Source organism: Acetobacter sp. A11-2, assembly GCF_040208445.1.
GTDB lineage: Bacteria > Pseudomonadota > Alphaproteobacteria > Acetobacterales > Acetobacteraceae > Acetobacter > Acetobacter oryzoeni.
The window spans coordinates 1,510,528-1,567,855 of record NZ_CP157843.1 but is presented as its reverse complement, the minus strand read 5'-3'; the positions used below and the strand labels follow the sequence as shown (position 1 = coordinate 1,567,855).

47 protein-coding genes (2 of these 47 running past the window's edge) are annotated in these 57,328 nt (G+C 57.3%); 22 read left to right on the top strand and 25 right to left on the bottom strand.

Features of this window, described 5'->3' with window-relative positions; all coding sequences use genetic code 11:
- Positions 1 to 1,580, bottom strand: partial view of a DNA topoisomerase IV subunit B gene (parE, locus tag ABNV41_RS07475; protein ID WP_050819453.1) — the 5' portion only. 460 nt of this gene lie to the left of the window's left edge; 1,580 of the gene's 2,040 nt are visible here — the first part of the coding sequence; its start codon is at positions 1,578 to 1,580; its stop codon lies off the left edge, out of view.
- A gap of 105 nt (positions 1,581 to 1,685) precedes the next feature.
- The gene (locus ABNV41_RS07470; RefSeq protein WP_050819454.1) at positions 1,686 to 2,213 is read right to left on the bottom strand and encodes a hypothetical protein; all 528 of its coding nucleotides are present in this window, start codon (positions 2,211 to 2,213) and stop codon (positions 1,686 to 1,688) included.
- A gap of 389 nt (positions 2,214 to 2,602) precedes the next feature.
- On the opposite strand from ABNV41_RS07470, the gene ABNV41_RS07465 reads away from it, so the two are divergent.
- Positions 2,603 to 3,130, top strand: coding sequence for an Ig-like domain-containing protein (locus ABNV41_RS07465; RefSeq protein WP_050819455.1), 528 nt, complete (start codon positions 2,603 to 2,605; stop codon positions 3,128 to 3,130).
- A gap of 124 nt (positions 3,131 to 3,254) precedes the next feature.
- Here the strand turns inward: ABNV41_RS07465 and ABNV41_RS07460 are convergent, their stop codons facing one another.
- Positions 3,255 to 3,704, bottom strand: a complete 450-nt coding sequence (locus ABNV41_RS07460; RefSeq protein WP_050819456.1) for an Rrf2 family transcriptional regulator — start codon at positions 3,702 to 3,704, stop codon at positions 3,255 to 3,257.
- Positions 3,705 to 3,842: 138 nt separating this feature from the next.
- Here ABNV41_RS07460 and cysK point away from each other — a divergent pair, with 138 nt between their 5' ends.
- Positions 3,843 to 4,844, top strand: coding sequence for a cysteine synthase A (gene cysK / locus ABNV41_RS07455; RefSeq protein WP_196332535.1), 1,002 nt, complete (start codon positions 3,843 to 3,845; stop codon positions 4,842 to 4,844).
- A 101-nt stretch (positions 4,845 to 4,945) separates the two neighbouring features.
- Here the strand turns inward: cysK and ABNV41_RS07450 are convergent, their stop codons facing one another.
- From ABNV41_RS07450 to gltX, 10 genes are all read right to left on the bottom strand, one after another.
- Positions 4,946 to 6,181: an OmpA family protein gene (locus ABNV41_RS07450; protein WP_196332536.1), complete on the bottom strand. Its 1,236-nt coding sequence runs from the start codon at positions 6,179 to 6,181 to the stop codon at positions 4,946 to 4,948.
- Positions 6,182 to 6,310: 129 nt separating this feature from the next.
- A complete protein-coding gene (locus tag ABNV41_RS07445; RefSeq protein ID WP_050819459.1) occupies positions 6,311 to 6,652 on the bottom strand; it encodes a DUF1491 family protein in 342 nt (113 codons plus the stop codon).
- Positions 6,653 to 6,662: 10 nt separating this feature from the next.
- Positions 6,663 to 8,321: a S41 family peptidase gene (locus ABNV41_RS07440; RefSeq protein WP_196332633.1), complete on the bottom strand. Its 1,659-nt coding sequence runs from the start codon at positions 8,319 to 8,321 to the stop codon at positions 6,663 to 6,665.
- A gap of 46 nt (positions 8,322 to 8,367) precedes the next feature.
- On the bottom strand, positions 8,368 to 10,398 hold the full coding sequence (locus tag ABNV41_RS07435) for a ribonuclease R family protein (protein ID WP_050819461.1): 2,031 nt from the start codon (positions 10,396 to 10,398) through the stop codon (positions 8,368 to 8,370).
- A 6-nt stretch (positions 10,399 to 10,404) separates the two neighbouring features.
- Complete coding sequence (topA, locus tag ABNV41_RS07430) at positions 10,405 to 13,098, bottom strand: type I DNA topoisomerase (protein WP_050819462.1); 2,694 nt, start codon at positions 13,096 to 13,098, stop codon at positions 10,405 to 10,407.
- A gap of 29 nt (positions 13,099 to 13,127) precedes the next feature.
- Positions 13,128 to 14,366 carry a DNA-processing protein DprA gene (gene dprA / locus ABNV41_RS07425; protein ID WP_050819463.1) on the bottom strand — a complete coding sequence of 413 codons (1,239 nt, stop codon included), beginning with the start codon at positions 14,364 to 14,366 and terminating at the stop codon, positions 13,128 to 13,130.
- Between the two features lie 30 nt (positions 14,367 to 14,396).
- On the bottom strand, positions 14,397 to 15,038 hold the full coding sequence (plsY, locus tag ABNV41_RS07420) for a glycerol-3-phosphate 1-O-acyltransferase PlsY (protein ID WP_050819464.1): 642 nt from the start codon (positions 15,036 to 15,038) through the stop codon (positions 14,397 to 14,399).
- A complete protein-coding gene (locus ABNV41_RS07415) occupies positions 15,038 to 16,330 on the bottom strand; it encodes a dihydroorotase family protein (protein ID WP_050819465.1) in 1,293 nt (430 codons plus the stop codon). The genes plsY and ABNV41_RS07415 overlap by 1 nt, the downstream gene beginning before the upstream one ends.
- The gene (locus ABNV41_RS07410) at positions 16,327 to 17,268 is read right to left on the bottom strand and encodes an aspartate carbamoyltransferase catalytic subunit (RefSeq protein WP_003628385.1); all 942 of its coding nucleotides are present in this window, start codon (positions 17,266 to 17,268) and stop codon (positions 16,327 to 16,329) included. Before ABNV41_RS07410 ends, ABNV41_RS07415 begins: the two co-directional genes overlap by 4 nt.
- Positions 17,261 to 18,667 (bottom strand): glutamate--tRNA ligase, encoded by a 1,407-nt coding sequence (gltX, locus tag ABNV41_RS07405; RefSeq protein WP_050820368.1) that lies wholly within the window; start codon positions 18,665 to 18,667, stop codon positions 17,261 to 17,263. Before gltX ends, ABNV41_RS07410 begins: the two co-directional genes overlap by 8 nt.
- Positions 18,668 to 18,705: 38 nt before the next feature.
- Here gltX and ABNV41_RS07400 point away from each other — a divergent pair, with 38 nt between their 5' ends.
- Complete coding sequence (locus tag ABNV41_RS07400) at positions 18,706 to 20,904, top strand: ComEC/Rec2 family competence protein (RefSeq protein WP_349934517.1); 2,199 nt, start codon at positions 18,706 to 18,708, stop codon at positions 20,902 to 20,904.
- 10 nt (positions 20,905 to 20,914) lie between these two features.
- Here ABNV41_RS07400 and ABNV41_RS07395 read toward each other — a convergent pair whose 3' ends face one another.
- The gene (locus ABNV41_RS07395) at positions 20,915 to 21,253 is read right to left on the bottom strand and encodes a carboxymuconolactone decarboxylase family protein (RefSeq protein ID WP_050819467.1); all 339 of its coding nucleotides are present in this window, start codon (positions 21,251 to 21,253) and stop codon (positions 20,915 to 20,917) included.
- A 17-nt stretch (positions 21,254 to 21,270) separates the two neighbouring features.
- On the opposite strand from ABNV41_RS07395, the gene zapE reads away from it, so the two are divergent.
- From zapE to ABNV41_RS07370, 5 genes are all read left to right on the top strand, one after another.
- Positions 21,271 to 22,620: a cell division protein ZapE gene (gene zapE / locus ABNV41_RS07390; protein ID WP_349934516.1), complete on the top strand. Its 1,350-nt coding sequence runs from the start codon at positions 21,271 to 21,273 to the stop codon at positions 22,618 to 22,620.
- A gap of 209 nt (positions 22,621 to 22,829) precedes the next feature.
- Complete coding sequence (locus tag ABNV41_RS07385; RefSeq protein WP_050819469.1) at positions 22,830 to 25,703, top strand: 2-oxoglutarate dehydrogenase E1 component; 2,874 nt, start codon at positions 22,830 to 22,832, stop codon at positions 25,701 to 25,703.
- Between the two features lie 110 nt (positions 25,704 to 25,813).
- On the top strand, positions 25,814 to 27,058 hold the full coding sequence (odhB, locus tag ABNV41_RS07380; protein ID WP_050819470.1) for a 2-oxoglutarate dehydrogenase complex dihydrolipoyllysine-residue succinyltransferase: 1,245 nt from the start codon (positions 25,814 to 25,816) through the stop codon (positions 27,056 to 27,058).
- Positions 27,059 to 27,138: 80 nt separating this feature from the next.
- The gene (gene lpdA, locus ABNV41_RS07375; protein ID WP_349934515.1) at positions 27,139 to 28,863 is read left to right on the top strand and encodes a dihydrolipoyl dehydrogenase; all 1,725 of its coding nucleotides are present in this window, start codon (positions 27,139 to 27,141) and stop codon (positions 28,861 to 28,863) included.
- Positions 28,864 to 28,928: 65 nt separating this feature from the next.
- Positions 28,929 to 29,963, top strand: a complete 1,035-nt coding sequence (locus tag ABNV41_RS07370) for a L,D-transpeptidase (protein WP_050819472.1) — start codon at positions 28,929 to 28,931, stop codon at positions 29,961 to 29,963.
- A 142-nt stretch (positions 29,964 to 30,105) separates the two neighbouring features.
- Here ABNV41_RS07370 and ABNV41_RS07365 read toward each other — a convergent pair whose 3' ends face one another.
- From ABNV41_RS07365 to ahcY, 3 genes are all read right to left on the bottom strand, one after another.
- On the bottom strand, positions 30,106 to 30,591 hold the full coding sequence (locus ABNV41_RS07365) for a DUF3597 domain-containing protein (protein WP_080986766.1): 486 nt from the start codon (positions 30,589 to 30,591) through the stop codon (positions 30,106 to 30,108).
- Between the two features lie 59 nt (positions 30,592 to 30,650).
- Positions 30,651 to 31,405, bottom strand: a protein-coding gene (locus ABNV41_RS07360) for an IS5 family transposase (protein ID WP_087651418.1) whose coding sequence is annotated in 2 segments (ribosomal slippage) — positions 30,651 to 31,066 and positions 31,066 to 31,405 — 756 coding nt in all. Because the reading frame shifts where the segments join, the coding sequence is not laid out codon by codon here.
- 225 nt (positions 31,406 to 31,630) lie between these two features.
- Complete coding sequence (gene ahcY / locus ABNV41_RS07355) at positions 31,631 to 32,920, bottom strand: adenosylhomocysteinase (RefSeq protein ID WP_003628366.1); 1,290 nt, start codon at positions 32,918 to 32,920, stop codon at positions 31,631 to 31,633.
- Positions 32,921 to 33,101: 181 nt separating this feature from the next.
- On the opposite strand from ahcY, the gene ABNV41_RS07350 reads away from it, so the two are divergent.
- Both ABNV41_RS07350 and ABNV41_RS07345 read left to right on the top strand, forming a co-directional pair.
- Complete coding sequence (locus ABNV41_RS07350; protein WP_050819473.1) at positions 33,102 to 33,812, top strand: 1-acyl-sn-glycerol-3-phosphate acyltransferase; 711 nt, start codon at positions 33,102 to 33,104, stop codon at positions 33,810 to 33,812.
- Between the two features lie 342 nt (positions 33,813 to 34,154).
- Complete coding sequence (locus ABNV41_RS07345) at positions 34,155 to 35,231, top strand: DUF2125 domain-containing protein (protein ID WP_050819474.1); 1,077 nt, start codon at positions 34,155 to 34,157, stop codon at positions 35,229 to 35,231.
- A gap of 10 nt (positions 35,232 to 35,241) precedes the next feature.
- On the opposite strand, the gene gloB is transcribed toward ABNV41_RS07345, so the two are convergent.
- Positions 35,242 to 35,967, bottom strand: coding sequence for a hydroxyacylglutathione hydrolase (gene gloB, locus ABNV41_RS07340; protein WP_050819475.1), 726 nt, complete (start codon positions 35,965 to 35,967; stop codon positions 35,242 to 35,244).
- 82 nt (positions 35,968 to 36,049) lie between these two features.
- Between gloB and ABNV41_RS07335 the strand changes: the two genes are divergently transcribed.
- From ABNV41_RS07335 to ABNV41_RS07305, 7 genes are read left to right on the top strand one after another with little or no spacing between them, the layout of a single operon-like run.
- Positions 36,050 to 36,823 (top strand): methyltransferase domain-containing protein, encoded by a 774-nt coding sequence (locus tag ABNV41_RS07335; RefSeq protein ID WP_050819476.1) that lies wholly within the window; start codon positions 36,050 to 36,052, stop codon positions 36,821 to 36,823.
- A gap of 24 nt (positions 36,824 to 36,847) precedes the next feature.
- Positions 36,848 to 38,581 (top strand): hypothetical protein, encoded by a 1,734-nt coding sequence (locus ABNV41_RS07330; protein ID WP_349934514.1) that lies wholly within the window; start codon positions 36,848 to 36,850, stop codon positions 38,579 to 38,581.
- A complete protein-coding gene (locus ABNV41_RS07325; RefSeq protein ID WP_050819478.1) occupies positions 38,578 to 39,594 on the top strand; it encodes a hypothetical protein in 1,017 nt (338 codons plus the stop codon). The genes ABNV41_RS07330 and ABNV41_RS07325 overlap by 4 nt, the downstream gene beginning before the upstream one ends.
- Positions 39,591 to 40,181, top strand: a complete 591-nt coding sequence (locus ABNV41_RS07320; RefSeq protein ID WP_050819479.1) for a hypothetical protein — start codon at positions 39,591 to 39,593, stop codon at positions 40,179 to 40,181. Before ABNV41_RS07325 ends, ABNV41_RS07320 begins: the two co-directional genes overlap by 4 nt.
- The gene (locus tag ABNV41_RS07315; RefSeq protein WP_050819480.1) at positions 40,178 to 41,311 is read left to right on the top strand and encodes a hypothetical protein; all 1,134 of its coding nucleotides are present in this window, start codon (positions 40,178 to 40,180) and stop codon (positions 41,309 to 41,311) included. Before ABNV41_RS07320 ends, ABNV41_RS07315 begins: the two co-directional genes overlap by 4 nt.
- 1 nt (position 41,312) lies before the next feature.
- Positions 41,313 to 42,809 carry an NADH-ubiquinone oxidoreductase gene (locus tag ABNV41_RS07310; RefSeq protein ID WP_050819481.1) on the top strand — a complete coding sequence of 499 codons (1,497 nt, stop codon included), beginning with the start codon at positions 41,313 to 41,315 and terminating at the stop codon, positions 42,807 to 42,809.
- A 35-nt stretch (positions 42,810 to 42,844) separates the two neighbouring features.
- Positions 42,845 to 43,342 (top strand): NADH-quinone oxidoreductase subunit B, encoded by a 498-nt coding sequence (locus ABNV41_RS07305; protein ID WP_012812682.1) that lies wholly within the window; start codon positions 42,845 to 42,847, stop codon positions 43,340 to 43,342.
- Here the strand turns inward: ABNV41_RS07305 and ABNV41_RS07300 are convergent.
- The 6 genes from ABNV41_RS07300 to aroB all read right to left on the bottom strand — a co-directional run bounded on the left by ABNV41_RS07300 (position 43,331) and on the right by aroB (position 51,650).
- Complete coding sequence (locus ABNV41_RS07300; RefSeq protein ID WP_050819482.1) at positions 43,331 to 44,236, bottom strand: phosphatidylcholine/phosphatidylserine synthase; 906 nt, start codon at positions 44,234 to 44,236, stop codon at positions 43,331 to 43,333. The genes ABNV41_RS07305 and ABNV41_RS07300 overlap by 12 nt on opposite strands.
- A 12-nt stretch (positions 44,237 to 44,248) precedes the next feature.
- Positions 44,249 to 44,938, bottom strand: a complete 690-nt coding sequence (locus ABNV41_RS07295; RefSeq protein WP_050819483.1) for a phosphatidylserine decarboxylase — start codon at positions 44,936 to 44,938, stop codon at positions 44,249 to 44,251.
- A gap of 82 nt (positions 44,939 to 45,020) precedes the next feature.
- The gene (alaS, locus tag ABNV41_RS07290) at positions 45,021 to 47,666 is read right to left on the bottom strand and encodes an alanine--tRNA ligase (protein WP_349935098.1); all 2,646 of its coding nucleotides are present in this window, start codon (positions 47,664 to 47,666) and stop codon (positions 45,021 to 45,023) included.
- 172 nt (positions 47,667 to 47,838) lie between these two features.
- A complete protein-coding gene (locus tag ABNV41_RS07285; RefSeq protein WP_050819485.1) occupies positions 47,839 to 48,342 on the bottom strand; it encodes a GtrA family protein in 504 nt (167 codons plus the stop codon).
- A 99-nt stretch (positions 48,343 to 48,441) separates the two neighbouring features.
- A complete protein-coding gene (locus ABNV41_RS07280; protein WP_050819486.1) occupies positions 48,442 to 49,572 on the bottom strand; it encodes an OmpA family protein in 1,131 nt (376 codons plus the stop codon).
- A 344-nt stretch (positions 49,573 to 49,916) separates the two neighbouring features.
- Positions 49,917 to 51,650, bottom strand: a complete 1,734-nt coding sequence (aroB, locus tag ABNV41_RS07275) for a 3-dehydroquinate synthase (protein WP_080986857.1) — start codon at positions 51,648 to 51,650, stop codon at positions 49,917 to 49,919.
- A gap of 62 nt (positions 51,651 to 51,712) precedes the next feature.
- Between aroB and ABNV41_RS07270 the strand changes: the two genes are divergently transcribed.
- From ABNV41_RS07270 to ABNV41_RS07260, 3 genes are all read left to right on the top strand, one after another.
- Positions 51,713 to 52,051: a hypothetical protein gene (locus ABNV41_RS07270; RefSeq protein ID WP_004448996.1), complete on the top strand. Its 339-nt coding sequence runs from the start codon at positions 51,713 to 51,715 to the stop codon at positions 52,049 to 52,051.
- 3 nt (positions 52,052 to 52,054) lie between these two features.
- Positions 52,055 to 52,975 carry a site-specific tyrosine recombinase XerD gene (locus tag ABNV41_RS07265; RefSeq protein ID WP_003628333.1) on the top strand — a complete coding sequence of 307 codons (921 nt, stop codon included), beginning with the start codon at positions 52,055 to 52,057 and terminating at the stop codon, positions 52,973 to 52,975.
- A 74-nt stretch (positions 52,976 to 53,049) separates the two neighbouring features.
- Positions 53,050 to 54,006 (top strand): acetyl-CoA carboxylase carboxyltransferase subunit alpha, encoded by a 957-nt coding sequence (locus tag ABNV41_RS07260; protein WP_050819488.1) that lies wholly within the window; start codon positions 53,050 to 53,052, stop codon positions 54,004 to 54,006.
- Between the two features lie 56 nt (positions 54,007 to 54,062).
- Here the strand turns inward: ABNV41_RS07260 and ABNV41_RS07255 are convergent, their stop codons facing one another.
- Complete coding sequence (locus tag ABNV41_RS07255; RefSeq protein ID WP_050820370.1) at positions 54,063 to 54,818, bottom strand: molybdopterin-binding protein; 756 nt, start codon at positions 54,816 to 54,818, stop codon at positions 54,063 to 54,065.
- A 158-nt stretch (positions 54,819 to 54,976) separates the two neighbouring features.
- Between ABNV41_RS07255 and ABNV41_RS07250 the strand changes: the two genes are divergently transcribed.
- Together ABNV41_RS07250 and ABNV41_RS07245 are read left to right on the top strand one after the other, a co-directional pair.
- Entirely contained in the window at positions 54,977 to 56,602 is a 1,626-nt protein-coding gene (locus ABNV41_RS07250; protein WP_050819489.1) for a lysine--tRNA ligase, read from the top strand.
- 20 nt (positions 56,603 to 56,622) lie between these two features.
- On the top strand, positions 56,623 to 57,328 hold the beginning of the coding sequence (locus ABNV41_RS07245) for a lysylphosphatidylglycerol synthase domain-containing protein (protein ID WP_050819490.1). Its footprint extends 1,382 nt past the window's final position; 706 of the gene's 2,088 nt are visible here — the first part of the coding sequence; its start codon is at positions 56,623 to 56,625; its stop codon lies off the right edge, out of view.

Here is a 57,328-nt window from a genome sequence, read left to right as displayed (position 1 = left end):
TTGGAAAGATCGAATCTATCGCCAGATCCGCAGCCCAGTGCTTCAATCAGGTCACGCAGTTCCTGATTGTTGCGCAATTTTTCTGCGGTGGCGCTGGCAACGTTAAGAATCTTCCCGCGCAGGGGCAAAACGGCCTGTGTTTCACGGTTACGGGCCTGTTTGGCCGAACCTCCTGCCGAGTCGCCCTCCACCAGAAAGATTTCCGTATCCGGGGCAAACTCCTTGGTGCAATCCGTTAGCTTGCCGGGCAGGCGCAGGCGGCGTGTCGCACTTTTGCGCGGTGTTTCCTTTTGCTCCTTACGGCGCAGGCGTTCTTCCGCACGTTCTATGGCAAAGCCCAGCAGTGTATCGGCCTGTGGCGGGTTTTGTGCCAGCCAGTGGTCAAACCTGTCACGCAGAGCCGTTTCCACCAGCTTGCTGGCACCAGATGAGGTGAGTTTTTCCTTGGTCTGGCCCTGAAACTGCGGATCACGAATAAATACGGACAGCCGCCCGGCACTCATGCCCAGCACATCTTCCGCCGTAATGGCGGAGGCTTTTTTGATGGAGCGTTGGTCCCCCCAAGCGCGCAGGCCTTTTACCAGCGCGTTGCGGAATCCGGTTTCATGCGTGCCACCCTGCGGGGTGGGGATGGTGTTACAGTAAGATACCAGAGAGGCCGGGCCGTTTTCTAAAAAAGCTACGGCCCATTCCACCTTGCCGTTATCTGTGCCGTCTGCTGCGGGCGGCAGAGGGGCTTCTCCAGCCCACAGAGGGGTAAGCAGCGGAGCCTTGGGGCCAAGCTCGTCCGTCAGGCTGTCTGCCAGCCCACCGGGGAAGTGCAGGGTGGCTTCTGCCGGGGTTTCATCCCCCGCTTTAATCAGCGCCGGATCGCAGGACCAACGGATGGTGACGCCACGGAACAGAAACGCCTTGGAACGGCAAAGCCGATAAAGGCGGGAAGGCACAAACACATGCGTGCCAAAAATTTCCGGGTCTGGCTGAAAGCTGATCTGCGTGCCGCGCCGGTTGGGGGCTGCGCCCACTTTTTCCAGCTTGGTTACGGGTTTGCCGCGTTCATACACTTGCTTCCATACGGTGCGATCACGCGCAATTTCCACTTCCATACGGGTGGAAAGCGCATTCACCACAGAAGAGCCAACCCCGTGCAAGCCGCCGGATGTGGCATATGCCTTGCCAGAAAACTTACCGCCCGCATGCAGGGTGGTAAGAATAACTTCCAGCGCAGAACGATCGGGAAAGCGCGGGTGTGGGTCTACCGGAATACCGCGCCCGTTATCACGGATTGTCAGGCGGTTTTCCGTATCCAGCCGCACATCAATGGTGTTGGCATGGCCTGCCACGGCTTCATCCATGGCGTTATCAAGAATTTCCGCCGCCAGATGGTGCAGGGCACTTTCATCTGTGCCGCCAATATACATGCCGGGGCGGCGGCGTACGGGTTCCAGACCCTCCAGAACCTCAATGGCGCTGGCATCATAGACCTGTGCAGCGCCTGCCTGCGTGCCCGGCTTGGCATCGCGGGTTTTGCCGGTGGAGGATTTGCGGGCTGGTGGGGTATTGGAAAACAGATCGCTCATGCGGGAAATCTGTCCCGCGTTGGCGCTGATTCGTCAAGCGTAGTGGTGAGGGGGCGGCAAGCTTTTAACAGCTTCCTTGCCAAAGCCCCCTTACCAGAAGGCTTTTTAGGCGCGGCGTGTGGTACGGCGGCGCGTAGTGGTATGCGTTGTGGAGCGGGAAGCAGAAGGCGCTGCGCAGGTTTCAAAAGAAGCAGGCTGCGTGACGTCCTTTGCATCGGAATAGCTGGAAAGATCTTCCCCGCTTTCCAGTGCGTTCACTTCATCAAACATGGCAAGGCGCTGCTGGCAGAAAATGGTGCCAGACTGCAGGCCACGTTCAGACTGCACATTGGCCAGCTGCGTGATGTAATCATCATGCTCCTGCTGGGCACGGCGGCCATAGGTGGTGCGGAAGTAGCCGTTCAGGCGTTCTTCTTCCCGCAGAAGGGTGGTGCGGAACTTGGCCACGAATGAGTTGTACCGATCCTGCGCATTGCAAGACAGCGCAGTTACCATCAGTTCGCTTTTAAGGCCCTGCACGTTAAAGGCTTCGTGCGCAGGGGAGTGGCCACATTCGCTGGCGGCAAAGGAAGCCGAGCTGTGCAGAACGCCCGCGGCAAGAACCCCCGCGGCAAGGAAACGGGAAAAGGACATAGTACCTCCGACAGATGCTGGGAAGGGAATACCGCATTCACGCAAGAAAGAAACCGGTATTTTTTCATACCGTCTGCCTGCTTTGGCAGTTGCGGGTAAGCCAGCATGTTATTTTGGCGTAAAAGTTGGGAAAATAGGCGGCTCTGTTTAACAGAATATTTGCGGTTAAAAGATGTTTTCGCGCATTTGTGTGAAAGTTGATATGCGACAAGCTGCCCAGCTGTGCTGTATGCCTCTTCCTTCCTGCTGCGGGATGTTTTAAAGGCAAATGCGAATCACGCTTTGTGGGTAGGGGGCAGATGCCCGGTTTGGGCCTCTTTCCATTCACCTCTGAAGCGTGCACAAGAGATTGCAAGTTTTAATTGATACAACAGAAGCGGAGCTGTCGAGTGCGCTTACGAGGAATTGCCGGTTTGGCGCTAACTGGTGGGATGCTTGCCGGCTGTGCAACAACGGGCGGCCCTATTCATATCGGGTCTCCCAATCCCTTTGGGTATCTTAAAAAGTCTGCCGTGTGCAGCACAACGCCTATCAAGAAAGAGGCTGACGGCTCCCTTTCCACCACCATGACCGTGCGGTCTGATGATGGTCTGTGCGAAGTGCTGGTAGATCAGCCCGGTGGCAAGCCGTATGCATCCTTTGGGGTTTCTCCTGCGCCAGAACACGGCAAGGCGTTCCTGTACACGCTGGATAGCGATACGCACGTAACCTACACCCCCACACTGGGTTATGCTGGGCAGGATACGTTTACGGTTATCCTTATTCCCGGCCCCGGCCAGCAGCGCACACGCCTGACAGTAACCGCTCAGGTAGATGCAACTGGCGTGGTTATTCCGCACCCGGCTGTAGCAGCACCTGCTGTGGAAGCTCCTAAAAAGAAAGCAGTGGTGCGCAAGGCTGTTACGCGTAAGCGCTAATCTGCCCTGCTACCCAACTTTTGGGTGATGACATAAAAAAAACGGTGCCCCAGAAATGGAGCACTGTTTTTTTATGCCATGACGCTCCGGGCAAAACCCGGCAGCGCGTTGGGCCGAATAGAAATTAAATGGAAAACGTAATGGGCTCGGCCAGCGGGCGTTTCAGGCCAGCGGATTCTGCCTGTTTTACCAGATCATCCAGCGTGGTCTTGTTCATCTGCGTAATCAGTTTCTGATCAAACTTATCCCAACACGGGGCCAGAACTTTCTGGAACAACGCGCCCTGTGGGCCATCATTGGCATCAGCATCTGTGTTCAACACAGCTTCAATAATATCCACCAAGGAAATATCGCGCCGGGGGCGGCCAAGCCGATAACCCCCACGTGGGCCACGAATGCTTTCCAGCAAACCAGAACGGGAAAGAGCCTGAAGCAGTGGTTCTATGCCACGCCGCGCCAGTTCGGAGCGTTCTGCAATATCAGCAGCACTTACCGTGCCGGAACGCCCGGCGTAAAACGCAACATCCAGCATAATAAGAACGGCGGTCATGGCTCTATCACGACGGAGGATCATGCAAAACAGTCCCTGTCCTGGTTGGGGTATGGTTGATCATGTTTTATTTCCAGATCTTATGTTCAGTATAGCAGCACAGATATGGTTTATCTACGCTATAAATTCGTATTATATGGTGCTTAGAATTGTAAAACAGACATGGGAGAGTTTCTAATGCCAGCATCAACGCAGGAAAAAGCGGATTACGGCTTTGCCGCACCCAGAGGGCGGGTTTACGAGTCTGTCCTTAATCTGGTGGGGGGCACGCCGCTTGTTGCGTTGCCACGGCTGACACAGGAAGATGAGCTGAAAGCCCGCGTGCTGCTGAAGCTGGAATTTTTTAACCCGCTTGGGTCTGTCAAAGATCGGATTGGCACCGCCATGGTGCTGGATGCTGAACGCAAGGGCCTGATTACACCGGGCCGCACCCTGTTGGTAGAACCTACATCGGGCAATACGGGTATCTCTCTGGCATTTGTAGCTGCTGCACGGGGCTACCGGTTGATTGTGACTATGCCAGAAGGGGCCTCTATTGAACGGCGCCGTATGCTGCGCCTGATGGACGCGCAGGTGGAACTCACCCCCGCACGTTTGGGCATGGCCGGTGCCATTGCCCGTGCGAATGAGATTCTGAACGAAACCCCGGATGCATGGATGCCAGATCAGTTTGATAATCCGGCAAACCCCGCAGTGCATGCCGCCACCACGGCAGAAGAAATCTGGGTAGATACGGATGGCAAGGTAGATGTGGTTGTGGCCGGTGTTGGCACAGGCGGCACGGCCACGGGCATTGCAGAGGCCCTAAAGCCCCGCCGCAATACTCTACAGGTTTTTGGTGTGGAACCAGCGGAAAGTGCGATTCTGAATGGTGATGAACCCGGCCCCCACGGTATTCAGGGTATTGGCCCCGGTTTTTGCCCTGCCACGCTGAATACAAAGCTGCTGGATGGTGTCATCACCGTTTCTGAGCGTGAGGCCATTGCTGCGGCGCGCCGTTGCGCCCGTCTGGATGGTATTCCGGTAGGTATTTCTTCCGGCGCATCCTTGCATGCCGCATTACAACTGGCCGGGCAGGATGAATACAAGGGCAAGACCATTGTAGCCATTGCGCCTTCCTTTGCCGAACGTTACCTGTCCACCCCTTTGTTTACCGGTCTGTAAGGCCGGTTTTCAGCTATCAGGTTTGGCCGTTGGCCACAAAAAAGCCCGTTCGGCCATGTGGCCAACGGGCTTTTTTGAAGCTGTAAAGCTGAAGCCGATTTTTAGCGGAAAATAATTTCCACGCGCCGGTTCTGGGCTTCCTTGGTGTTGGGGCCCGTTGTGACCAGCGGATGTGTTTCACCATATCCGTGAATATCAATGGTGGTGCCCGGTACGCCATCACGCATCAGTTCGGCTTTCACCACTTCTGCACGGCGGAGGGAAAGCCGCATATTGTATTCTTCACCCGCTTTCTGGCCGGGGTGGGCGGAGGAGTTATCCGTATAGCCAGAAACCGTAATGCGGGTTAGCGCCACATGGGCGGCTGCCTGTGCGGCTACGCCAACAATGGAACGTGCCCGATCTGTAAGGTCGGATTTATCCCAATCAAAGAACACCAGATAGCTGCGGGCAGCTGCCGGGGCGGGTGCTGCCACAATAGGTGCTGGTGGCGGTGGCGGCGGGGCCGGATTGAATTCATACCGCAGCCCCAGCATGAGGGTGTGGTTGAAATCGGTTTTGGTATCGTGGTGCCCGCTGGAGAACTGATACGGGTGTGTCTGGTTGATGCTGTTGATGGTGCCGCCAATGGTGCCCCATGACGTAGCGCCATGAGACTGCGGGCCAAGCATGGTCCAGAACCGATATTCCGCTGTGGCAGAAAGCCCTACAACCCACGGAATGGGGAAGGCGAGGCCAAAAATGCCCTGATAGGCAAAGTTGCCAAACGTGCCGCCCATTTTTTCTGCAAGCTGGTTGCCCGGTGCGGTTACGGATGTGCGCATGGCTGTCCAGCCATAGCCAATACCGGCCCCAAAATACGGGAACAGCCAAGGCTTGCCGATATCCAGATCAAACAGGGCGTTGGCCATAACGCCATAGGTCTGGCGGCGGCCATCTGCACGGCTGTTGAAGGTGTTGGTGACAAACCGCTGGTAACCCATGCTGCGGTAATCGCCTTCAACTTCCACACGGAAGCCGTTGCCCAAACCCCAACCGATGGAGCCAATACCCGCAGCGCCCGTGCGCCAGCGGTCTCGCCCATCAGGAAACTGGGCGGACGTACGTACGCGCTGATCCTGGTTAAAGGTAGCACCACCTTCACCCGCAATATAAAGCCCCTGCACAGGCTGGGCTTTTGCGGTTACGGCAGCACACAACAGAAGCCCCGCGGCCAGCGGCGCAGAAAGCAGCGTTTGCGCAAGCAATTTCTGGCGCGGCTTCATGGTCTTCTCCCTGCTATGGCAGTAGTCGCGCGATACGTCCGGCATCGCATCTAATAGTACGAAGGCACACATGCTTGCCTTCTTTGCTGTAAAGTTGCCCGCTGTGCAACAGGTAGAACGGCCAGTTGACACAAACAGACGGGATTTATGTGTAATAAATGCCGCAGGCGTGTGCGATAAGCCACAATTAAGGAAATTGTATCAGAGCAGTATTGCTTCAAACGAAGGGCTGAAGCTGTCCGATTCAATTTCCAGAACCCATAAGTCGGGGTCAAACTTAACCTGACGTTCTATAAACTTCTGAATCTGTTCCGCATCAACGGGCGTATTACCTGTGGCCCGCAGCCATGCGGGGTCTCCTTCTGGGGTGCGTGTTTGGCTTAAAACCACGCCAGAACCGTTGCGCGCCGCCAACACGACCAGAATTCCCCCTGCGTCCGGGTCTCCCTTGCGCAACAGCATGGCGGAGCTGCCATCCTGCCCGCTTTGGCGGAGTATGGCGCGGGCCATGATATCGGTTTTAAGGCGGGGTGGGGGTGTCATGTATCCTGCCTTATGGGGCTGCGGAAATCTGGGGAGATGTGACGGCATCATCCGGGATGGCGTTGATGGCGGTTTTATACCATTCCGGATTCTCCAGCACGTTACGTGCCACGTTCACATCCCGGTCAGTGCCCAGAGCGGCGGGGCAGGTTTTACGGATGGCCATGATCTGTGAAACGGGAATCGGAAAGCGCGCGTTGCGAGATGCCGTAATGGCAGCCTGATTGGCCACTTGCCCCTCTGCCAGATCGTGCAGGTTTTTTTCTACATCTGCAGCACCAAGGCTGGTGCAAACCTGTGGCATCACGCCAAGGCCCTGCAACGGCCAGCGCAATGGGGCTATCACGCGGCTCCATGTTACAAACAGCTCACCTTCATCGGGCAACTGGGCTACGGTTTGCACCAAGCCTTTGCCCAATGTGGCGCTGCCAATTACCACAGCGCGGCGATGGTCCGCCAAGGCTGCGGCCAGAATTTCTGCGGCACTTGCCGTACGTCCATCTACCAGAATGGCAATGGGCAGGCCGTTTGTCATATCTCCACCCTGTACAGCCCAGATATGGTTGGCCTGCGCATCTCGCCCGCTGGTTACGGCAGCCACACCTCTATCAAGCAGCAGGGCGGCGGCGGTTACGGCCTGTTGCAGCACGCCGCCACGGTTGCCGCGCAAATCTATAATCAGGCCTTTTAGGTGCGTATCCTGCACGGCCTGATCCAGATACTGGCTCATTTCCTCAGCTGTGTCGGAGGAAAAGGCCGTCACGCGCAGCACCACAATGGAGCCACTGGCAAAGGCAAATACGGTTTCTGGCGGTGTTTTGGCACGGCGCAGGGTTACGGTGCGGGCGCGGCGCTGGCCGGGTGTGAGCAGGCGCAGCACTACGGGGGTGTCTTCTTCCCCCCGCAACCATTCCATAACCATTTCGGGCGTTTTGCCTGCCGTTAAACGGTTATTGACGGAAAGCAGCCGATCTCCCGTATCTACGGCGGCTGTCCACGCCGGGCCGTTGGCATTTATGGCGGAGATAACAAGGTAGCGGCCACTTTGCCCAAGGCTGACACCAATATCTGCTTCTCCCCCTACGCGTGCGGCCCGGTCTGATGTGGCGGAACTGGGGCCAATGTAGCGGGAATAGGGGTCCAGATGGTTAAACAGCTCATCAAAAAAAGCCTGCACCAGCTCTTCGCGGCTGGTTGTGCGCACAATAAGAGAATGCGCACGGGCGGTATCCAGAAAATCAACGGCAATCTGTGCCCAATCATCCGCCGAGCCATCTGTGGGGGCCGGGCGGGAGAGCAGGCTGGTCTGGCCTGAAAGCAGCTGGATGTTGGCCCCGCGGGAATCGAAAGACAGGGAAGGATCAAGCGCTGAAAGGCTGGCCAGCCCCCAAAGCGTGAAATCCCGATAACTATGCGCTTCTAGCGTGCGCGGCTGTAAAAACTGCAGCGCGGTGCTGATAACGGATTTAACCATCAGCATATCTGGCACTGGGGGCTTGTCTGGCACCGCAGCAGCAGAGGCAGGTTGCTGTTCAGCCACAGATGATGCTGATGCAGCCGCCTGCGTTGTGGAGGCAGACCCCGGAGCACTTTCTGGTGGTGGTGTATCGGATTTGCTTTGGGCGTGTAATGGCGCAGGCTGGCAAAAAAGCAACACAGCCAGCACCATGCCCGGCAAGGCACGCGGCAGACCACGCACAAACCAGATGGCGTTTTCAGTGCTCATATACGGCATCAGTCAGCATCAGCGTACCCCGTGCCGGGCAGGTGCCCGCCAAGGTAACTGAAAGCACAGCCCCACTTTGCACGTGGGGGTGATGTGCCGAGGCATGGGTGTGCTGCGAGTCGTCATTCATCCCTGTGCGATCCGGAAAAGCTGACCATGCAAGGAAAGACGGAGTTCCGGTTTTCGTCAATCTCACCCGCAAGCCATGCCGTGTTGCTGTCATGACATGGACGGACATTCTCTGGCCAACAAACGGGGCAAGAAAGAGGGCGGCCAGCCGATTCAGACTATCCTGCATGATGGTAGCTGCCCGGCGTTCTGTAAAGTTCAGGTGTGATGCCAAAGCCACATCGGGCGCGCAGCCATATGTGTTGGCCAGCACAGAAGATGTGTTTGCAGCGGTTAAGGCACGGTGTGCCAGTAGATCGGCATAGCGGCGGATGGGGCTGGTAAAATGTGTGTAGTGCTCCAGCCGTAGGCCATAATGGCGTGCAGCAAGGGTGCTATAGCGTGCCATGGGGCGTGGGCTATCTGGGCTGGGCTGCGCATGGGTGCGGAATAGTGCTGGCAATGCCTGCGCTTGCAATTTTTCCGCCGCGATCTGATTAGCCAGAATCATGCACGCCGCCACCATATAATGTGCTTCCTGAGTGTTACGCGGCATAAAGGCACAGGGTTGCCCGGTGGTATCAAACTGTACGCTCCAACCCGTTTCTTCCCGCTCCATTACACCGCGCTGCGTGGCGGCCTGCCGAATCATAGCTCCTACCTTGCGCAGCGTAGGAAGCAGGGCAGGTGGCAACTGGGCGGCAGGATGTTCGGGCGGCAAGGTGGGTGGATGTGCTGGTGCATCAAATACGTGCTGCACGGCCTCATATGTCAGCCGGGCTGCGCTTTGCATGATCCCGCGGCTGATTTGGGCAGAAACCACATGTCCTTGCAGGGTGATGTGCATATCTACAAACACACAAAGCCGATCTTGCCCCGGTAGAAGGGAACATGCCTGCGCAGAAAGCGCCAGTGGCAGCATGGGCACCACTTTGTCTGGCAGATAGATGGAATTGCCCCGTTCTCGCGCTTCCTCATCCAGCGCGGAGCCGGGCTTTACCCAATGCGCGACATCGGCAATGGCCACGATAAGATGAAAGCCATCGGCCGTTTGTTCGGCCCAGAGTGCATCATCAAAATCATGCGCTGAGGCATCATCAATGGTGATAAGCGGCAGGTGCCGTAAATCTGTGCGGCCAGAAGGTGCTGGTGTGCCCTGCAAAGCGGCATTGTGCTGTGCAATCTGCCGGGCTTCGGCCTCGGCCTGCTCGGAAAATGCAGTGGGTGGATGATGGATCAGCAAGCTCAGGCGTGAGGGCATGCCTGCATCATCGGCGCCTCCCAAAACGCTCTGCACACGTCCAGCATAGGTGCCATCGGGCAGGGCATGAGGCGTTGCAAGCCCAATCTGCCCTAGCGTGAGCGGGAGAGAACTTGCGTTTTTTTCTGGCGTAAGCGGCAGGTTTAACCGGGCATCACATGGCAGCAGCAGATGTTCTGGTGTGCTGGCGGGGGTAACGGGCAGGTTGTTATCAAGCCGGATAAGCAGCCGCAGGCCGCGGGCCTCGCGCTTTTGGGTGCCCGTTGCCGGGCGCAGGCGCACAAGCACGATATCGCCGGGAAAGAGATACGGCGTATCCGGTGGCTTTATCAGCAATATAACGGGGCGGGAGAGTGCATCATCGGCCAAAAAGCCAGCCGCGTTACCATCATCCCGAATATAGGAAACCCGCATACGGGCCACATCTGGCAAGCCGATGGAGGCCTTGAGAGTGCCGGGTGCAAGATCAAGCAAATTCCCCGCAACAGCCATATCGTGCAGCAGGGCGCGTATGGCGGCTTTTTGCCGCATGGGAAGCTGGAAGTTGCGCAGAATATCCGTGAGCCCGGTGGCGGCTCCGGCGCGGCTTTCAAGAAAAGCCCGTAGCTCCTGCACAGATGGCAGGGCAGAAGCGTACGGGCTTGCCGACATGACGAATTACTCGGTCTCGGCTTTTTTCTTGCGTGTTGTGGTGGTGGCCTTCTTTTTAGCGGGCGCCTTTTTCTTGGGTGCCGCTTTTTCCGCACCTTCTGCATCAGCCTTGGTTGTGCTTTTGGTTGCGGTTTTCTTTTTGGCCGCCGTTTTGGTGGTTGTGGCTTTCTTTTTGGCGCCAGCCTTGGCTTTTAGGGGCTTGCCCTTATCTGCCAACAAGGCCACGGCCTCATCCAGCGTTACGGCATCCATATCCGTGCCGCGCGGCAGGGTGGCTACCATCTGACCATGCTGCACATACGGGCCAAAACGGCCCTTGCGCACCATAACCGGTTCACCATCCTTGGGGTGCACGCCCAGATTGCGGATGGAAGCCAGCTTTTTAGCCAGTGCATCCACAGCGCGGTTCAGGCCGATGGTCAGAACATCATCGTCCTTGTCCAGCGAACCATACACCGCACCCATTTTTACAAACGGCCCAAAGCGCCCAAGCCCGGCCTGAATGGGCTCACCCGTTTCGGGGTGAATACCAACAAGGCGCGGCAGGGAGAGCAGGCCAAGGGCCTGATCCAGCGTAATGCTTTCCCCATTGATGTTTTTGGGCAGGGAGGCACGTTTGGGCTTGGCCTTTTTGTCTTCCGGGTTGGGTTCACCCTGCTGCACATACAGGCCCCACGGGCCTTGGCGCACGGTAATATCCTCCCCCGTTTCCGGGTTCTGGCCCAAAAGGCGCATGCCATCCTTAAGGGCAGCATCATCACCTTCTTCTGCGCTGTCAGCCGTTAAGCGGCGGGTGTATTGGCATTCCGGGTAATTGGAACAGCCAATAAACGCGCCATAACGGCCCAGCTTCAGCCCAAGGCGGCCTGTGCCGCAGGAGGGGCAAACCCGAGGGTCTGACCCATCTGCCCGTTCGGGGAAGAAGAAGGGCCCCAAGTCTTTATCGAGCGCATTGAGCACATCGGTAATGGTGAGTTCCTTGGTGCCGGAAACAGCTTTGGAAAAATCATTCCAGAACGCGGCCAGAACCTGCTTCCACTGCGCACGGCCACCGGAAATATCATCCAGCAGTTCTTCAAGGCTGGCGGTAAAGCCCGTATCCACATACCGCTCAAAGAACGAGACAAGAAAGGCCGTAACCAGCCGCCCGCGTGCTTCGGGAATAAAGCGGCGGTTTTCTAGGCGCACATAGCTGCGGTCCTGCAACACGGTCAGAATGGAAGCGTAGGTGGACGGGCGACCAATGCCCAGCTCTTCCATTTTTTTCACCAGCGATGCTTCGGAATAACGCGGCGGCGGCTGGGTGAAGTGCTGCTCGGCATCTACCTTTTCGCGCTTGAGCGGGTCTTTTTCCTGCATGCTGGGCAGCATGCGGGCATCATCATCCGCCGCTTTTTCCGTATCATCGCGCCCTTCACGGTAGAGCTTGAGAAAGCCCTCAAACGTGATGATGGAGCCATTGGCACGCAGTACGGTCTGGCCGGAGGGGCCTGCAATATCTACCGCTACCTGATCCAGCGATGCGGATTCCATCTGGCTGGCAACAGCACGCTTCCACACCAGTTCATACAACCGGCGCTGGTCATTGTTCAGGAACCGGGCAACGGATTCGGGCGTGCGGGATACATCGGTCGGGCGCACGGCTTCATGCGCTTCCTGCGCGTTCTTGACCTTAGAGGTATAGATACGTGGCTTGGCAGGCACGTATTCGGTGCCAATTTTCTGGCCGATATGCTGGCGGATAGCGTTAATGGCTTCCTGCGCCATCGTCACGCCATCGGTTCGCATATAGGTGATCAAACCTACGGTTTCACCGCCCAGATCCATCCCTTCATAAAGCTGCTGGGCGGTGCGCATGGTGGTTTGCGCGCTCATGCCCAATTTGCGGGAGGCTTCCTGCTGCAAGGTGGAAGTCGTGAACGGCGGTTGCGGGTTACGGCGAACCTTGCGGCGTTCGATAGATTTTACAGCAAGGTTTTCTGCTTCCACCGCCTTTTTGGCGGCCTCGGCCAGTTCCGCATTGTGCAGATCAAACTGATCCAGCTTTTTGCCGTTCAGATGTGTCAGCCGTGCGGTAAAGGCAGCACCCGCGGGGGTGAGCAGCGATGCAATAACGCTCCAGTATTCCCGCGGTTTGAAAACCTCAATCTCGGCTTCGCGCTCACAGATCAGGCGCAGTGCCACAGATTGCACACGTCCCGCACTGCGAGAGCCCGGCAGCTTGCGCCACAATACGGGGGAAAGCGTAAAGCCCACCAGATAATCCAGCGCCCGGCGGGCCAGATAGGCCTCAATCAGCGGGAAATCCAGATCCCGCGGGTGTTCCATGGCGTAGCGGATGGCGGACTTGGTAATTTCGTTAAACGTAACGCGCTGAACATCCACCCCTTTCAGGGCTTTGCGTTCTTCCAGCATGGCACGCACATGCCATGAAATGGCTTCACCCTCACGGTCCGGGTCAGTGGCCAGATACAGTCGGTGGGCCCCTTTAAGTGCTTTGGCAATGGCGGCAACCTGCTTCATGCCCCGCTCATCAGACTGCCACTTCATGGCAAAGTCTTCATCTGGCAGCACGGAGCCATCCTTGGGTGGCAGATCGCGCACATGCCCGAAGGAGGCCAGCACCGTGTAGCCATCACCCAGATATTTGTTGATCGTTTTTGCCTTTGCGGGCGATTCGACCACAACAACGTCAGTCATACTCTCTCCGACCTGCCTGCAAGCAGCACTTACCCTGCCGTTTCTGCCTGATTATCCGCCAGACCGACCATGCCCCCAGAATAAGTGGAGACGCAGCCCGAAAGCTCAAGTTCCGTGAGCGCGACAAGCACGGCAGAAGCCGAGAACTGGCAGCGCCTAATCAGATCGTCAACCGCTATGGGCGTAAAGGAGAGGAGCGAAAGCAGGTTTTCACGCACATCTTGCGCGGTGGAAGCCGCTGAAAAATGCGGTTTTAGGGGGATTGGCTCTTTTTCATCCACATTTTGGGGAGAAGCAAAAAATGTAGGCTCAGGAGGGTCTGAAACAAAAGGCAGACCGGTTTGAGCAGGGGATGCAGATTTTTTCTGGTGTGGAGCAGAAACGCTGGAGAGGGATACTGTAGAGCCGGTAGGGAGAGGGATGACTGGCGGCAGATGCGGCAAAATATCTGCCACACTTTCTGTAAGAATAGCGCCGTTACGCAAAAGATTGTTACTGCCCCGGCAACGCGGGTCTAGCGGTGATCCGGGAACGGCAAATAACTCCCGCCCGTAATCCACCACCATGCGGGCAGTAATAAGTGTGCCGGAATGGGGTGCAGCTTCCACCACCACACAGCCAAGGCCCAGACCTGCAATAAGCCGGTTGCGGCGTGGAAAGTGGCGGGCCAAAGGGGCCGTGCCCAATGGGGCTTCTGTTACCACTGCACCTTTTTGGGCAATTTCTGCCTGAAGGCTGGCGTTTTCTGGCGGGTAGGGGCAATCCAGCCCGCCAGCAATGGCGGCAATGGTGCAGCCTTGCCGATGCAGCGCACCTTTGTGGGCAGCTTTATCAATACCGCGCGCCAAGCCGGAAATAACGCTTAGCTCAGCTTCAACCAGTTCTGTTGCAAGGCTTTCTGCCAGCCGCATACCTTGTGCCGATGCATTGCGCGCGCCCACAATGCTCACCCCCGCACGGCTGAGGCATGAAACATCGCCCAGAACACTCAGCACAGGTGGCGCATCTGGAATCTGGCGTAAAAAAGCAGGGTAATCTGTATCAAAAAGTGTGAGGAAACAGCCACCCATCTGCAAGGTGGCGTCTATTTCGCGCATCACCACATCCATGGGCGGTATAACCGGTTGGTTACGCCCGCGCACAGGCAGATAAGGCAGGGCTTCCAGCGCTTCTGCGGCAGAGCCGTATTTATCTACCAGTTTCCGCCATGTGCGGGGGCCAACCTGTTCGGTACGTGCCAGACGAAGGCAGGCGGGCAGAGATGTCATGCTTGGGTAATCAGGCAGCCAAATTGCAGATCACGGCTTTTTTTCGCCAATCCGCGGCTCTTTTCCGCTGAAAATGCGGACAATGTTTTCATGATGCCGCGCAATTACCAACACGCTGATAAGTACCGCAGCCAAAGGCTTGGGGGAAGCCTGAAAGGAAAAGCCATAAAGTGCCAGCAACACCACCGGCATGATGATGAAGGCCGCCAAAGCCCCGGCAGAGGAAATACGCGTAAGCTTGGCTACACCCAGCCACGTGGCGCACCCAGCCAGCCCGGTAAGCGGAGAAAGAGCCAGCATGGCGCCCAGCCCGGTTGCAACACCTTTACCGCCCTTAAACCCCAGAAATATTGGGTAGCAATGCCCCACCACAGCGGCCAGAGCGGCCACGGTTACGGTGCGGTCTGAAAAATCAGGTGGCGTCATAATCCAGGCAATGGCAACCGCCAGAAAGCCCTTGGCTGCATCCAGCAGCAGCGTTGCGGCGGCCAGATCCTTACGGCCTGTGCGCAGCACATTGGTGGCCCCGATATTGCCGGAACCAATTTTGCGCAAATCTCCCGCACCAGCCAGATTGGTGAGGAGCAGGCCAAAAGGCACGCTGCCCAGCGTGTACCCCATGAACGCCATGGCCGCGACAAGCTTTAAGGCATAGGGAGGCAGGGATTCCATTATGCCTGCCCTGCCTCATACACCCGGCGGCCTGCTTTCCATGTGCCCAGCACACGGCCTTCCAACGGGCGGCCATCAAAAGGTGTGTTTTGTGCACGGCCCGGCAGTTTGCCTGCTTCCACCAGCCAGCTTTGTTCGGGGTCGAACAGGCACAGGTCAGCCGCAGCGCCTACAGCCAGCGTGCCGCATTCTGCACCAAGCAACTGCGCAGGGCGATGGGTGAGCAGGGAAAGTGCCTGAGGCAGCGTGAGCGTGCCATCATGCACGCGTGCCAGCGTAACACCCAGAAGCGTTACCAAGCCTGTGCCACCGGTTGCGGCCTGTGCAAAGGGCAGGCGCTTGTCATCCGCATCACGCGGGAGGTGGTCCGAGCCAATGGCGTCTATGGTGCCGTCAGCCAGCGCGGCGCAAATGGCCAGCCGATCATCCTCGCTCCGCAATGGGGGGGAGAACTTGGCGTAGGTGCGGAAATCACCAATCGTGTTTTCGTTCAGATCAAAATACGGCGGCGCGGTATCACAGGTTACGTTCAGCCCGCGTTCCTTGGCTTGGCGGATAAGGGCCACGCCTTCACCGGTGGAAACATGGGCAAAATGCAGGCGCCCGCCCGTAAGTTCTGCCAGACGAATATCCCGCGCAATCATGATGGCTTCTGCTGCGGACGGAATGCCGGGCAGGCCTAGGCGTGTGGCCAAAGCCCCAGCCGTGGCGCAGCCTGAGCCTGCCAGCGAGGGTTCTTCAGGATGCTGCACAATCATGGCCCCAAAGCCGCTGGCGTAGGAAAGGGCCAGCCGCATCAGGCGTGCGGGGTCTAGCGCACGTGCACCATCTGTAAAGGCTACGGCACCGGCTTCGTGCAGCAGGCCAATTTCTGCCAGTTCCTTGCCTTCGCACCCTTTGGTAAGGGCGCCGTAGGGCAAAATGGTAATGGCTCCGGTTTCTTCCCCACGGGTGCGGAGCATGCGCACAAGGGCCGGGTTATCTATGGCCGGTTTGCAGGTGGGCAGCACGGCAAGGGTGGTAATGCCCCCGGCAGAAGCGGCCCGCGCGGCGGAGGAAACAGTTTCACGGTATTCGTATCCCGGTTCACCAATTTCTACGCGCATGTCCACAAGGCCGGGGCATAGCACGGCATTTTTGCCATCAATAACGGTGGCTTCTTCCGGAGCACCTTCGGCACCGGCTTTATCCGTGCCTGCAATCACACCATCGCGCACCAGCAGGCGGCCGGGTTGGTCCATCCCGGATGCGGGGTCTATCAGGCGGACGTTTTCAAATAAAAGGGTATTCATGCGGCGGGCCTGCTGCGGGTAAGGCGGTCCAGAACGGCCATGCGTACGGCAACGCCCATTTCAACCTGTTCCTGAATAACGCTCTGGCTAGAATCAGCGACAAGACTGTCTATTTCCACCCCACGGTTCATGGGGCCGGGGTGCATAACCAGCGCATTTTTGCGGGCCAACTGCAACCGGCGCTGATCCAGCCCGAAAAAGCGGAAATATTCACGCGCGCTGGGGATAAGGCCGGAGGACATGCGCTCACGCTGCAAACGCAGCATCATCACCACATCCACGTCCTGCAGGCCTTCTTCCATATTGTGGAAGATTTCCACCCCGCGCTGCTTCATGGCGCCGGGCACCAGCGTTGGCGGGCCAACAAGCCGTACCGTGCTGCCCATGCCTGTCAGCAGGAAGATGTTGGAGCGCGCCACGCGGGAATGTGAAACATCCCCGCAAATGGCCACTTTTAGCCCACCCAATGTGCCCAAGTGGCGGCGAATGGTCAGCGCATCCAGCAGGGCCTGTGTGGGGTGCTCGTGCATGCCATCACCAGCGTTGACCACGCTGGCTTCCACCTTTTGCGCCAGCAGGGCCGGTGCGCCGGATTGAGAATGACGCACCACCAGCAGGTCTGTCCGCATGGCGTTGAGCGTTGCGGCTGTGTCCAGCAGGGTTTCACCCTTGTTCACTGAAGACTGGGCAACGGACATATTGATAACGTCCGCCCCCAAACGCTTGCCCGCCAGCTCAAAAGATGTGCGGGTGCGCGTGCTGTCCTCAAAGAACAGGTTGATAAGGGTGCGCCCCCGCAGCACATCACGCGGCACCTTGCGGGAGCGGTTGAGCAGGGCATAGCTTTCGGCCAGATCCAGCAAAGGCTCGATCTGGTCGGGCGTCATGCCTTCCAGCCCGAGCAGATGCCGGGTGTGGCGGCCGGGAAAGCTAGCCATGCAGAACGGCTCCCAAACGGGCGAGGGTTTCATCCTTGCCCAGTGCTTGCAGGGTGGCATCAATGCCGGGGGAGGTGTTGGAACCTGTTACGGCAGCGCGCACAGGCTGGGCCACCTTGCCCAGCTTCAACTCATGCTTTTCAGCAAAGTTGCGCAGGGTGGTATCAATGGCTTCTGGCGTAAAGTCCGGCACAGCGGCCAGATCACGCGCCAGTTCACCCAGCATGGTGCGGGCTTCTGGTGTCAGCAGTTTTTGCGCTTTGTCATTAAACGTCAGCGGCACCTGACGGCCAAGGAAAGCCGCACTTTCTGCTAGTTCCACCAGCGTGCGTGCGCGTTCCTTCAGCCCCGGCATCAGGGCGGCCACGCGGGCGCGGGTGGTTTCATCCACGCTTACGCCGTCCATCTTTTTAAAGCGTTCCATTACATCATTGGTCAGGCGTTCATCATCCGCCTGCCGCAGCCATACAGCATTGATGTGCAGCAGCTTGGCGTAATCCATGCGGGAAGGAGAGCGGCCAACGCCATCAATATCAAACAGCTTGATCTGCTCTTCACGCGAGAGGATTTCCGCATCCCCGTGGCCCCAGCCCAGACGCAGCAGGTAGTTGCACAGAGCTTCGGGCAGGTAGCCCATTTCACGGAATTCCACCACAGATTGCGCGCCGTGGCGTTTGGAAAGCTTGGCACCATCGGGGCCATGAATAAGTGGCAGATGCCCAAAGCGTGGCAGATCCCACCCCATGGCGCGGTAGATCATGGCTTGGCGGAAGGTGTTGGTCAGATGGTCATCACCACGGATCACGTGGGTAATGGCCATATCGTGGTCATCCACCACAACGGCGTGCTGATAGGTGGGGGTGCCATCGGACCGCAGGATGATCATGTCATCCAGTTCGGCATTGGCAACGCGCACTTCACCCTGCACGAGGTCATTAATTGTGGCTTCCCCTTCACGCGGGGCTTTAATACGCACGGCAAAAGGTGCGCCAGCCGGGGCTTCGGATGGGTCACGGTCCCGCCACATGCCGTTATAGCGCGGGGGCAGGCCTTTGGCCTTGGCGTCCTCACGCATTTGGTGCAGCTCTTCAGGCGTGCAGTAGCATTTATAGGCCAGGCCCTTTTCCAGCAGCTCAAGGGCCACTTCCCGGTGCCGATCCTCGCGCGAGGACTGGAAAACGGGTTCTTCATCCGGTTCAATCCCCATCCAGGCCAGACCGTCAAAAATAACGTCTACAGCCTGTTGGGTGGAACGCTCACGGTCGGTATCCTCAATACGCAGGAGGAACTCGCCGCCGTGATGACGGGCAAAGAGGAAATTGAACAGGGCTGCGCGGGCGTTGCCAATATGCAGCAGGCCTGTAGGACTCGGAGCGAAGCGTGTACGGATGGTGGTCATGGGGTGGTTCCATACCATGCGCAAGCGCAAGGAGCCATATGCCACGCCTGATGTTACACCTGCATTCTTTACTTGTTCAGGAACAAAGGCGGCTGGTGCTGTGGGCACCGGTGGGCTTGGCGCTGGGTGCGGTGCTGTATTTTGGCCTGTTGCGTACAGAACCCAGCCTGCTGGAGGGCTTTGTGCTGCCGTGCGGTGTGGCTGTGCTGGCCAGCATTGCGGCGTGGCGTATGCGTTATTCGCTTTGGGGGCGTCTGCTCTGGGGCGGGTGCATAACTGTGGCCCTTGGGTTTGCCGCAGCTTGGGGCGGCACGCACAGGCATACGCCCATGCCCGATTTGCCCCGCTTTGCTACAGAAATATCCGGCACAGTGCAGGCCATAGCCCTGTTGCCACCAGCAGATGGCACGGATGCACCGTTTGAGCGCAGAGTAGATCTGGCTCAGGCCGTTTTTTACAATGCGTTAAATGATGGCATGCCGCCCTTACGTCGCGTGCTTTCTGTATATCTCCAACCCACGGATTCTGTTGCGTTGCAGGTGGGCGATCATCTGCGCGTAAAGGCTCTTTTGCAGCCACCACCATTTCCAGCACTTCCCGGTGCGCGAGACAGGCAGTTTGAGGCATGGTTTGCCAATCAGGCGGGGAGTGGCCGGGCCTTGGGGCATGTGCAGCTTGTTGCAACGGTGCAAACGGGGCAGAGCCATAAACTGCAGCTGTGGTTTGAAAGCCTGCGCGAACGCATGAATGTGCGCATCCACGCCGTTTTACCCGGCCCGGAGGGTGGCGTGGCGGCCACCGTGCTGGTTGGGGCTTCCGAAACTGTAGAAAAACAGGTGCGGGAAGATTTTGCAGCCTCTGGCTTGGCGCATCTTCTGGCTGTTGCGGGGCTGCATCTGGGTATTGTGATGGGCCTTGTTATGGCAGCAGCCCGCCTGCTTTTGGCTACAACAGAATACACAGCCTTGCGCTGGCCCTGTAAGGCCTTGGCCGCTTTATGCGCTTGGGGTGTAGGGCTGGTTTATGTGCTGCTTACAGGGGCACATCTGCCCGCCCAACGCAGCCTGTTAATGGCCGCAGTGGCCGTGTTGGGCATTGCGGCAGGGCGGCGCGTTGTTTCCATGCGCGGTTTGGCGGTGGCGGCCTGTGTGCTGGCGCTGTGTATGCCGCAGGTGGTGATGGGTGTGGCGTTTCAGATGTCCATGGCGGCGGTTATGGCGCTGGTGGCCGGGTATGAGGTGTTGCAGCCAAAACTTACGCGCTGGCGCGCCAGCACAACGGGGTTTGGGCACTGGCTGGCATGGCATGGTGCTGTTTTGGCATTAACCAGTGTGCTGGCAGGCTGTGCCACCTTGCCGGTGGCCATGGCGCATTTTGGCGTTATTCAGCCGTTTTTTGTGGTAGCCAACATGGTGGCCGTGCCGCTGATGGCTGTGTGGATCATGCCGTTTGGCCTGCTAGCCGTGGGCTTGATGCCCCTGCATATGGATGCCCCGTTTTTGTGGCTGATGGGTGCAGGTATCCGCCCCGTTATATGGCTGGCGCATATGGTGGCGCACTGGCCTGCCGCGCGCGTGGCTGTGCCGCACATGCCGGGGTGGGGGCTGCTGGCCGTTATGCTGGGCTTGTGCTGGATATGTTTATGGCGGCAGCACTGGCGCTGGGGTGGCTGCGCCGGGTTGGTGTTGGGCATGGCAAGCCCATGGCTTGTGGTGCAGCCAGATGTGGTTATCAGCCCAGATGGTGGGCTGGTGGGGGTGCGGGATTCTGGCAAGGTTTATGTTATTGGCCAATCTCGTGCGGTGTGGCCCATTATGCAGGCATGGGGGCAATATTTTGCCCAACCCGTAGAGATGTTTCCGCCGGAGGGAGAAACGCCCGATGGCGCGCTGACATGCGGGGCAGAAGATACGCCAGATACCTGCGTGGCTCTGCTGCGCGGGCAGGATGTGGTGGTGCGCAGGCAGGATGCCTCGGACGGGCGAGAGCCATTGCCTGCCGGTATCTGCACGGGGGCGGATGTGGTTATCAGCACTGCCCCCTTACGCGCTTCCTGCCTGAATGTGCCGATAAGGCTGGATCGGTTTTCAGCGTGGGAAAACGGGGCAGAAGAGGTATTCCTGCATAAAAGTGGCAATGTGGTCAGAACAGATCGTGCATGGCGCGGGCAACGCCCGTGGGTGTTAAAGCCCGGTGGCCACGGTATGCCTGTTCTGCCACTGGCCCCTGCTGAATAAGTAAGAGGGCTTATTCTGGCGTATCTTCAAACGCTTCCATCACGCGGCTGGAATAAACAAGTGCTGCCCCGGCATTTAGCGCCACGGCCACGCCAAGGGCTTCGGCAATTTCTTCCTTACTGGCACCGGCTTTTTTGGCGGCGGCAGAATGCACGGCAATGCACCCATCGCACCGGGTGGTAACGGCTACGGCCAGCGCAATCAGTTCACGCGTTTTGTCATCCAGATGCTTTTTTTCTGGCAGGGGTGTTTCCAGCGTTTGCAGCCCTTTAAGAGTGTTGGGTGTTAGGGACGCCAGCGTTTTGACATTCTGTGCCATGTTTGCACGGTAAGCAGTCCAGTCTGTCATGATCGCCTCTCTGAATTATGTGGTCTAAACCGATCACAACTGCATCAGATGTGGCGCTTTTTGTCACGACACGGTTAGGAGAGGCTTGTACGCTTGCGGAATGTGCGGTGGAGCCGTTATCGGGCAGGATTATGACACAGACAGATATGAACGGGGCATCAGCCGCAACACGGCTGGGGCCATTGGCAGTTTACCAGCAGCGCATTGCAGCGGGGGAACTCAAGAGTGATCCAGACCAGCTGCGTGTAATAACGCGGCTGAACACCTTGTGGCAGGAACTGGCAACCATGCCAGCTTTGGCTGCACCAAAACCCGCACAGGGGATGGAAAGCAAGGCCAAAGGCTTGCTGGCCGGGTTGGCCCGCAGGTTGCGCCCGCAGGCAGATACATCTGCCACGCGCCCGGCGCGCCCACGTGGGCTGTATATTGTGGGCCGTGTGGGGCGCGGCAAAACCATGGTGATGGATCTGTTCTACGCCTGCGCGCCCATGCAGAAAAAGGAGCGCATCCATTTTTTGCGCTTCATGCAGGATGTGCACCGTGATCTGCATGATCTTAAAGCCGCCAACCCCAATATGGCAGACCCCATTCCGCCGCTGGCCAAAACCATTGCCAGCAAGGCGCAGCTTCTGTGCTTTGATGAGTTTCAGGTGAACGACATTGCCGATGCCATGATTTTGGGCCGGTTGTTTGAGGCCCTGTTTGCCAATGGGGTGGTGATTGTGGCCACCTCCAACACAGAACCTTCGCAGTTGTTTCAGAACCGCCCCGGCGCAGATGCGTTTAAACCGTTTATTGCCGTTATCCAGCGTGAACTGGATACGATTGAGCTGGATTCGCCGCGTGATTACCGCCGAGGGCGGGAGCAGGACCGTGAAACATGGCTTGTACCTGCGGATTCTCAGGCCAAAAGCAGGCTGGACAGAATTTTTGCCCGCTATGCAGGGGATGAAAAGGCAGGCCCGGTGGACCTGAAGTTCAGCGGGCGGGTGTTTGAGGTGGATCAGGCAGCGGGCCCGGTGTGCCGGTTTGATTTCAACTCTTTGTGTGGCAAGCCGCGTGGGCCGAATGATTATCTGGCGCTGGCCAAGCGCTTTCCGGTGGTGATTGTCGATAACATTCCAAGCATGGGGCAGGATGATGCCAACCTGGCCCGGCGCTTCATCACGCTTATAGATGCCTTGTACGACAACGGAAATCTGCTGTTTGCCTCGGCTGATGCCCAGCCCGACCAACTGTTTACAGATGGAGATGGCGCAGACGCATTTGCACGCACGGCATCACGTCTCGCTGAGATGGGAAGTGAAAGCTGGCTGGAGCATGGGGCGCAGGCTGCGCAACAGGCCCACAGCCTCGCTAGAGCGTGACATCCCACGCCCTTGTTCCCGCCACATACGCGGTCTAGCTCTTTGATACAGAACAAGCCGGAAGCGGGATGGCTTTCCGGCAAAAAGGACACAGGGGACGCTCCGCGCTATGGGGCGGAGTGAAGAAAAAATGGTCCGGTTTACGGTGGAGAACGACGCAATATCTGGCCAACGGCGCGTATGTGCCCCGTGGCAAGGAGGAATGTGAGATGGCGGTTTCGGACGTACTGGCAACCGCTCTTAACGGTGCCAATATCGCTTACCTTGCGGATCTGTATGCCCAGTGGGCCAAAGATCCCAAAAGTGTGGATCCGTCCTTCGATATTCTGTTCAGCTCACTGGGCGATGATGAAGCCGCAGTGCTGAAGGATGCCGTTGGAGCCTCTTGGGCGCCACGCCCTTCCATTATCACGGGGGATGAACCCGCACCTGCTCCAAAAGGAAAAGGTGGCCCGGCTGGTGGGTTGGCCGCGCAGGATAGTCTGGCCATTGCCCGGCTGATCCGTGCGTATCGTGAATACGGCCATCTGGAAGCCTCGCTTGATCCGCTAGGTCTGAAGGAACCTCATAAAACCGAGGAACTGGACCCCGCCACATACGGTTTTGGTGAAAAAGACCTGAACCGCGAAGTGTTCATTGGGTCTCTGCTTGATCCGTTGCTCAAGGGCAAGAACACGGCCAAGGTTTCCGAGGTTATTGCGGCACTCCGTTCTGTGTATTGCGAAAGCATTGGCGCGGAATACATGTATGCCCGTAACCACGAGCAGCGCGAATGGCTGCGCAAGCGGTTGGAAGGTGATAACTGGCGCGCCCACGTAACGGTGGAAGAGCAGAAGGTTATCTTGGCCAACCTGACAGAAGCCGAAGGTTTTGAGGCGTTCTGCCAAAAGCGCTACGTGGGTGCCAAGCGTTTTGGTCTGGAAGGGGGCGAAATCTCCATTCCATCCCTGCACGCCATTATTGATTCATGTGCCAGTCAGGGGGTGACATCCGTTGCCATCGGCATGGCGCATCGTGGCCGTTTGAACACGCTGGTTAACGTGGTGCGCAAGCCTTACGTAGCCATCTTTAACGAATTTGCCGGTGGCTCCTTCAAGCCCGACAACGTTGAAGGTTCTGGCGACGTTAAATACCACCTTGGCTCCTCTACAGATGTGGATGTGGCAGGCAAGGCGGTGCATATCTCGCTCCAGCCCAACCCTTCTCATCTGGAAGCGGTGGATCCGGTTGTGTGCGGCAAGGTACGCGCCATTCAGGATGATGCGGGCGATACGGAAAAACGCCTGTCCAGCCTTGGCATTATCATCCACGGCGATGCCGCATTTGCCGGGCAGGGCATTGTTTACGAAACCTTCGCCATGTCCCAACTGCCGGGCTACCGCACGGGTGGCACCATCCATATGGTGGTGAACAACCAGATTGGCTTTACCACCAATCCGGAATGTGGGCATTCGGGCGTTTACGGCACCGATGTTGCAAAATCCATTGAAGCCCCCGTGCTGCATGTGAACGGTGATGATGCCGAGGCGGTAATTTACGTTTCTCGCCTTGCAGCAGATTACCGTCAGGCTTTTGCAAGTGACATTGTGCTGGATATCGTGTGCTATCGTCGCCACGGGCATAACGAAACGGATGAGCCAGTATTCACTCAGCCGGTCATGTACAAAGCCATTGCCGCGCATGATACGCCGCATACGCTTTATGCAAAACGCCTTGTAAAAGCAGGTGTTGTGACGGATGACGAAGTGAAGGCCCAGTGGGATGCCTTCCACGCCAAGCTGGATGAAGATTACAAAGCTGCCCAGTCTTACAAGGTGAACAAGGCAGACTGGCTGGAAGGTGGCTGGAAAGGCCTAGTCGCTGCCGGGCATGATCCGGAACGTGCCTTCCCCGAAACGGGTGTTGCACTGGATGCGCTGCGCAAGATTGGCGAAGCCATTACAAAAGTGCCAGAAGGCTTCAACCTGAATTCCAAAATTGCCCGCCAACTCAAGGCCAAGGCAAACATGTTCAGCACGGGTGAAGGGTTTGACTGGGCAACCGGTGAGGCTATGGGCTTTGGCTCCCTGCTGCTGGATGGCCACCGTGTGCGTCTTTCTGGTGAAGATTGCCAGCGCGGCACGTTCAGCCAGCGTCATGCCGTATGGACGGATCAGGTTAACCAGGCACCGTTTACGCCGCTGAACCATATTCAGGACAAGCAGGCAAAAATCGAAATCTGGAACTCGCTTCTTTCAGAATACGGTGTGCTTGGGTTTGAATACGGATATTCCGTGCGCAACCCGCAAACGCTGGTGCTGTGGGAAGCCCAGTTTGGTGATTTTGCCAACTGTGCGCAGGTGATTATCGATCAGTTCATTGCCTCGGGTGAAACCAAGTGGCTGCGTATGTCCGGTTTGGTCATGCTGTTGCCGCATGGTTACGAAGGGCAGGGGCCGGAGCATTCTTCTGCCCGTCTGGAACGTTATCTTCAGCTTTGTGCTGAAAATAACATGTTTGTTTGCAACATCACCACGCCAGCAAACTACTTCCACGCCCTGCGCCGCCAGCTCAAGCTGGATTACCGCAAGCCGATGATCCTGATGGAGCCCAAGTCTCTGCTGCGGCACAAGCTTGCGGTTTCCGCTCTGGTAGATTTTGGTCCGGGCACACGCTTCAAACCCGTGATTGGCGAAATTGATGATCTGGGCGCCGATAACAAGGTGCGCCGCGTGGTGATCTGCTCTGGCAAGGTCTATTACGATCTGCTGGCCGAGCGCCGGGAAAAAGGCATTAAGGATGTTGCCATCCTGCGTCTGGAACAACTCTACCCCTTCCCGGAAGCAGCCCTTGCCGCCGAACTTAAGCGCTATCCTGAAGCAGACATTGTCTGGTGTCAGGAAGAAACGGAAAACGGCGGTGCATGGCATTTTGCAGACAGGCGGATTGAAGCAGCCCTTGTTGCCGCGGGCCATAAGGCCGGCCGCCCGCAATATGTGGGCCGTGCGGCAGCCGCCAGCCCGGCCACCGGCCTTGCCCGTATTCATGCGGCAGAGCAGGCGGATCTGGTTGAACGCGCATTGGGGCTGAAAAAGTCTGGCTGAACCGGATTAGGCTGAATTGAAGAAAATAGCCCGCAAATACGGGCGCACCCCCGGTGCCATTGCCAAAAGTTAAAGTGGCACCGGGGATTTAAAAGAAGATGGGGAACAGGATGTCTGTCGAGATCAAGGTGCCGACACTGGGTGAAAGCGTAACCACAGCAACCGTGGCCAAATGGCTGAAGCAGCCGGGCGAAGCGGTGCAGGCAGATGAACCGATTGTTGAGCTGGAAACAGATAAGGTGAGCGTAGAAGTTTCTGCGCCGCAGGCTGGTATTCTGGGCCCACAGGCTGCCAAGGAAGATCAGGAAGTGGAAGTGGGCGCACTGCTGACCACGCTGGAACCCGCCAAGGCCGGCGCTGCACCAGCCGCCAAAGCCGCTGCCCCGGAAAAGAAGGCTGAACCCGTGGCCGCTGCCGCTCCGGCAAAAGCAGCCGCACCAGCACCTAAGGCCGCAGCACCTGCTCCGGCAGTAGATGCCGGCGCAGCCCTGCCCGCAGCCCGCAAGATGATGGCTGAAAACGGCCTGAGCGCACAGCAGCTTGGTGCAGGCACAGGCCTTGGTGGCCGCATTACCAAGGGTGATGTACTGGGCTTTTTGGCCAACCCGCAGGCAGCAACCCCAGCCGCAGCCCCCAAGCCGCCGCGTAATGATGACCCGCGTGAAGAACGCGTGAAGATGACGCGCCTGCGCCGCACCATTGCCCGCCGCCTGAAGGAAGCACAGAACACGGCGGCCATGCTGACAACGTTTAATGAAATCGACATGTCCGGCGCCATGGCGCTGCGTGCCGAGTATCAGGACTCGTTTGTTAAAAAGCACGGTGTCAAGCTGGGCTATATGTCCATCTTCTCCCGCGCTGTTGTGGCTGCTCTAAAAGAGTTTCCGGCCATTAACGCAGAAATTGACGGTGATGATGTCATCTACCGTGATTTCGTAAACCTCGGCATTGCCGTGGGTGGGCCAAACGGGCTGGTGGTGCCGGTTATCCGTGATGCCGACAAGATGAGCTATGCCGAAATTGAAAAAACCATTGCAGGTTTTGGCAAGGCTGCGCGTGAAGGCACGTTAAAGCTGGATCAGCTTTCTGGCGGCACCTTCTCCATCACCAATGGCGGTATTTATGGTTCTCTGCTGTCCACCCCCATTCTGAACGCACCGCAGTCCGGTATTCTGGGCATGCACTCCATTCAGGAACGCCCGGTGGCCGTGAACGGGCAGGTGGTGATCCGCCCGATGATGTATATTGCCCTTTCTTATGATCACCGCATTGTAGATGGCAAGGAAGCCGTCAGCTTCCTTGTGCGGGTGAAGCAGAACGTGGAAGACCCACGCCGCCTTCTGATTGAAGTCTGATAGCGCGGTTGCCGAAGGGGTGAATACGTGCCCCTTCGGCCAATTTTTCTGCATATCCCTACCTGAGCGAGACGAGACCCATGCCTATTGAAATTAAAGTTCCCACACTTGGAGAAAGCGTTACGACCGCCACGGTGGGGAAGTGGCTGAAGCAGCCGGGTGAAGCTGTAAAAGTAGATGAACCAGTTGTTGAGCTGGAAACAGATAAAGTAAGCGTGGAAGTGCCTGCTCCGGCATCTGGTCGGCTTGAAAATCATGCCGTCAAAGAAGGTGATGAAGTAGAAGTGGGCGCTGTGCTGGCTACGCTGGAAGCCGGTGCCGCTGGTTCTGCACCTGCTGCAAAAGCGGCACCTGCTGCCAAGGCAGAGGAAGCCAAACCAGCCGCAGCCGCCGCACCGGCAGCGCAGGCGCCGGCAGAAACAGATTACGATGTGGTGGTTATTGGTGCTGGCCCCGGTGGGTATGTGTGCGCCATTCGCGCTGCACAGCTTGGTTTTAAAGTGGCGTGTGTGGAACAGCGCGCAACACTTGGTGGCACCTGCCTGAATGTGGGTTGTATTCCGTCCAAGGCGCTGCTTCAGTCTTCTGAAAACTATCATGCAGCCGGGCACGATTTTGCCGCGCATGGTGTGGTGATTGATAGCGTAAAGCTGGATCTGGCCCGTATGCAGGCCCGTAAGGCAGATATTGTGGGCGCCAACGTGAAGGGCGTTGAATATCTGTTCAAGAAGAACGGCATCACCTGGCTGAAAGGCCATGGTAAGGTTGAAGGCACAAGCCGCCTGAGCGTGGATGGCAAGCCGGTCACTGCCAAGCACATTGTTATTGCCAGCGGCAGCAACAGCGCCAACCTGCCGGGCATTGAGATAGATGAGAAAGTGATTGTCACCTCTACCGGTGCGCTGGAACTTTCCGAAGTGCCCAAGCGCCTTGTGGTGATTGGTGGCGGCGTGATCGGTCTGGAACTTGGCAGCGTATGGAGCCGCTTGGGTGCCGATGTAACCGTTGTTGAATTCCTTGATCGTCTGGTGCCGGGCACGGATAACGAAGTGGCCTCCCAGTTCCAGAAGCTGCTGGTGAAGCAGGGCTTCAAGATGAAGCTGGGCCATAAGGTGACCAAGGCCGAAAAAACCAAAAAAGGCGTGGTGCTGACGGTTGAACCTTCAGCCGGTGGCGCTGCCGAAACGCTTGAGGCCGATGTGGTTCTGGTTGCTGTTGGCCGCACGGCTGCCAGCAAGAACATGGGGCTGGAAGAAGCCGGTATTGCACTGGATAAACGCGGCCGTGTTGAGGTGGATGCCCATTACGCTACCAACGTGCCGGGCATTTACGCCATTGGCGATGTAATTGCAGGCCCCATGCTGGCCCACAAGGCAGAAGAAGAAGGCGTAGCCTTGGCAGAACTGCTGGCTGGTCAGGCTGGGCATGTTAATTACGATGCCATTCCGGGTGTGATTTACACATGGCCGGAAGTTGCTTCCGTTGGCTTTACGGAAGAGCAGCTTAAAGAAAAGGGCGTGGCTTATAAAATCGGCAAGTTCCCCTTCATGGCCAATGGCCGTGCCCGCGCTTTGGGCATGACGGATGGCTTTGTAAAGGTGCTGGCAGATAAGCAGACAGACCGCGTTCTGGGTGTGCACATTATTGGCCCCTGTGCTGGCGAACTGATTGCCGAAGCCACAATGGCCATTGAATTTGGGGCCTCTGCCGAAGATATAGGCCGCGTGTGCCACGCACATCCAACCCTGAGTGAAGCCGTGAAGGAAGCCGCGTTGGGAGCTGACAACCGCGCGATCAACATCTGAAAGTTTCCTTCTGACTGAAAGTGGTGCCATACTCTCTCCTATTCAGAAGATGGGAGAGAGGTGGCATGTTCGTGCCAAGGCATCCAACTGTATGGGCAATGGCTGGCAGCCTGCTTTTGGCGCCAGGTGGGTTTGCTGCGGCCCAAACGCCTATGCCTGATGCAGCCTCTCAAACCGAAGAATCCCGGCCAGAAAAATCATCCATACAAGGTGATGGGGCGCAAACGCCTGCTCCCACGCAGGAAGCGCCGGATGGCCATGTGCCGTACACACCACCGCCAGAGGAAGCCGCACAACTTCCCCCCATGCCTGTGGTGGATAATGAGGAAGCCCGTAAGGAAGCCGATAGCCTTACGCGGGATTTCCGGCATGAAGTGCCCGTAGCCCTTAAAGTTTCAACCGCACGTAAAACCGCATGGATTGCACTGGCCCGCCAGCAGTTGGAGCAGGCCGGTTACGTTATTGATCGGCCACAGGTGCTGGTGGTGGTGGATCGTAATCCTTCGGTGCAGCGCCTGTGCCTGATTCTGGCCCTGCCGAATGATCCGGACTGGCAGGTTATTGGCAGCACCAAGGTTTCTACGGGCACTACGGGGCGCAAGTATTATTATATTACGCCCACCGGGGTGTTTACCAACACGGCAGATCGGCTTGGCTACCGCGCACTTGGCACCAAAAATGAAAACGGCATTCGCGGTAACGGTATCAAGGGCATGCGGGTGTGGGATTTTGGCTGGCAGTGGGCTGAAAAAGGTTGGCTGCCCAGCCGGGAAAAAGGCCAGATCCGGCTGGAAATGCACGCAACAGACCCCGTTTATCTGGAGCAAAGGCTTGGCCACACGGCATCTGAAGGCTGCATTCGTATTCCGGCATCGTTAAACGTGTTTATTGATAAGCACGGCCTGATAGATGCGGAATATGAGCAATGGGCTGCCGTGGATATGCGCTTTAAAGCCTTGTTGCGGCCAGACAGAAAACCCACCGCAATTTCAGGCGTCGCTGTAGTGGTGGTGGATTCGGCTGATTATCACCCGGATTCAGATAAAACTGCAGCCCTTAAGGAAAATGCAGGCCCATCCAAATTAGCTGCGCGTGGGTAATTTTACAGCGGGCAGGGCATAATGTTTAGCGGCTGAAACCAAATGCCGTCTGTGCCTGCCTTGCATCGCAACAAAAAGGCATGCCGCCCTTAAGCAGCACGCCTTTTGTTTTAACCGGTAAAACTGGTTTTCTTACCAGATATTACAGGCCAGCAGGCACTTTGCCGCCGTTTTCGGCCAGTTTCTGGCGTACTTCTTTAATCAGCCATACGTTCATGGTGGCGCTATCGTTCGTGTCACCCGTATAACCCAGTTCGCCAGCCAGTTTCTTGCGGGCATCCAGGGAGCTGTCGAGGCCCAGAAGCTTCAGCAGATCCACAATGGATTCCTGCCAGTTCAGGTTCTGGCCATTTTTTGCAGCCATATCGGCCAGCACGGCATCAACATTTACCGGTGTGCCAGCTGGCGGAATGGAGCCCGGAGCCGCAGCGGCAGCAGCAGAAGGCTGTGCACCAGCGTTGGCAGGGGATGTGGTGTCTGGCGTGGCAGCCTTGGCATGATGGAAAATGGCGGAGAGAATGGAGCCAAAAATGCTCATGTTCAGAAATCCTTTCGCAAGAGCCAGCATGACTTTTACAATACAAGAAGCAGAATGCTTAAAGGCAAGCCATGCAATACCCTTAAGCATACAGCAGCATTGCTTGTTGCATAGAGCGCTTAATGCTTTCTGAATATTACGGCGTGTCGTCAGTTAAGCAGGATGATGATTGAGGCGAACTGCACGGCTGCGAGGAAGGTCGATTTCAGTTTATCGTAGCGGGTTGCGATAGCGCGAAACTGCTTGAGTTTATTGAAGAACCTCTCAACAAGGTTCCGTTCGCGATAGAGAGAAAAATCGGTTTTCCGTCGTGTCGTTCTGTTGCGTTTTGGCGGGATGACCGGGGTAATCCCGCGCTGTATCAGCCGATCGATCAACCTGTCCGCGTCATACGCCTTGTCAGCAAGGAAAGCATCCGGTTCGATGTTTTCCAGAAGTGGTTCTGCCTGGGTGATATCGGCATCCTGTCCCGGTGTGATGCCGAGTTCCACTGGATTGCCCAGAGCGTCGCAGATGGCATGGATCTTTGTAGTTAGCCCGCCTCGTGATCGTCCGATGGCCTGATCCGTGCCCCTTTTTTGAGAGCTCCGGCACTATGCTGATGCGCTCGGACAATTGTGCTGTCGATCATCATGTATTCGTTGTCGTAATCAGCGGCCAGATAACGAAATATCCGTTCGATGACGCCGCTTTCACACCAGCGGCGCAGACGCCGGTGCACGTTTTTCCAGTCACCGAAACGGGCAGGAAGGTCGCGCCATGGAATACCCGCGCGATAGCGATACAGCACCGCCTCCACGAACAGACGGTTGTTCACCGCAGTGCCGCCGACATAGCCTTCTCGACCAGGAAGAAGATCCTTTATCCGCTCCCACTGGTCATCGCGTAAACTATAGCGCCGCATCTGTCTGTCTCCCCAAAAAATGGGAAAACAGTCAGCACACGCAGACACAAAGTACAACCCTCACGTGCCACTCTCAGGGCTTAACTGACGACACGCCGTAAGTTTTTTTACAAGACATGGCCGGAAAAAGGCAGCCTATACCGCACAGGCAAAGCAGGTGGTACATAAAAAAGGGGTATGGGCCAACTGGTGGCCCATACCCCTTTTGTGCACCGATTTAAAAAATCAGTAGCGGTAGTCGTGGTGCTTGAACGGGCCGTTAACGTGCACGCCAATATATTCGGCCTGCTCTTTGTTCAGCTTGCTCAGATGTGCGCCAACCTTGGCCAGATGCAGGGCAGCAACCTTTTCATCCAGCTTTTTGGGCAGGGTGTACACCTTGGCTTCGTATTTACCTTCCGGCGCTGTCCACAGTTCAATCTGGGCCAGTGTCTGGTTGGTGAAGGAAGCAGACATCACAAAGGAAGGGTGGCCCGTGGCGTTGCCAAGGTTCACCAGACGGCCTTCGGACAGAACAATTAGGCGCTTGCCATCGGGGAACACAACTTCGTCCACCTGCGGCTTGATGTTGTCCCACGTGAAGTTACGCAGCGCGTTGATCTGGATTTCAGAATCAAAGTGCCCGATGTTGCACACAATGGCGCGGTTTTTCATGGCGCGCATGTGGTCAAGCGTAATTACGTCCACGTTGCCGGTAGCGGTTACAAAGATGTCACCACGGGGGGCACCTTCTTCCATCGTCACCACTTCGTAGCCTTCCATGGCGGCCTGAAGAGCGCAGATGGGGTCTACTTCCGTAACCAGAACGCGGCAGCCTGCATTGCGCAGGGAAGCAGCAGAACCTTTACCCACATCACCATAACCGGCAACAACGGCAACCTTGCCAGCCATCATCACGTCTGTGCCACGGCGGATGGCGTCCACCAGGCTTTCACGGCAGCCATACAGGTTATCGAACTTGGATTTGGTAACGCTGTCGTTCACGTTAATGGCCGGAACCTTCAGCGTGCCTTTTTTCTGCATTTCCCACAGGCGGTGCACACCTGTTGTGGTTTCTTCAGAAAGGCCTTTCACGTTGGCCAGCAGTTCGGGGTATTTGTCGTGCATCAGCACGGTCAGATCACCGCCGTCATCCAGAATCATGTTCGGGGTCCAGCCATCGGGGCCCTTCACTGTCTGTTCAATGCACCACCAGAATTCTTCTTCCGACAGGCCTTTCCATGCAAATACGGGAATGCCCGCAGCAGCAATGGCAGCCGCAGCGTGGTCCTGCGTAGAGAAGATGTTGCAAGATGACCAACGCACCGTGGCGCCAAGGGCCACCAGTGTTTCAATCAGCACGGCGGTCTGGATGGTCATGTGCAGGCAGCCGGCAATGCGTGCGCCTTTCAGCGGCTTGCTCTGGCCGTATTCCTCGCGCAGGGCCATCAGGCCGGGCATTTCGCCTTCGGCAATGGAAATTTCCTTGCGGCCCCACTCAGCGAGAGAGAGATCCTTAACCTTGTAATCGCTCATATTATCCTGTCTTCCTGTGCAGATCGGGCTTTTCTATACAGCGTGGGGCAGGTGGATGCCAGCTGAAACCGGCATGGCAGATGCAGCCCCTGCATGCTTGCCGCTTGCATATGGGCTTTTTTTCTGGTGTCCAGATGCAACATGTCCTGAATGATCTTTAAGACTACGCCGGGTTTTTTGAATGTCTGTGCTCCGTTCCGTTCTGTTTAACGTTCTGGCTTTTCTGCTTACGCTGCTTATGGGCGTTGGGGCTTTTCCCATTCGCTGGTTTGCGCATGGGCTGGCGCTGCCTTATGCAAAATTGTGGTCTCGGCTTGTTTTGGCGCTGTTTCGCAGTATTTGCGGCGTAAAGGTGGAAATTACGGGGCTGGAGCATCTGCCCGCCAATGGGCCGGCACTTATTGCATCTCAGCATCAATCCGCTTTTGATACGTTGGTGTGGATGCTGCTGCTGCCCCGCCCATGTTATGTGATGAAGGGTGAACTGCGGCGTATTCCCCTGCTTGGCCCCATGCTGGTTTTAACCGGCATGATGCCTATTGAGCGTGCAGCAGGGGCCAAGGCCATGCGCATGCTGTTGCAGGAAACAGACAAAGCCCTGAAGGCAGACAGGCAGATCATTATTTTCCCTGAAGGCACACGCACAGCACCGGGTGAGCACGTAGCACTTAAACCGGGCATTGCCGCCATGGCCAACCACGCCAAACTGCCGGTTATTCCGGTTGCTACCAATTCTGGCCTGTTCTGGGGGCGCAATGCGTTTTTCAAACGCTCTGGCGTTTTGCACATCGCCATTGGCCCAGCCGTAGGCCCAGCCAAGCGCGCGGCCTTGCTGGCAGATATTGAGGCGGGATGGCGTGAACAGGAAAAAACATTTCAGCCCATAGCCTGAGAGCAGGGGATAAAAACTGCACAAAAGCATGTGGATAACTTTGTGGAATTTCTTTTGCCCATATGGGTGGGTGCATCAGTAATCGGGCATCTTTTTCTGTAAATATCTGTAAAATGCAAATTGAATACTTTGTAAATTTTTTGTGAATGACAAAACTGTCGCGTTTTTGTCTTTCATATCAAGGGCTTTTTTTAGAAGGTGCCTTCCCCTGCAAAAAACAGCATCAGGTTTTCCCTCCAACTTGGTGCGAATATGACAGAATAAGGGCGCAGTCCCCTTACCTGTGGATAAAAGGCGGGACTCTGTGGGAAACCGCCATGAATGTTCAGGAAAAGGGTGTGAATGAAAAAAGCGTTTCTTAATGTTGCGGCAGGTGCTGGTGGCTGCTTTCTGGTTTTAAGTGGCTATTGGTGGGCAAGTGCGCAGTATCTGCAAAAACAGGCAGATAATATGCCATCTGGGTGTCAGGCTCATTACACATCTCGCGCTGTAAATGGGTGGCCATGGCGTGCGCGGTTAGATACACAAAACATGCGTATGGTGTGCACGCCATTATTGGCTGCGCGTTCTTCTGCTTTTCAGATCATTTACGCTGCGGCGCGCGTTACGGCAGATACCGCGTTCTGGCGGCCCTTTTTCATACATGTGCGGCTGATTAGCCCGATGGTGATGGAAACACTCCATAATGGGCAGGAAGAGGATGACGCTCCTGTTATTCTGCATATGGAGGGAGACCCCATAGAGCTTGACCTTCCGTTAAGCAGAAAGGCGGCGGGCCATGCGGCTTTTCAGGCGCCGTTCCTGCATGTGCTGTTTCCTGCAGGTGCCAGCCATATGGGCGATATGGTGCTGCAAAATGTGCGGGGCAAAGCCTTTTGGAACATGCAGGCAACGCAGGAGCAAAGCACGGCCTCGCTTTTTGTAAAGGCCCAGCGTTGGGGAATAACGGGTTGGCAGACAGTGCTGGAGCATGTGCAGGCCGCCATTGCCATACCCGGGCCAACAACAAGTGTGCGCGAAAGCATTTTTCCATCCAATGGTGCAGCTGCATGGCCAGATGTTCTAGTGCAACGCTTTACAGCCCACTGGCGTGGTTTGAACCTGAACATGACAGGGCAGGTGCGTGGCGGAGAGCTTTTGCGCCCCACGGGTGATTTCTGGCTGAGCGTGGCAAACTGGCAGCCCTTTTTAGAGAGCTTGCGGCGTGAAGGCACACTTTCTGCGCAGGAGGCCACAGGCATGGCCACCATGTTGGCGCGTGTTACGCGGGAACAGCCGGGCAACCTGCAAATGCCGCTGATGTTGCGTAACGGCACCATGCAGTTGGGAACCCTCCCTGTTTCTGCCTTGCAACCTGTTTTTCAGGCAGCGCGCCATGCCGCGCAGGAAGCCGGAGCGCAAGCCGGGCACGCCCCCTGAACGGAAGTGTTTAGAACGTATCTTTTTCGCGGCGCAGTTGTGCAAAGGTTTGCACATTCTGCGCGCGTAAAAAGGGGTTAGTGGCACGTTCCATACCCAATGTGGAGGGCACGGTGGGTTTGTTTTCCGCCCGCAGGCGGCGCACTTCGGCTACACGTTCCTTTAGGGCCGCATTATGTGGCTCTGCGTGCAGGGCAAAGGCGCTGTTGCCTAACGTATATTCGTGCCCACAATAAACGCGCGTTGCATCTGGCAACGCATCCAGCTTGTGCAGGCTTTCAAACATCTGTTCGGCAGTGCCCTCAAACAGTCGGCCACATCCAAGGCTGAACAGCGTATCCCCACAAAAGAGAGAGGGCGGGTTGGGGAAGTCATAGCAAATATGCCCCAGCGTATGGCCCGGAACAGCAATAACAGTGCCGATGCACGCACCCACGGCAATGCTTTCTTGATCATGCAGTGCAATATCCAGTGGCGGCATACGCTGTTGTTCGGCGGCCGGGCCAGCCACACGGGCATGATAGCGTTGGCGCAGGGCTTCTGTGCCGCCGGTGTGGTCATGATGATGGTGTGTGAGCAAAATCAGATCTAACCGCCCGCCTTCTTTTTCAATAAAATTGGCAACGGGGGCTGCTTCTCCGGGGTCTATCACTGCGGTGGTGCCTGTTTCCGTATCACGCAGAAACCACGCGTAATTGTCGGATAGAACGGGAATGGCCTGAACATCCAAAGGCATGAGGAAAGCTCCTGCTGTGAAAGTTTGGGAATAGGGAAGGCAAATCATGACGGGGTCACAAACCGTATGATAGACATGCAGGATGCTTGATGTCATGCCGCCGGAAAGCAGTTTTTACACAACAGCAAGAGGCCAGTGTTTTCTGGCTCTGGTTGGTGAACGCCTGCGCTGGTTCTGGCCAGATCTGGGGCAGCAGCATGCTGTGCTGGGTTTGGGGCATGCCGCGGCTTATCTGGAAAAGCTGGAGAGCGGCAGAAACACGCCAGCCTGTTTGGTTGCGGCCAATGCGCCGCAATGGGATGCCGCATCCATTCCGGGCCGAAGCTGTGTGGTGGATATGCACGGCTTGCCGTTTCAGCCCGAACAGTTTGACCGCGTGCTCATGGTGCATGCGCTGGATGATCGCAAACAATCCGTGTCTGTTCTGCGGGCCGCCGGGCAGGTGATGAAGCCTGATGGCAGGCTGCTGTTAATTGTGCCCAGCCGTTTTGGTGGCCGGGCGCGGTTGCGGGGCACGCCATTCAGGCACGATGCAGCTTTTTCGCGCCGATGTCTCAAGCAAATGCTGGCTGCGGCCATGCTTAAGCCGGAACAGTGGGATGAAGCCCTTTTTCTGCCCACGGGCGCCATGCGCTGGATGCGCCATAACGGGCGAAAAATGGATATTGCGGGCAAGGTGCTATGCCCCGGCGCAGGTAGCCTGATACTGGTGGAAGCGGTGCGGGATGAGTATTCAGCCCTTTCCCTGCCGGTAAAGCTGCGGCAGCGTTGGCTCTCCCGTTCCCTGTTGCCGGTAAGGGGCACAGCAAAGGCTATACAGGACAGAAAATACGTTTCGCGCATTTCGCGGCGCTGAATAGATTGTCATTAATCGGCTGTCATGGTGTTATCCGCCGGATTTCATAGCAGGTTGGGGCCGGGTTCCATTTTCACCTCCTTTGTTCTTTGCAGTTTGCTGGCAATATTTGCTGCGCTGGGCGTTTTTGCAGTGCTGCCAGACAGGCTTCTGCGCGGCGCTGCGGTTTGGCGGGCAGAAATTATGGGTGGTCTGTGGGCGCTTTCTGGCGTGCTGGCCATTGTGGGGGCTGCGTGCAAGCTGGAGGGCGAACTCAGCTGGTTTCCGGTTTTCGGGCTGGATGGCCCGGCCTTGCCCATGCTTGTTTTGCTGGCGTTTGCCGGTGGCGTAGCCGGTAGCGGCGCTGCGGCGCTGGCCTGCGTGTTTGTGGGGGTGGGCTTTCTGGCTCTTTCGCCTCTTGTTTTCGGGCTGCTTACCGGCACGGCATTGGTGCTTCTGGCCGCGGGCGGGTGGCGCAGTGTGTGCCTGCCATTTGCCGTGCTGCCTGCCTGTATTCCTGCAGATAGCCCGTTTTGCGTGCCGCTTTTGTGCCTGACAGTACTGCTGATGGGCTGGGCGGTTTCTGTGCAAAAAGGCCCTACGGCTGTGCTGCCCGGCATGGTTGGGCTGTTTTTGCTGGGCCGTCTGTTGGCAGAGGTGGGCGAACTTTCTGTGCTGCCGCAGGTCATGCTGGTGGCAAGCGGATGTTTGGTGGCAGCAACAGGCACGTTGCAGGCCATGCGGGATAAGGGGCTGGCACGTATTGCCTCCGGCCTATGTGCAGCATGGTATGGCATATTGGTGGTGGCTGTTGCGCTGGCTCTTGTTTCCAGCTTTGGCGGTATGGAAACATTCCGTATGGCCATTATTCTGGGTATGGGCGCACCCATGCTGGCCCTTATAGGTTTGCTATGGCTGGCCCAATGGCAGCAGGCAGAACCAAAGCGCCGCATTGCCTCTCTTTCCGGGCATGTGCTGGTTGCGGGCCTGTTAATGCTGTTTTCCATTATGCCGCCATTTGGCGGGTTTGCCGTTTTATGGAGCCTGCTTGTTGGCGCGTATGATGCCATTGCCGTGGCGCAACCCGTTGGCGCGTTAACTATTATGCTGCTGCTTACGCTGCTGGGCAGCATTATGGTGCTTATGGGCGCTGGGTTGTTGCGGGCAGGTGCTGCGCTGCTGTTTCCTTCCACCATTTTTCAGCCGCATCAGGCCCCTGTGGCGGCAGAGTTTGTATGGCCAAGCTGGATATGTGCCGGAGCGGCCCTTTTGCTTGTGCTGTTGCCGGGGGTATGGCTTTCGCTGGCAGATCATCTGGTGGTGGGGCCTGTTGTGCCGCCTCTCAAGTGGAACCGCATTGCCACAATCTGGCTGGAAGGCGGAGGGGCCAGTTTTACGCCTGTTTTTACATTACTGGCGTTGGGCGCGGCTTTGGCCGCTGCCGCCCTGTTGGTGCGGTTGTTGGGTTTTTTGCCTTTTGGGCGTGTGATCAAGCCAGTGCCCGTGTGGCGCCAAGGCGCCCCTATTATCCAGCCTGCTGAAGGCCATACGGTTTCTTACGAAGGTGCAGCCCCTTTATGGCCAGCCTGCATGGCGCTTTTTGGGCTTGCGGCAGAAACCCGAAAGGACAGAAGGCTGGCCCGCCGTGGCCGTGTTGCTTTGCGCTATGGCAGGCGCTGGTTGTTCCGAGGGGTCGAATGGTGTGAAACACAGGGCCTTGTGCTGATTCTGCTGCTTTTGGGTGGTGGCCTGCTGGTGGGGCTGTTTGTAGGAAAATGAAGCAGGATTTAACATGGGGCTGGGCGTTTGGCTGCGTTGCTGCTTTAGCTATTCAAACCGCCCTTATGGTGCTGGTGGCGCCTTGGTTTGCGGGGTGGGTGCATCGTTTTGCCGGCCGATTGGTAGGTGAGCCCCGTTTTCCCGCAGGGGGAAGATGGCAGGAAATCTGGCATCAGTTCCGCAGGCCTTCCTTATATGGGCGGCAAGATGGGCTGAATGGTGTTTTTTGTGCCTTGGCGCTGGTGTTGGCGGTGTTGGCCTGTGGGCTGGTGCCTGTATTTACGCTTACCATGCCGGGCTTTCCTGCGCCGGGGATGCTGCTTGTGTGCACCATTCTGGTGGCCGTAGGCGTTTTGCTGGATCTGCCTCAGGCTGTGCAGGAAGCCTCTGCCGCACAACAAGGGTGCGCGGCCATTGTGGCCGATGCGTTGCTCTTGCCCGTATTAACCCCCGTGCTGTTGCTAACCGGAGCGCATGATCTGGTGGCCTTTTTAGGCAGGCTGCATGTGCTTTCTCCTATTACAGAAGGTGCGCCTTACGTTCTGGCGGGTGTGGCGCTGTTTTTGGCAACAGCCTTGGCAAGGCGGGATGAGCAAACAGCTTCTGCCACACTTTCCGGCCCGGATAGAGCCATGTGGCTTTTGGCCGCAGATTGCATGCAGATGTGCTGGGTTACGCTGGCGGCAGATGTGGCATGGGCAGGCAGCTTGGCCATGCCGGGAGAAAGCGGGGCCGAAAACTGGTTGACCCAATGTGTGGAAGGCCTGGGCCTGTGGATGTTCAAGCTGCTTGTGGCATCCTTTATGCTGGCGGTGCTGCGCATGGCTTTGCTGCCTGCGGGCCGCCGTGCGCGGGTGCGGTTGGGCGCCATTTTTCTGCTGGGCGTTCTGGCATGGCAGGTTACGTCCTCTCACGTTGCCGCTCCACCTGCGGAGCCGGAAAACCACAACGTGGAGGATGAAAACACCCAAGGCTATTCCACAGAGCCAGCGCCAGAAGGAGAACCTTCATGACACTGGCCGCTATTCTTATGCCCTTGCTGGCGCTGTGCGTTGTGGCGCGCGGTATCGGGTTTTTGCCCTTGTTGGGCTTGGTTGCAGCCGCCGCCATGTTGGTGGACGGTCATACGCCTTTGCAACAGGCCGGGGCAGCTATGGCTGTGGTGTTTGCCATAGGGCCGGTGTTGTTTTTGCTGCGCTATCAGCATGATGCCGCGCGGGAACGTACGGGAAGCGCCATACCCTTTTTTGCACTGGGGTTAATGGTGTTGCTGCTTTTGGCCTGCACGCGCGCAGGTGTTGCGGTGTTTCCTGCCAGTTTATGTGTGGTTGTGGCTGGTCTGGTTTCTGTTATCTGCCGGCAAAGCATGGTGTGGCAGTGGGCCGGGTTGCTTACATGCGTTGAGGGTGTGCTGCTGTGCGGCGTGCAGGCATCTCAGCCTTCTGTAGTGGGTGTGGCTGGTTTGGCTGGTGCTGTTGTGGCTGTGTTGGGGGGCATGTGCATCCATCGCATCATGCCGCGTGTGGTGCCATTGCGCCCACCTTCTGCTCGTAAAAAATCCTCTCCCGACTCTCCAGAAAAGAACGGAGATGCAGCATGACAGGCACAGCAGGGGCAGGCATGTTTCTGGCAGCACTGGCATTTGTGTGGCCCTTTTTGGGGGCGGCAGCCGTATGTGCGGTGCCTGTAGCGCGTAGCCGTGAGCTGGCAATATGGATGTCTGCCATAGGCTGTGTGCTGGCGCTGGCAGTTTTTGTATTTCCCGCATCGGGCGCAGTGGCCGCCGGGTGGGATGATGACCCCGTGCAGCGTGCCGGGCGTGTGATGCTGGCTTTTGGCCTACTGCTGATGGTGCTTGAAAACGGCATTCTGCATGACAGGCTGGTGCGTAGCCTGCCGCATGTTTCCACCGCCTTGGCGGGGCTTGCCTGTATTGCGCCAGATCCCGCTGTGGGTTTGGGTATTCTGGAAGCTGCTCTGGCATGGGGTGTGTTTGTTTTTACCCGCCCGGCCGGGCAGGCCAGAATGGGCTGGGGGCTTATCCGTAATAGCTCGGTTGGCACATTTTTGGTGCTTTCCGGCCTGTTGCTGCCCGCCAATACTGTTGTTTCCGGCTTGCTGATGGCCTGTGGTTTGGTGGTGCTCACCGGTCTTTCTCCGTTTGGGCAGTTCTGGCAGGATGAAAACGATACCTTCCTGTTTCTGCCTTTTGCCGGGGCGGCTCTGCTGCTGGCCATGCGCCTGCGCACACATGGGGGCGAGGCGTTTGAAACGGCTCTTGTGCTGTGTGGCCTGCTTTCTGTGTGGCTTACCGCCTGTGCCGGGCGCTTTGCAGACAGGCAAAGGCTGTTCCGCACCTTTCCATCCGCACTGGCGCTGATAGCGGTTGGTATTCAGGCCGATGTGGCGGCTTTGCTGTTTTTGTGCGGCTGGTGCCTTGCAGGCGGTGGGCGTGCAGGCCGTGGTTGGGCTGTTAACACTTTGGCGTGTTTTCCACCCGGCGCCCCGTTTGTGGGGTGCCTGCTTCTGCTTTCCATGATGAGCGATTGGTCATGGCCGTTGGCGCTGCTTACGGTTGCGGGCATTTTGGCGGCGGTTACGCGGGCTGTGCCTGCGCGGGATATTACGCATCATTTCTGGCCGCAGGATACTGCCGGGCGTGTGGCCTGTTCCGTGCTGACAGCCACGGGCCTGCTGGTGCCACTGGCCATGATGCTGGGAGCTTTCTGATATGAATGCAGCTTCTCATATCTGGGCGGGTGAGGAAACAGAAACCCCGTGGCGCTTTAGGCTGCAGGAAATGGCATGGCGAGATCTGGTAGATGCGCTCAAGCATGATGATCTGCCATTTGTAGGGTTGTGGTGCGATGGCACAGATGTGCACGCACTGTTTCTGCTAGATGGTCAGCCATTGGCAGCCACGTTGGCGTTGGAAGATGGCCGATACCCCGCACTTTCCCCCGCAAGAGATATTTCCTGCCTGTATGAACGCCGCATTTATGATCTGTATGGCGCAGAGGGCATGTGGGCGACTGATGTGAGGCCCTTGCTGGACCATGATGTATGGTCATCCTCCACGCCTTTGGCGGAGCATCCGGGTGCAGGGGGTGGGCAAAAAGGGCTTATCCATTTCCAACCCGCAGAGCATATGCACCAAGAGGGTGATATGGCAGATGGCTGGGGCCCAGCCACAGGCGGTATGGAACCGCCCGTGCATGTGGCGCTGGCCATGCGGGAAGGGCGTATTCGCGCAGCGGAAACCGTAACCGGTTATGCGCATAGGGGTATGGAACTACGCTGGCGTAATAGCCGTGTGGAAGATGCCTGCAAACTCAGCGCACGTGTGGCAGCGGGGCAATCTGTAGCGCATCAGGTGGCGTTTTGCTTGGCTGTAGAAGATGCGTGCAAGGAACAGGTGGGCCCGGAAATCCGTCTGCTACGTGTTGCGTTGCTGGAACTGGAACGTATTTGCCACCATCTTTTTCTGCTGGCGGATATGGCGCGTCTGGCCGGGGCGCGGTTGGTTGCTTCTGGCTGCATGGGGTTACGTGAAAAGCTGATACAGGAAGCCGCGCCCATTATCGGTTCACGCCTGTTGATGGATGTATGCGTGCCCGGCGGCCTCTCCCTGCGTCATGCCACGCAAATGGGCGATATGTGTGGCCGCCTGTGTGAACTGGCAGAGCGTGACTATCCGGCCTTGCTGGCCCTGTGGCAGGAATATCCGGGCCTTTCCATACAGTTGGCAGGCATAGGCAAGGTGACGGCAGATTTGCTGGAGCGTGTCGGGCTGGATGGGCCAACAGCACGTGCTGCCGGGTGGGATTGTGATGGCCGCCGCATGATGCCGGGTTATGAAGGCATATGGCGTTTTACCTCTGGCAGGCAGGACGGCACGGCGGAAGACCGCGCCATGCTTTTGCTGGAAGAAGTGGGCGAAAGCCTGCGCATGTTGGATGAAGTGGCATCCCGCATCGGGCTGACAGCAGGCGGCAGTGTGCAGCTTTCCATGCAGGATAGTGAAGGCACAGGCATGGTGGAGGGGCCGTGGGGCGGTATTCTGTACTGGGTGCGCCTAAAAGAGGGACGGGTGGAACAGGTGTTTGCCCGCAACCCATCTTCTGCCGCTTTGTTAACGTTTGAGGCCATATTGCCGGGCCATCAGCCAGATGATGTTGCCTTGCTTACACGATCATTGGATATCAACGCAGCAGCGCTGGATCAGTAAGCAGTGCAGGCGGGCGGAATGAAAGGCAAAAACACATGGGGCTGATACGCGCGGTATTTGATGCAGCCTTCAGGCAGGATATGCGGCGCATGAAGCCCGTAGGCCCACGCTGGCCGCTGCTTCTGTTCCATGTTGATACAGGTGGCTGTGGTGGCTGCGGAATGGAACTTCAGGCCCTGCGATATGCGCCATATGATATGGAAGGCGCAGGCTTTGGCTTTGTAACATCGCCCCGCAATGCTGATGTATTGCTGATAACGGGCGCGCTCACCCGTGCCATGGCTCCGGTGCTGGAAGCAGCATGGCAGGCCATGCCAACCCCCAAAGGGCTGATTGCCGTAGGAAGCTGCGCCTTGGATGGCGGCATGTTTCCTGAAAATTATACGGTATTGGGTGGGTTGGAGCGCCGGGTTTCCATAGATCTGAAAATACCCGGCTGCCCGCCTGCGCCTCAGGATGTTTTAAACGGCCTGTGTTCCCTGTTTGGCAAACAGGCCGTTCCCCCAAAGGAGGCTGAAACCTCAGCTGTGTGAGGGTGCTGGAGTTTCTTCTATGTCGTCTTCATCGGTTTGCAGGTCTTCTGCCGCTTTTTTGAGCCGCAGAAAGCTCAGGCGGCTAAGGGGTAGAAGAAAAACGTAAATCACGCCCGCAGCGGCCAACGCGGCCCACGGGTCTGCCACCAGCACCACAGCATAAAGCCCCGTGCCCAGCATAAGGGGCAGAACATACTGGGCAGGCACCTTGAAGTTTTTGAATGACCATACCGGCAAGGTAGAAACCAGAAGCAGCCCCGTGCTTGCCAAGGTAAGTGTGGGAATCCACGGTAGGCGTGTTAGCCGGTAAAGCCAGTCTATACCCAGTTTTTGCGCTTCCAGCCCCAGAAAGAGCGGGAAAAGAGCCAGCCCGGCACCTGCGGGGGCCGGCACGCCGGTAAAGAAGTTGCTGGCATATTTGGGCTGATGATGCTCCCCATCCAGATTGGCGTTAAAGCGCGCCAGCCGGAGCGCCATGCACACGGTAAACATAATGCACGGCAAAAAGGCATACCGTCCGCCATCCTTCAACGCCCAGAAATACAGCAGGAAGGAAGGTGCCACCCCAAAGCACAAAAAGTCGGACAGGCTATCAAACTCGGCCCCAAAGCGGGTGGAACCGCGCAGTAGCCGGGCAATACGGCCATCCAGCCCATCAATAAAAGCGGAAATCAGCAAGGCCACGGCAGCGGCCTGAAAACGCCCGTCCACAGCAAAGCGCATGCCCATAAGGCCACCGCACAGCCCCAACATGGTGAGAATGTTGGGAATGAGCCGGTTAAAGGAGGGCCCACGTATTTTGCTGCGGACCCGCCGCCGCAAACGGCGACGACGGCGCGGTGTTTCGGAAGTCTGCTGTGCAGGAGCAGAAGGAGATGAGGAAGGTTGTGTCACGATTGCTCTGTTTTACAACCGCGCCATGACGGTTTCACCGCCGACCATTGTCTGCCCGACAGAAACCAGAGGTTCCACACCCGGCGGCAGATACAGATCTGTGCGGGAGCCAAAGCGGATAATGCCAAAGCGTTCACCAGCTTCCACTTTGTCGCCTTCCTTTACGGAGCACACAATGCGGCGTGCCACCAGCCCGGCAATCTGCACCACAGCCATCATGCGGCCATCTGGCAGGGTAAGGCTGAGGGCGTTGCGTTCATTCTGTTCGGAAGCCTTGTCCAGGCTGGCGTTCAGGAACAGGCCGGGGTGATAGGCAACCCGCGTAACTGTGCCAGCGGCAGGCATGCGGTTAACATGCACATCCAGCACGGAAAGGAAGGTGGCAACGCGCCATACCGGTGCTGTGCCCATATCCAGTTCTGCTGGCGGGGCCACTTTTTCGATAGAAACAATGTGCCCATCAGCCGGAGCTACGGCAACATCATTACGGGCGGGAGTAACCCGTTCCGGATCACGGAAGAAATACAGGCAGAAGCCAAAAAAGCCTGCGCTGGCATGGCCCACACCGCGCAATACCGGGCAGCGCAGTTTACGGCCGGCCCAGTAAGCCAGAGCAGCCGTGGCACCAGATGCCAGAAGGAAAGGGCGCGCTTCCCGGTGCGGGCGCGCAACAACAAGTTTTAGCGAAGCAAGTAGCGACATGGAGTAATCCTTACGCGAAAGCCAACATGAAGGGAAGAAAACGGGAAGGCACCAAGGAGTTCCTTCCCGCTTGGCCGATGTTTCAGGCCATAGTCTTCAGGGCTTCACGCACGGCGGCAAACGCTGCATCTGCCGCCTGTGCATCCGGGCCGCCAGCCTGCGCCATATCGCGCCGCCCGCCACCGCCTTTGCCACCCATGGCAGCACTGGCAGCACGCACAAGGGCTACGGCATCTACTTTTTCCACCATTTCCGGGCCAACGGCGGCCACAACGCTGCCTTTGCCATCTGCGGTGGAAATCAGCACCACCACATCGGCATTGCCCTGCTTGAGAATGGTTTCGGCCAGCCCTTTGAGTTCACGCGGGGGCGTTTCACCCACATTACGGGTGGCCAGACGTGCTGCGCCAATTTTGTCCACACCCGCAGCGGCCACGTTGCCTGTGGCCAGTTGGCGCTGCAAATGGGCAATCTGTTTTTCCATCTGGCGGCGTTCTTCAAGCACAGCGGCCAGACGTTCTGGGGCATCCGCCACAGAAACCTTCATCATGGCGGCCATCTGGGTCAGGCGCTGTTCGTTAGAAACAGTCAGATCCTGCGCTGCTTTACCAGCCACGGCTTCAATACGCCGCACACCGGCAGAAACGCCACTTTCTGAAACAATGCGGAACTGCCCGATATCCCCCGTGCGGTTTACATGCGTGCCGCCGCACAGTTCCATAGACCATGGGTTTTTGTTGTCGGCCCCAGCGCCCATGGAAACCACGCGCACTTCATCACCGTATTTTTCACCAAACAGGGCGGTAGCCCCTTCGGCAATGGCTTCATCCGGTGTCATGGAGCGTGTGACAACCTGCGAGTTATCGCGGATACGGTTGTTCACTTCGGCTTCAATGGCCGCCAGTTCCTCATCCGTAATCGGGCGGGGCTGGCTTACGTCAAAGCGCAGGCGTTCGGCTGTGTTCAGGCTGCCTTTCTGGGCCACATGCGCACCTAGGTGGCGGCGCAGGGCTTCGTGCAGCAGATGGGTGGCGGAGTGATGGGCACGAATGGCGCTGCGGCGGTCATGGTCCACTGTGGCGGTTACAGCCATGCCGGGGCGCAGTGTGCCTTCCGTAACCGTGCCGTAATGCACGATCAGATCCCCGGCTTTTTTCTGCGTATCCGTAATGGCAACTTTAACGCCAGAGGCTGTGAGGAAGCCGGTATCACCAGCCTGACCACCACTTTCACCATAGAACGGTGTCTGGTTCAGCAGCACGGCCACTTCAGAGCCAACAGGGGCTTCTTTCAGGAATTCATTGCCAGCAATAATGGCCTGAACTTCACCATCAGCCTGTTCTGTGCTGTAGCCCAAAAATTCGGAAGCCCCGAACTTGTCGCGCGCTTCAAACCAGATGGTTTCTACGGCGGTATCGCCAGAGCCGGTCCATGCTGCGCGGGCGCGCTGGCGCTGCACGGCCATAGCTTCTTCAAAGCCCTTAACGTCCACATCATGGCCGGAGCCGCGCAGGGCATCCTGCGTCAGATCAAGCGGGAAGCCGAACGTATCATACAGGCGGAAGGCCACATCACCCGGCAGGGATGCGCCGCTGGCCAGATGAGATTTTTCTTCTTCCAGCAAGTGCAGGCCACGATCCAGCATGGCTTTAAAGCGTTCTTCTTCACCGCGCATGGTTTCACGGATCAGGGCTTCACCATGCACCAGTTCAGGATACGCACCGCCCATCTGCTGAATAAGAGCCGGCAGGAGCTTGTAGAACGTAGGTTCTGTCGTGCCCATCATGTGCAGGTGGCGCATGGCGCGGCGCATGATGCGGCGCAGCACATAGCCACGACCATCCTTGGAAGGCAGCACGCCATCAGCAATCAGGAAGGCGGTGGAGCGCAGATGGTCGGCCACAACGCGGTGGCTGGCCTTGAATGGGCCATCGGCTGCTTGATGCGTTAGATCTGCCGAAGCCTGAATAAGGGCGACAAACGTATCTGTATCGTAGTTATCGCGCTTGCCCTGCATGATGGCGGCAAAGCGTTCCAGCCCCAGCCCTGTATCAATGGAGGGACGTGGCAGCGGAGAGCGCGTGCCCGGTGGGTCTTCGAAATACTGCATGAACACGAGGTTCCAGATTTCGACAAACCGATCCCCATCTTCATCGGGGGAGCCGGGCGGGCCACCGGGAACATCCGGGCCGTGATCAAAAAAGATTTCGGAGCAAGGGCCGCAGGGGCCGGTATCCCCCATACGCCAGAAGTTATCTGAGGTGGGAATGCGGATAATGCGGCTGTCATCCAGCCCGGCGATGGAGCGCCACAAACCTGCGGCATCTTCATCTTCTGCAAATACAGTCACCAAAAGCTTGTCTTTGGGCAGGTTGAAGCCCTTGGTGACCAGGTTCCACGCAAATTCAATCGCTTCGGGTTTGAAGTAATCCCCAAAGGAGAAATTGCCCATCATTTCAAAAAACGTGTGGTGCCGTGCTGTATAGCCCACATTGTCCAGATCGTTATGCTTACCGCCGGCGCGCACAACCTTCTGTGCAGTGCTTGCGCGAGAATAGGGGCGCGTTTCCTGGCCGGTAAATACGTTCTTGAACTGCACCATACCCGCGTTGGTAAACAGAAGGGTGGGGTCGTTCTTGGGAACCAGAGACGATGAAGGTACAATCTGGTGACCGTTGCTGGCAAAATACTCCAGAAAAGCGGTGCGAATTTCGTTTGTTGTCAGCATGGCGTGAGGCAGACGATCCTGAAACTGGTTGGGCACGTGATGCTTCCACACTTGCGGAAAAGGGCCTCACGGCCAGATGAAAACGGCAAGGTTCTCTTAACCTGTGTTCCTGATGTAGCGCACCCTGCGCTGATCTGAAAGAGGGCAGAGAATGGCCGGTGATATGGCCAAATTATGTATCGGATGTTTGATGTGGGGTTGGGGCTGAAATTTCAACCGACATTTCAGCCAGTTCCAGCGCAGAAGCTGGCGGTTTTTCCCGAAAGACAACTTTCTGGCTCATGCTAAAATTGGCCAGCATGCCTGCCCCGGCCCCTGCGGCCAGCGCAATAATGGGGTGCTGCATGCAAAACGGAAAAATATAGAAAAGCAGGTAAACAGTGCCGCGGTTGAGAAAAAAACCAAGACTGTTGGCGCTTAGGAATCTGAGCCATTGCAGCACAGGGTGCTCATGGTGTCCTGCGCCTTTAAACGTCCAGATTCGGTTAAAAACCCAGTTAAGCGTGGCGGCTACAAAGTAGGCCACCAATGTTGCAGCCGTAAGCCCGATAAGCGGGCGCAATGCGTAAACGGTGCCAGAATCCCACAAAAAACCAAGGCTGCCCACCATGCCAAACTTTATCAGGCGGATAAGCTTGGTTGTGGCGGCAGAAGGAGAGGGGGATGCATTGCTCATGGCATAAAGCTTTAAACTGGAATGCAGAAAAAGCAGACATAAAAAAAGAGGTGCCCGAAGGCACCCCTTTCTTTTTTCCGAAAACCGGAAGCAGGCCGATTAGTGGAGGATGATTTCCACGCGACGGTTCTGCGGTTCGCGAGTGTTCGGGCCGGTCGGAACCAGCGGGTGAGCTTCACCGTAACCGTGCACGTCAATGGCGGAAGCCGGAACGCCGTCACGGATCAGTTCTGCCTTCACGCTGTCAGCACGACGCAGGGACAGACCCAGGTTGTACTTTTCACCGCGCGGGCCGGGGTGAGCAGCGGAGTTATCGGTGTAACCGTTAACTTCGATGCGGGTTGTCTGAACGTGGGTGGAAGCCTGAGCAGCTTCTGCCACGATCTGGCGAGCGCGAGCGGTCAGGACAGACTTATCCCAATCGAAGAACACCAGGTAGGAGCGAGCCGGCAGCGGAGCCGGAGCAGCAACAACCGGAGCCGGTGGCGGCGGCGGCGGAGCCGTATCGAACGCATAACGCAGGCCCAGAATGAACTGGTGGTTGAAGCGGTGATCGAAGTTCACGTTACCGCCGGTGCCCTTGGAACCGGAGTAGTGGAACGCACCGTCCATGAAGGAGCCCGGCTGACCGATCATGCGGTATTCCGTGGTCACCTGGAAGCCCGGGATGCCCGTGTCATAAGCGGCACCGACGATACCCTGGTAAGCGAAGCCACCGTTCGTGCCACCGATGCGGGTATGACCAGCACCGTGAGCATAGTTGGTGTCAATCGGGTTGTAGTGCTGCCACAGGTAACCGGCACCAACACCAACAAACGGGGTTACAGGTGCATCGATACCGAACTGCTTCAGGTCGATATCATACAGCACGTTCACGAAACCGCCGTAGGACTGGTCGGAACCACGTGTATGACCCGGCAGGGACGTGCCCGGACGGTGGTCAATGTTGGAGTAGTTGTAAACGCCTTCAACTTCAGCGCGCAGGCCGTTGCCGAAGCCCCAACCGAACGCACCAAAACCGGTGAAGCCGGTGTTGTGGCGCAGCTGAGAGGAGGTTCCACCCGGAGGGGCGCCAGCAGCGTTTGCACCGTTGAGGTGAGCGTGCTGATTCTGAACCAGGTTATAACCACCGGCCACGTTTACATACGGGCCTGTAATCGTGGTGGCAGATGCGGCCGCCGGAGCCGCTGCCATCAGTGTCGTTGCAAGTAACGCCGTGCGGAGACGCATTTTTTGGTCCTCAATATTTCATCTGTTCGACTAACCCGCCAACCATTTCAGCGGGCAGGTCCAGCTAGATGCCTAAAGCCGTATAAAACGATCAGTTCCAAAATAGGAACCCGAAGCTTCATACTCTTAGTGATTACAAGCCATAACCGTGTTGTATTTGCAACAGTTCATTTCGTGGGACGAATATGTTTCTGGAGCAAAAGTATTTCCACAGTTTCTGGCCCTTTCCATAACATGTTGCAAAAGCATGTATCTCGCTCTCATTCTCGTCTGATTAAGGCGGAATTGCGGCAAGGTGACACATTTACAACCCGATAACTGACAGCGGTGTAAGGTCGCTGCTTTTAAGCCACGCTTCCGTCTGCTTCCAGCACCTCTCTCACGGCTGCTGCGGGCACATCCCGCGTGGTAAATGCCTGACCGATTCCGTGCGCCAGCACAAAGGAAAGGCGCCCGTCCTGCATCTTCTTGTCACGCTGCATATGGGCCATCAGATCCTGCGTGCGGAAGGTGTGGGGTAGGTCTCGGATATGTGCGGGCATGCCCAAGGCTTCCAGATGGCGATTCACACGCTCCATGTCTGCACGCGGGCACAGGCCCAGACGGACGGAAAGCGCAAAAGCCAGATTCAGGCCGATGGAAACGGCCTCGCCATGCAAAAGGCGGCCATCATAACCCAGTTCGGCTTCCAGTGCGTGGCCAAATGTGTGGCCCAGATTGAGCAGGGCACGGCCATTGTTTTTTTGCTGCTCGCGCTCATCTGCTGCCACAACGCGGGCTTTGAAGGCGCAAGCCTGCTGTACAGCCATTGCCAGCGCTTCTGGGTCCTGATCCAGCACGGCGGCGCCGTTTTCTTCACACCATGCAAACAGTGCTTCGTCCCCAATGAGGCCGGACTTCACAATTTCGGCATAACCAGCCACCAACTCGCGGCGCGGCAGGGTTGCAAGGGTGGATACATCTGCCAGCACGCAAAGTGGCTGATGGAATGCCCCCAACAGATTCTTGCCCCAGCGGGTGTTGATACCCGTTTTGCCACCAACTGAAGAATCGACCTGAGAGAGCAATGTGGTGGGAATCTGCACAAAGGGCAGCCCGCGCAGGGTGGTTGCAGCCACGAATCCGGCCAGGTCCCCCACCACGCCGCCGCCCAGCGCAATAATGCTGGTGCGGCGTTCTATGCCGTGCTCCAGAATGTTGTCTGTCAGCTTTTTATACATCTCCAGACACTTGGTCTGTTCCCCCGGCGGCACGCGCAGGCTGCGGGATGTAATGCCGGTTTCCGCCAAAGCGGTTTCCAACTGATGCAGATAGCGCGGGGCCACGTTTTCATCCGTAATGATGACCACGTTTTTCTGGGGCAGTACCGGGGCCAGCAAGGCACCCGCGCGGCTAATCAGATTCGTGCCGATCACCACATCATAAGATGTATGCGCCAAGGTGACAGGTAACCTTAACGGGCGGCGCGAAAGGGCAAGGGCTTCCATAACGCGCGTGGTTGTGTGCTCCACGTTGTTGTCTCCACAATCAACAATAATATCTGCCTCGGCATAAACCGGATGGCGGATGGCCATAAGGTTTTCCAGCACTTCACGCGGGGATGTCGTGTTCAGCAGCGGGCGGTGCGTGCGCCCGCTTACGCGGCGCACCAGCACGGGCAGGGGGCAGCGCAGCCAGATGGACACTGCACGCTCACGCACCAGGGTGCGGGTGGTGGAATCCATAAACGCGCCGCCGCCAGTGGCCAGAACCATGGGCGGCCCTTCCAGCAACCTGCGAATCACCCGCCGCTCTCCATCACGAAAGGCGGCTTCACCATACAGGCGAAAAACATCTGCAATAGAACAGCCGGCTGCGCGTTCTATTTCTACATCGGCATCCACAAATGGCAGCCCCAGCCGGGTGGCAAGGGGGCGGCCAATGGTGGTTTTTCCTGCTCCCATAAGGCCTACAAGCACGATGCTGCGGCCAAAGGGAATAATGCCAGAACCATGGTTACGGCTGACCCGTTCCAGATCAAGCGGAATGGGTGGTGGGTCCGTTGTTTCGGAGTGGGGAGAAGAGATACGTGATGACATGGAACACAGCTTAACATACAGCAGACAGAACACACCTATATCAGTTAAGGGAGCCAAGCTGCATGAACCGCACGGTTCTGATTGTTGCCGCCGCAGTGTTTGCGGTTGTTCTGGGCGGTTTTGCCGCGCTGGGCCTAAGCGCACATCCACCCGTCCCCCAGCCAGTGCATCGTGATCTGCCGCTGGCCGCCCCGGCTACTTCTGCTGCTGCGCCAAGCGTAGCGGTGCCTGCTGCTCCTCCGGCTCCGGTGGTTTCTGCGGTTGTGCCTGCGGCTCCGGCACAGCCCACCATTACGCCTGCCGCGCCGCCGGCTCCGCCAGCAGCCGTTGCACCACCAGCACCTGTGGCACCTCCGCCGCCGGTTGCAGCTCCGGCTCCGGCAGCACCTGCGCATCCGTAAGCCATGCTAAGCGGGGGCGTTGATCTTTTTCTGGAGATGCTGGCTGCCGAGCGTGCAGCCGCCCCCAATACGCTGGCTGCGTATGAAGCAGACCTGACCTCCTGCGCTGAAAGTCTGGCGCGGGAGGGGCAAACCCTGCAAACGGCCACAACCGAGGGTTTGCAAAACTGGATGGCTGCATTGGTAGGCAGCGGGCAGGCGCGGCGCACGGTGGCGCGGCGCTTGTCCTGCATCCGGCAGTTTTATCTGTTTTTGCTACGTGAAGGCATGCGCGCGGATAACCCTGCAGCGCATCTGGATAGCCCCAAACCCCGCACACCTTTGCCGCGTTTTTTATCCGAATCGGAAGTGCTTGCGCTGCTGAATGCCTGTGCAGAGCCCGCCGGGGCATCCTTGGCCAAAAAACGACGCGGCATTTTAGCCAAGGCGGCGCTGGAGCTGCTGTATGCCTCTGGCCTGCGTATTTCCGAATTATTGGCGCTACCACGTAAAGCCATAGCCGGTGACCAGCGCATGATCATGGTGCGCGGCAAAGGCGGGCGGGAACGCTTGGTGCCGCTTTCAGACAGTGCGCGGGAAGCCGCACAGGCTTTGCTGGAAGTGGATGCGCATTTGGAAAGTCCATTCCTGTTTCCCGGCCGCGACCCTGCAAAACCCATGACACGGCAGGCGTTTGACCGGATTCTGCACACGGTGGCCATACGGGCAGAAATAGATCCGGCGCGCCTTTCCCCCCACGTGCTGCGCCATTCCTTTGCCACGCATTTGCTGGCGCATGGGGCAGATTTGCGCGCTTTGCAGATGTTGCTGGGGCATGCAGACATCGCCACCACCCAGATTTACACCCATGTGCAGACAGAACGCCTGCAAAAGGCCGTGCAGGCGCATCACCCTTTGGCGGCGGATTCTGCCCACACCAAGTGAAAAATCGACATTCAGATATGTTTGGTTGCATGAAGTGACTTGGTTTTACACGTCATTGTGCTATCCGCTTCTGCATGCGTCAGTTCCTGGATTTCGAAAAGCCCGTCGCCGAACTTGAAAACAAGATCGACGAACTGCGGCAAATGACTGACCCCAACGGGGTCAACATAGAAGAAGAAACGGCCCGTCTTTCTGAAAAGGCGGAAAAGCACCTGCGTGCCATCTATGCCAAGCTTACGCCGTGGCAGAAGGTGCAGGTGGCCCGCCATGCGCAGCGTCCGCACACGCAGGACTATGTGAATGCGCTGATAACAGACTTTACACCGCTGGCGGGGGACCGCCTGTTTGCAGATGATAAAGCTGTTATTGGCGGCATGGGCCGTTTTGACGGCACACCGGTTATGGTGATCGGGACTGAACGCGGCTCAGACCTGGAAACCCGGCTCCAGCATAATTTTGGCATGGCGCGGCCAGAAGGCTACCGCAAGGCGCAACGGCTGATGAGAATGGCCGGGCACTTTAACATGCCGATTCTAACATTTATTGATACCGCAGGCGCATGGCCCGGTATTGATGCCGAACAGCGCGGGCAGGCTGAAGCCATTGCCCGTTCTATTGCTACCTGTTTTGAAGTGCCTGTACCGCTTGTAGCCACTGTAATTGGTGAAGGTGGTTCTGGTGGCGCTGTGGCGCTGGGTGCTGGTGACCGGGTGATGATGCTGGAAAACGCCATCTACTCCGTTATCTCGCCCGAAGCCTGTGCCTCTATTTTGTGGCGTGATCCCAAGCAGGCCAGCACGGCGGCAGAAACACTGCGGCTGACGGCGCAGGATTTGCAAAAGCTGGGGCTGATTGACCGGATTATTCCCGAACCCGTAGGCGGCGCGCAGCGTGAACCCGCAGTGGCTATCGAGTCTGTTCGCACCGCGCTGACAGAAGAACTTAAAACGCTTTTGCCAATTGCTCCGGCACGCCTGAAAGAACTGCGGCGTGAAAAGTTTCTGGCAATGGGGCGTGAAGCCCTGAGCTAACACACGCAGTGTTACCTCCCCACTGGTGCAAAACCGGTGGGGAGAAAGTTAAGGCGTTAGACAGGCGGTTCTCCTTCTATGGGGGTGCCGCCTTTTGTTTTGATAAGATCATGGATAGCGCTGGCTGCTTCTTCCACCTCGGCGCGGTTCTGGCCTTTGGCCACAAGTGCTACACCGCGGCGGCCATCTTCACGATGGAAAGGGTAGGAGCCGATATCCAGATCCGGAAAGCGATTCTGAATATCCTCTAACCCGTCAGCCAATGTGCCTTCAAAAAGTGATGTGGTGTGCCAGGTGCGAGAAAAGACCGGCGCGCCTTTTTGCAGGCTGGGGGCAAGGCTATCAAACATGCCGCGCATAATGCGGGGCACGCCCGCCATAACGTGCACATTGCCAATGCTAAAGCCCGGAGCCAGTGAAACCGGGTTTACAATAGGTGTGGCACCCTGCGGCAGCTTGGCCATGCGCTGGCGGGCGGCGTTAAATTCTTCCGGCCCAAAATAGGTTTCCAGCAGTTTGAAGGTGGGCGGGTGGAACTCCCACGGCACACCAAAAGCTTCGGCAACACAGGGGGCTGTGATGTCATCATGCGTGGGGCCAATGCCACCGGTGGTAAACACCTCATCATACTTTGCGCGCATTTCTGTCACGGTGTTGATGATGGTTTCCCGGATATCCGGAATCACACGGATTTCGCGCAGAGGAATCCCCAGTTCCCCTAAGCGGAGGGCCAGAAACTGGATGTTTTCATCTTTTGTGCGGCCGGAAAGGATTTCGTTGCCAATAAGAATAAGGGCGGAGGTGCGGCGCATGGGTTGGGCCTGTCCTTTGCTGAAGCCTTCTTGATTTAGGTATAAAGCATGAAACGCAGGGCTGTTAACGTCAATGATATGGTAAAATTTGCCTCTATCCATCCTGTGCTGCGCGTTTTTGGATTGACCGCAGCGTGTCCAGTTCATAGCTTCCCGCCATGTCAGAAAGCCGATCCGCTCCCGTTTCCGATCTTCCACGTGCCTGGCCTTTTGAGGAGGCGCGTAAACTAGCCGATCATGTTGGTGTGCGCAGCACCGCCAACGGTGAGGACGATGCACGCCCGGCGTTGCTGGAAACGGGCTATGGCCCTTCCGGCTTGCCGCATATTGGCACGTTTGGTGAGGTTGCCCGCACATCATGGGTGCGGCAGGCCTATACAGCCCTGACAGGCCGCCCCTCGCGCCTGCTGGCTTTTTCCGATGATATGGATGCCCTGCGCAAGGTGCCCGATAACGTGCCCCAGCGCGACATGCTGGAAAAATATATCGGTCAGCCACTTTCCCGCGTGCCAGATCCGTTCGGCACGCACGAATCGTTTGCCGCACATAACAACGCCCGTCTGTGCGCGTTTCTGGACAGCTTCGGCTTTGAATACGAATTTGCGTCTTCCACCCAGTATTACACCTCTGGCCGGTTTGATGCCGCACTCCGCCGCGTGCTGGAAGTGCATGATGAGATTCTAAAGGTTATCCTGCCCACCTTGGGGGCAGACCGGCGCGCCACTTATTCCCCCGTTCTGCCGCTGCACCCCCGTACGGGTGAGGTTATGCAGGTAAAGATGGACGCCATAGATGCCGCAGCCGGCACTGTGCGCTGGACAGACCCTTCCAACGGTGAGGTGTTTGAAACACCCGTAACCGGTGGCCACGCCAAAATGCAGTGGAAGGCCGACTGGGCCATGCGCTGGTATGCGCTGGGCGTTGATTACGAAATGTCTGGTAAGGATCTGATAGACAGCGTGCGGCTTTCTGGCCGTATCTGCAAGATTCTGGGCGGCACACCGCCTGCAGGGCTGACATATGAGCTGTTTCTGGATGAAAAAGGCCAGAAGATTTCCAAATCCAAGGGCAACGGTCTTTCTGTTGAAGAATGGCTGCGTTACGCCCCGCCAGAAAGCCTTGGGCAGTTCATGTTCAACCAGCCGCAGCGTGCCAAGCGGTTGTATTTTGATGTCATCCCCAAAACGGCGGATGAATATCTGACACATGTTGATAAGGCCAAGGTGCTGCAGGCCGAAAACCCCAAGGGGAATGATCTGCGCGCCAACCCGGCATGGTTTATCCATAAAGGCCATATCCCCGAAGATGCAGGCAGCCCGGTGCCATTTAGCATGCTGCTGAACCTTGCCAGCGTTGCCAATGCAGAAACGCCAGAAGTGCTGTGGGGCTTTATCCGCCGGTATGATGCTGCCGTTTCGCCCGAAACACACCCCATGCTGGCATGTTTGGTGAAACATGCTGTAGCGTATTACGCAGATTTCGTGCGCCCGGCCAAAACCTTCCGCGCGCCAACCGAGCAGGAACGTGCTGCGCTAACGGATCTGGCAGAATGCCTGCGTGGGTATGAAGGTGAGGCCGCAGATGCCGCTACCTTACAGAATCTGGTGTTCGAGGTAGGCAAGCGCCACGCGTTTGAGCCGCTGCGTAGCTGGTTTACCTGTTTGTATGAAGTTCTGCTGGGCCAGAAGGAAGGACCGCGCTTTGGCGGCTTTGTTGCGCTGTATGGCGTGGCAGAAACTGTGGCCCTGATAGATACAGCCCTCCTGCGTGAGACGCAGGTTTAAAACATAGCGCCGCAAGTTACATGACGCAGACCCCACCCCCACCAGCTCCCCCTTCTTCGCTTCCGGGCGGAGGGGGATGGAAAAAGTGGCTGAAGCATCTGCCGCATATTCTTGGCCTGCTGCTTATGGTGGCGGCCATTGTGGTGGTGCAGCATGAACTGCGGCACCTACGTATTTCAGACATTCGCCACGCCATGGAGGCCATTCCGGCCCGACAGATGTGGATGGCGGTTGGCTGCACGCTGCTGTCTTACTTTATCCTGTCCTTTTATGATCGGCTGGCCGTCATCCAGGTGGGGTATAGTAAACTGCCTTTTCGGCGGGCGGCTTTTGCGGCGTTCTGTTCCTACGTGCTTTCGCACAATCTGGGCTTTTCTGCCGTGTCTGGCGCAGCGGTGCGGTATCGGCTTTACCGCAATTGGGGCGTTAATTCCTTTGCCATAGCCCAGATTATTGCCTTCTGCTCTGCCACCTATCTGTTGGGTGCTGCGGTGCTGATAGGTGCGGTGCTGATCTGGGAGCCTACGGTGCTGCCGGGCATTGGCCACCGTGTGCCCGCATCTGTGCTGGCGGTTATTGGCGCGCTGATGTGGTGCGGTGTGGCTGCTTACATCGGGCTGGCGTTTAAGGTGCGGGAATTCCGCTTCCGCAAATGGGTGGTGGAACTGCCATCCCCCCGTATGGCCATTATGCAAACACTGGTGGCCACGGCAGAGGTTGCGGCCA

What these genes read in the sequence shown, in the direction of transcription:
- ABNV41_RS07470 (WP_050819454.1), bottom strand. Translation starts at nt 2,213, where the DNA reads ATGTCCTTTTCCCGTTTCCTTGCCGCGGGGGTTCTTGCCGCGGGCGTT.
- ABNV41_RS07460 (WP_050819456.1), bottom strand. Translation starts at nt 3,704, where the DNA reads ATGATCCTCCGTCGTGATAGAGCCATGACCGCCGTTCTTATTATGCTG.
- cysK (WP_196332535.1), top strand. Translation starts at nt 3,843, where the DNA reads ATGGGAGAGTTTCTAATGCCAGCATCAACGCAGGAAAAAGCGGATTAC.
- ABNV41_RS07450 (WP_196332536.1), bottom strand. Translation starts at nt 6,181, where the DNA reads ATGTGTGCCTTCGTACTATTAGATGCGATGCCGGACGTATCGCGCGAC.
- ABNV41_RS07445 (WP_050819459.1), bottom strand. Translation starts at nt 6,652, where the DNA reads ATGACACCCCCACCCCGCCTTAAAACCGATATCATGGCCCGCGCCATA.
- ABNV41_RS07440 (WP_196332633.1), bottom strand. Translation starts at nt 8,321, where the DNA reads ATGGTGCTGGCTGTGTTGCTTTTTTGCCAGCCTGCGCCATTACACGCC.
- ABNV41_RS07435 (WP_050819461.1), bottom strand. Translation starts at nt 10,398, where the DNA reads ATGTCGGCAAGCCCGTACGCTTCTGCCCTGCCATCTGTGCAGGAGCTA.
- topA (WP_050819462.1), bottom strand. Translation starts at nt 13,098, where the DNA reads ATGACTGACGTTGTTGTGGTCGAATCGCCCGCAAAGGCAAAAACGATC.
- dprA (WP_050819463.1), bottom strand. Translation starts at nt 14,366, where the DNA reads ATGACATCTCTGCCCGCCTGCCTTCGTCTGGCACGTACCGAACAGGTT.
- plsY (WP_050819464.1), bottom strand. Translation starts at nt 15,038, where the DNA reads ATGGAATCCCTGCCTCCCTATGCCTTAAAGCTTGTCGCGGCCATGGCG.
- ABNV41_RS07415 (WP_050819465.1), bottom strand. Translation starts at nt 16,330, where the DNA reads ATGAATACCCTTTTATTTGAAAACGTCCGCCTGATAGACCCCGCATCC.
- ABNV41_RS07410 (WP_003628385.1), bottom strand. Translation starts at nt 17,268, where the DNA reads ATGGCTAGCTTTCCCGGCCGCCACACCCGGCATCTGCTCGGGCTGGAA.
- gltX (WP_050820368.1), bottom strand. Translation starts at nt 18,667, where the DNA reads ATGACCACCATCCGTACACGCTTCGCTCCGAGTCCTACAGGCCTGCTG.
- ABNV41_RS07400 (WP_349934517.1), top strand. Translation starts at nt 18,706, where the DNA reads ATGCCACGCCTGATGTTACACCTGCATTCTTTACTTGTTCAGGAACAA.
- ABNV41_RS07395 (WP_050819467.1), bottom strand. Translation starts at nt 21,253, where the DNA reads ATGACAGACTGGACTGCTTACCGTGCAAACATGGCACAGAATGTCAAA.
- zapE (WP_349934516.1), top strand. Translation starts at nt 21,271, where the DNA reads ATGTGGTCTAAACCGATCACAACTGCATCAGATGTGGCGCTTTTTGTC.
- ABNV41_RS07385 (WP_050819469.1), top strand. Translation starts at nt 22,830, where the DNA reads ATGGCGGTTTCGGACGTACTGGCAACCGCTCTTAACGGTGCCAATATC.
- odhB (WP_050819470.1), top strand. Translation starts at nt 25,814, where the DNA reads ATGTCTGTCGAGATCAAGGTGCCGACACTGGGTGAAAGCGTAACCACA.
- lpdA (WP_349934515.1), top strand. Translation starts at nt 27,139, where the DNA reads ATGCCTATTGAAATTAAAGTTCCCACACTTGGAGAAAGCGTTACGACC.
- ABNV41_RS07370 (WP_050819472.1), top strand. Translation starts at nt 28,929, where the DNA reads ATGTTCGTGCCAAGGCATCCAACTGTATGGGCAATGGCTGGCAGCCTG.
- ABNV41_RS07365 (WP_080986766.1), bottom strand. Translation starts at nt 30,591, where the DNA reads ATGCTTAAGGGTATTGCATGGCTTGCCTTTAAGCATTCTGCTTCTTGT.
- ahcY (WP_003628366.1), bottom strand. Translation starts at nt 32,920, where the DNA reads ATGAGCGATTACAAGGTTAAGGATCTCTCTCTCGCTGAGTGGGGCCGC.
- ABNV41_RS07350 (WP_050819473.1), top strand. Translation starts at nt 33,102, where the DNA reads ATGTCTGTGCTCCGTTCCGTTCTGTTTAACGTTCTGGCTTTTCTGCTT.
- ABNV41_RS07345 (WP_050819474.1), top strand. Translation starts at nt 34,155, where the DNA reads ATGAAAAAAGCGTTTCTTAATGTTGCGGCAGGTGCTGGTGGCTGCTTT.
- gloB (WP_050819475.1), bottom strand. Translation starts at nt 35,967, where the DNA reads ATGCCTTTGGATGTTCAGGCCATTCCCGTTCTATCCGACAATTACGCG.
- ABNV41_RS07335 (WP_050819476.1), top strand. Translation starts at nt 36,050, where the DNA reads ATGCTTGATGTCATGCCGCCGGAAAGCAGTTTTTACACAACAGCAAGA.
- ABNV41_RS07330 (WP_349934514.1), top strand. Translation starts at nt 36,848, where the DNA reads ATGGTGTTATCCGCCGGATTTCATAGCAGGTTGGGGCCGGGTTCCATT.
- ABNV41_RS07325 (WP_050819478.1), top strand. Translation starts at nt 38,578, where the DNA reads ATGAAGCAGGATTTAACATGGGGCTGGGCGTTTGGCTGCGTTGCTGCT.
- ABNV41_RS07320 (WP_050819479.1), top strand. Translation starts at nt 39,591, where the DNA reads ATGACACTGGCCGCTATTCTTATGCCCTTGCTGGCGCTGTGCGTTGTG.
- ABNV41_RS07315 (WP_050819480.1), top strand. Translation starts at nt 40,178, where the DNA reads ATGACAGGCACAGCAGGGGCAGGCATGTTTCTGGCAGCACTGGCATTT.
- ABNV41_RS07310 (WP_050819481.1), top strand. Translation starts at nt 41,313, where the DNA reads ATGAATGCAGCTTCTCATATCTGGGCGGGTGAGGAAACAGAAACCCCG.
- ABNV41_RS07305 (WP_012812682.1), top strand. Translation starts at nt 42,845, where the DNA reads ATGGGGCTGATACGCGCGGTATTTGATGCAGCCTTCAGGCAGGATATG.
- ABNV41_RS07295 (WP_050819483.1), bottom strand. Translation starts at nt 44,938, where the DNA reads ATGTCGCTACTTGCTTCGCTAAAACTTGTTGTTGCGCGCCCGCACCGG.
- alaS (WP_349935098.1), bottom strand. Translation starts at nt 47,666, where the DNA reads ATGCTGACAACAAACGAAATTCGCACCGCTTTTCTGGAGTATTTTGCC.
- ABNV41_RS07285 (WP_050819485.1), bottom strand. Translation starts at nt 48,342, where the DNA reads ATGAGCAATGCATCCCCCTCTCCTTCTGCCGCCACAACCAAGCTTATC.
- ABNV41_RS07280 (WP_050819486.1), bottom strand. Translation starts at nt 49,572, where the DNA reads ATGCGTCTCCGCACGGCGTTACTTGCAACGACACTGATGGCAGCGGCT.
- aroB (WP_080986857.1), bottom strand. Translation starts at nt 51,650, where the DNA reads ATGTCATCACGTATCTCTTCTCCCCACTCCGAAACAACGGACCCACCA.
- ABNV41_RS07270 (WP_004448996.1), top strand. Translation starts at nt 51,713, where the DNA reads ATGAACCGCACGGTTCTGATTGTTGCCGCCGCAGTGTTTGCGGTTGTT.
- ABNV41_RS07265 (WP_003628333.1), top strand. Translation starts at nt 52,055, where the DNA reads ATGCTAAGCGGGGGCGTTGATCTTTTTCTGGAGATGCTGGCTGCCGAG.
- ABNV41_RS07260 (WP_050819488.1), top strand. Translation starts at nt 53,050, where the DNA reads ATGCGTCAGTTCCTGGATTTCGAAAAGCCCGTCGCCGAACTTGAAAAC.
- ABNV41_RS07255 (WP_050820370.1), bottom strand. Translation starts at nt 54,818, where the DNA reads ATGCGCCGCACCTCCGCCCTTATTCTTATTGGCAACGAAATCCTTTCC.
- ABNV41_RS07250 (WP_050819489.1), top strand. Translation starts at nt 54,977, where the DNA reads ATGTCAGAAAGCCGATCCGCTCCCGTTTCCGATCTTCCACGTGCCTGG.